This window comes from Hymenobacter sp., from assembly GCF_036388155.1.
Taxonomy (GTDB): Bacteria; Bacteroidota; Bacteroidia; order Cytophagales; family Hymenobacteraceae; genus Hymenobacter.
The window spans coordinates 1-56,393 of sequence record NZ_DASVSI010000137.1; the positions used below are offsets into that span (position 1 = coordinate 1).

The 56,393-nt window shown below is 63.9% G+C and carries 36 protein-coding genes and 1 tRNA gene; 19 read left to right on the forward strand and 18 right to left on the reverse strand.

Annotation, left to right across the window (positions count from 1 at the left end; all coding sequences use genetic code 11):
• Positions 1-248 precede the first annotated feature (248 nt).
• Positions 249-2,066, reverse strand: a complete 1,818-nt coding sequence (locus VF629_RS18875) for a cellulase family glycosylhydrolase (protein WP_331060058.1) — start codon at positions 2,064-2,066, stop codon at positions 249-251.
• Positions 2,067-2,346: 280 nt separating this feature from the next.
• On the opposite strand from VF629_RS18875, the gene VF629_RS18880 reads away from it, so the two are divergent.
• Positions 2,347-2,523, forward strand: a complete 177-nt coding sequence (locus VF629_RS18880) for a hypothetical protein (RefSeq protein WP_331060059.1) — start codon at positions 2,347-2,349, stop codon at positions 2,521-2,523.
• Positions 2,524-2,672: 149 nt separating this feature from the next.
• Here the strand turns inward: VF629_RS18880 and VF629_RS18885 are convergent, their stop codons facing one another.
• Positions 2,673-3,041 (reverse strand): hypothetical protein, encoded by a 369-nt coding sequence (locus VF629_RS18885; RefSeq protein ID WP_331060060.1) that lies wholly within the window; start codon positions 3,039-3,041, stop codon positions 2,673-2,675.
• A gap of 147 nt (positions 3,042-3,188) precedes the next feature.
• Here VF629_RS18885 and VF629_RS18890 point away from each other — a divergent pair, with 147 nt between their 5' ends.
• Complete coding sequence (locus tag VF629_RS18890; RefSeq protein ID WP_331060061.1) at positions 3,189-5,591, forward strand: B12-binding domain-containing radical SAM protein; 2,403 nt, start codon at positions 3,189-3,191, stop codon at positions 5,589-5,591.
• Positions 5,592-5,621: 30 nt separating this feature from the next.
• On the opposite strand, the gene VF629_RS18895 is transcribed toward VF629_RS18890, so the two are convergent.
• Genes VF629_RS18895 through VF629_RS18905 form a run of 3 tightly spaced genes read right to left on the reverse strand, consistent with a single transcriptional unit; the run spans position 5,622 to position 7,541 of the window.
• Positions 5,622-6,674, reverse strand: coding sequence for a hypothetical protein (locus VF629_RS18895; protein ID WP_331060062.1), 1,053 nt, complete (start codon positions 6,672-6,674; stop codon positions 5,622-5,624).
• Positions 6,675-6,696: 22 nt separating this feature from the next.
• Positions 6,697-7,242 carry a GNAT family N-acetyltransferase gene (locus VF629_RS18900; protein ID WP_331060063.1) on the reverse strand — a complete coding sequence of 182 codons (546 nt, stop codon included), beginning with the start codon at positions 7,240-7,242 and terminating at the stop codon, positions 6,697-6,699.
• 29 nt (positions 7,243-7,271) lie between these two features.
• Positions 7,272-7,541 (reverse strand): hypothetical protein, encoded by a 270-nt coding sequence (locus VF629_RS18905; RefSeq protein ID WP_331060064.1) that lies wholly within the window; start codon positions 7,539-7,541, stop codon positions 7,272-7,274.
• Between the two features lie 101 nt (positions 7,542-7,642).
• Between VF629_RS18905 and VF629_RS18910 the strand changes: the two genes are divergently transcribed.
• Positions 7,643-7,715, forward strand: a tRNA-Gly gene (locus tag VF629_RS18910).
• Positions 7,716-8,675: 960 nt separating this feature from the next.
• Here the strand turns inward: VF629_RS18910 and VF629_RS18915 are convergent.
• From VF629_RS18915 to VF629_RS18925, 3 genes are all read right to left on the reverse strand, one after another.
• On the reverse strand, positions 8,676-18,248 hold the full coding sequence (locus tag VF629_RS18915; protein ID WP_331060065.1) for a CARDB domain-containing protein: 9,573 nt from the start codon (positions 18,246-18,248) through the stop codon (positions 8,676-8,678).
• Between the two features lie 36 nt (positions 18,249-18,284).
• Entirely contained in the window at positions 18,285-19,322 is a 1,038-nt protein-coding gene (locus tag VF629_RS18920; RefSeq protein ID WP_331060066.1) for a hypothetical protein, read from the reverse strand.
• Positions 19,323-20,106: 784 nt separating this feature from the next.
• Positions 20,107-24,384 carry a two-component regulator propeller domain-containing protein gene (locus tag VF629_RS18925; RefSeq protein ID WP_331060067.1) on the reverse strand — a complete coding sequence of 1,426 codons (4,278 nt, stop codon included), beginning with the start codon at positions 24,382-24,384 and terminating at the stop codon, positions 20,107-20,109.
• A gap of 263 nt (positions 24,385-24,647) precedes the next feature.
• Here VF629_RS18925 and VF629_RS18930 point away from each other — a divergent pair, with 263 nt between their 5' ends.
• The 5 genes from VF629_RS18930 (at position 24,648) to VF629_RS18950 (ending at position 35,704) form a co-directional block, all read left to right on the forward strand.
• Positions 24,648-26,570 carry a glycoside hydrolase family 35 protein gene (locus VF629_RS18930; protein WP_331060068.1) on the forward strand — a complete coding sequence of 641 codons (1,923 nt, stop codon included), beginning with the start codon at positions 24,648-24,650 and terminating at the stop codon, positions 26,568-26,570.
• A 285-nt stretch (positions 26,571-26,855) separates the two neighbouring features.
• Positions 26,856-29,978 carry a TonB-dependent receptor gene (locus tag VF629_RS18935; protein ID WP_331060069.1) on the forward strand — a complete coding sequence of 1,041 codons (3,123 nt, stop codon included), beginning with the start codon at positions 26,856-26,858 and terminating at the stop codon, positions 29,976-29,978.
• A gap of 21 nt (positions 29,979-29,999) precedes the next feature.
• A complete protein-coding gene (locus VF629_RS18940) occupies positions 30,000-31,544 on the forward strand; it encodes a RagB/SusD family nutrient uptake outer membrane protein (RefSeq protein ID WP_331060070.1) in 1,545 nt (514 codons plus the stop codon).
• 150 nt (positions 31,545-31,694) lie between these two features.
• Entirely contained in the window at positions 31,695-33,263 is a 1,569-nt protein-coding gene (locus tag VF629_RS18945) for a glycoside hydrolase (protein WP_331060071.1), read from the forward strand.
• A gap of 29 nt (positions 33,264-33,292) precedes the next feature.
• The gene (locus VF629_RS18950) at positions 33,293-35,704 is read left to right on the forward strand and encodes a sugar-binding domain-containing protein (RefSeq protein ID WP_331060072.1); all 2,412 of its coding nucleotides are present in this window, start codon (positions 33,293-33,295) and stop codon (positions 35,702-35,704) included.
• Positions 35,705-36,032: 328 nt separating this feature from the next.
• On the opposite strand, the gene VF629_RS18955 is transcribed toward VF629_RS18950, so the two are convergent.
• Complete coding sequence (locus VF629_RS18955) at positions 36,033-37,025, reverse strand: PDDEXK nuclease domain-containing protein (RefSeq protein ID WP_331060093.1); 993 nt, start codon at positions 37,023-37,025, stop codon at positions 36,033-36,035.
• A 3-nt stretch (positions 37,026-37,028) separates the two neighbouring features.
• Complete coding sequence (locus VF629_RS18960) at positions 37,029-37,151, reverse strand: hypothetical protein (protein WP_331060073.1); 123 nt, start codon at positions 37,149-37,151, stop codon at positions 37,029-37,031.
• A gap of 119 nt (positions 37,152-37,270) precedes the next feature.
• Here VF629_RS18960 and VF629_RS18965 point away from each other — a divergent pair, with 119 nt between their 5' ends.
• Positions 37,271-37,777, forward strand: a complete 507-nt coding sequence (locus VF629_RS18965; RefSeq protein ID WP_331060074.1) for a hypothetical protein — start codon at positions 37,271-37,273, stop codon at positions 37,775-37,777.
• Between the two features lie 134 nt (positions 37,778-37,911).
• On the opposite strand, the gene VF629_RS18970 is transcribed toward VF629_RS18965, so the two are convergent.
• The gene (locus VF629_RS18970) at positions 37,912-38,550 is read right to left on the reverse strand and encodes a hypothetical protein (protein ID WP_331060075.1); all 639 of its coding nucleotides are present in this window, start codon (positions 38,548-38,550) and stop codon (positions 37,912-37,914) included.
• A 383-nt stretch (positions 38,551-38,933) separates the two neighbouring features.
• On the opposite strand from VF629_RS18970, the gene VF629_RS18975 reads away from it, so the two are divergent.
• Entirely contained in the window at positions 38,934-39,722 is a 789-nt protein-coding gene (locus tag VF629_RS18975; RefSeq protein WP_331060076.1) for a M48 family metalloprotease, read from the forward strand.
• A 530-nt stretch (positions 39,723-40,252) separates the two neighbouring features.
• A complete protein-coding gene (locus VF629_RS18980; RefSeq protein ID WP_331060077.1) occupies positions 40,253-40,726 on the forward strand; it encodes a hypothetical protein in 474 nt (157 codons plus the stop codon).
• A gap of 448 nt (positions 40,727-41,174) precedes the next feature.
• Here VF629_RS18980 and VF629_RS18985 read toward each other — a convergent pair whose 3' ends face one another.
• From VF629_RS18985 to VF629_RS18995, 3 genes are all read right to left on the reverse strand, one after another.
• Positions 41,175-42,155: a hypothetical protein gene (locus VF629_RS18985; RefSeq protein ID WP_331060078.1), complete on the reverse strand. Its 981-nt coding sequence runs from the start codon at positions 42,153-42,155 to the stop codon at positions 41,175-41,177.
• An 11-nt stretch (positions 42,156-42,166) separates the two neighbouring features.
• On the reverse strand, positions 42,167-42,991 hold the full coding sequence (locus VF629_RS18990) for a fatty acid desaturase family protein (RefSeq protein WP_331060079.1): 825 nt from the start codon (positions 42,989-42,991) through the stop codon (positions 42,167-42,169).
• 760 nt (positions 42,992-43,751) lie between these two features.
• Entirely contained in the window at positions 43,752-44,249 is a 498-nt protein-coding gene (locus VF629_RS18995; protein ID WP_331060080.1) for a hypothetical protein, read from the reverse strand.
• A gap of 499 nt (positions 44,250-44,748) precedes the next feature.
• Between VF629_RS18995 and VF629_RS19000 the strand changes: the two genes are divergently transcribed.
• From VF629_RS19000 to VF629_RS19035, 8 genes are all read left to right on the forward strand, one after another.
• Positions 44,749-45,417, forward strand: coding sequence for an ABC transporter ATP-binding protein (locus VF629_RS19000; protein WP_331060081.1), 669 nt, complete (start codon positions 44,749-44,751; stop codon positions 45,415-45,417).
• A 14-nt stretch (positions 45,418-45,431) separates the two neighbouring features.
• Positions 45,432-45,929 carry a hypothetical protein gene (locus VF629_RS19005; protein WP_331060082.1) on the forward strand — a complete coding sequence of 166 codons (498 nt, stop codon included), beginning with the start codon at positions 45,432-45,434 and terminating at the stop codon, positions 45,927-45,929.
• Between the two features lie 124 nt (positions 45,930-46,053).
• Positions 46,054-46,431: an ABC transporter permease gene (locus VF629_RS19010; protein WP_331060083.1), complete on the forward strand. Its 378-nt coding sequence runs from the start codon at positions 46,054-46,056 to the stop codon at positions 46,429-46,431.
• A complete protein-coding gene (locus VF629_RS19015) occupies positions 46,397-46,678 on the forward strand; it encodes an ABC transporter permease (protein ID WP_331060084.1) in 282 nt (93 codons plus the stop codon). The genes VF629_RS19010 and VF629_RS19015 overlap by 35 nt, the downstream gene beginning before the upstream one ends.
• Before the next feature lie 9 nt (positions 46,679-46,687).
• Positions 46,688-47,269: an ABC transporter permease gene (locus tag VF629_RS19020; protein WP_331060085.1), complete on the forward strand. Its 582-nt coding sequence runs from the start codon at positions 46,688-46,690 to the stop codon at positions 47,267-47,269.
• Positions 47,270-47,456: 187 nt separating this feature from the next.
• Positions 47,457-48,698 carry an ABC transporter permease gene (locus VF629_RS19025; RefSeq protein WP_331060086.1) on the forward strand — a complete coding sequence of 414 codons (1,242 nt, stop codon included), beginning with the start codon at positions 47,457-47,459 and terminating at the stop codon, positions 48,696-48,698.
• 185 nt (positions 48,699-48,883) lie between these two features.
• Positions 48,884-49,996: an efflux RND transporter periplasmic adaptor subunit gene (locus VF629_RS19030; RefSeq protein WP_331060087.1), complete on the forward strand. Its 1,113-nt coding sequence runs from the start codon at positions 48,884-48,886 to the stop codon at positions 49,994-49,996.
• A 310-nt stretch (positions 49,997-50,306) separates the two neighbouring features.
• Entirely contained in the window at positions 50,307-51,095 is a 789-nt protein-coding gene (locus VF629_RS19035; protein WP_331060088.1) for an MBL fold metallo-hydrolase, read from the forward strand.
• Between the two features lie 179 nt (positions 51,096-51,274).
• On the opposite strand, the gene VF629_RS19040 is transcribed toward VF629_RS19035, so the two are convergent.
• From VF629_RS19040 to VF629_RS19055, 4 genes are all read right to left on the reverse strand, one after another.
• A complete protein-coding gene (locus tag VF629_RS19040) occupies positions 51,275-52,021 on the reverse strand; it encodes a LytTR family DNA-binding domain-containing protein (protein ID WP_331060089.1) in 747 nt (248 codons plus the stop codon).
• On the reverse strand, positions 52,018-53,184 hold the full coding sequence (locus tag VF629_RS19045; RefSeq protein ID WP_331060090.1) for a sensor histidine kinase: 1,167 nt from the start codon (positions 53,182-53,184) through the stop codon (positions 52,018-52,020). Before VF629_RS19045 ends, VF629_RS19040 begins: the two co-directional genes overlap by 4 nt.
• Before the next feature lie 51 nt (positions 53,185-53,235).
• Positions 53,236-54,207, reverse strand: coding sequence for an alpha/beta hydrolase (locus VF629_RS19050; protein WP_331060091.1), 972 nt, complete (start codon positions 54,205-54,207; stop codon positions 53,236-53,238).
• 320 nt (positions 54,208-54,527) lie between these two features.
• A complete protein-coding gene (locus VF629_RS19055; protein ID WP_331060092.1) occupies positions 54,528-56,057 on the reverse strand; it encodes a rhamnogalacturonidase in 1,530 nt (509 codons plus the stop codon).
• Positions 56,058-56,393: the final 336 nt, after the last annotated feature.

The following is a 56,393-nucleotide window of genomic DNA, read 5'->3' on the forward strand; positions in this document are numbered from 1 at the left end:
CCCCCCCCCCCCCCCCCCCCCCCCCCCCCCCCCCCCCCCCCACACCGCTCTAGGCTTCAAGTACCCCTCTACTGGTTTCCCCAAAGCGAACGGTCATGCTTCGACTGCGCTCAGCATGACCGTTCGCTTTGGGGAAGTAAATTTTCCAAATAAGCTTTTGGGCGGCGCCGTAACACCGCCGCCGCAGCCACTATGCAAAAAGCCCTGGAGGAAGTCCAGGGCTTTCACCATTTACCCGAAAAGGCACGCTATTTCTTGGAAACCCGCATGGTTTTGACGCCGTTGGCGCCCTGCACGCGCAGCACGAACAAACCCGCCGCCAGCCGTTGGCCCACGGTGACCTCGTTGGTGCCCTGGCCCCGGTCCACCACGCGGCCCAGCCCGTCGATGATGCTGTACGTGAAGGCGCCCAACTCCCGCACCGTAAACGTGCTTTGGGAAGGGTTGGGGTACACCGACGTGTTGCTACCGGCGTCCACCTGGTCGGTATCGGCCGTGCGGGCCGCGCTCAGGGCCACAAACTGGAAGCTCTGGTTGCTGCCCGTGCCGCAAGTCCACTGGTTGATGGCCACTCCGTCGGTGGTAGACGCGCCCGGCACGTCCACGCACTTGTTGCTGGCCACCGACACGATGTGGTAGTAGCCGCTGCCCACGCTTTCGATGCGCCACCGCTGGTTGTTACCGCCCGAGTAAGTCCACTGGTTGATGTCGCCGCCGTCGGCGGTGGAAGAGCCCGACAAATCCATGGCCTTGCCGCTGTGCACGGCCCGGATGCTGTAGGCCCCGCTGCCCAACGACACCACGTTCCATTGCTGGTTGGTGGCGCCGGAGTTGGTGTATTGGGTGATGTCGGCGCCATCGACCGTCGAGCCGCCGGCCACGCCCAGCACTTTGCCGCTGTGCCGCGCCACAATGCGGTAGCGGCCGTTGGCTAGGGTGCCCGTGGCCGGTGGCGTAGTAGTGGTGCCAGGGTATTTGGCGCGCAGTTCCGAGCGCACGAACAGGCCCGACTGCTTGATTTGGCTCGTGGTCCAGCCCCCGTTCTCGCTTGCGCCCGACACCAGGGCAGCCGACGACTCCGGGATATCGGCCACCGACCAGTTGGCGTGGCTAATCTTGTTCTGGTCCATGAACGTGTACCAATTGCGGGTTTCGGCTTCGTTCACGGTGCCTTTGCCGCTGGCGTCGGTGGTGCCGTACTCGGTCACAAACAGCGCCGCGTTGTTGTCTAGGGCCCGTTGCGCCGCGGCGCGCAGGCCGCTGTTGTGCGTGTTGGCGTAAAAGTGCAGGGTGTAGGCCAGGTTCGAGCCGGCCACTTTGTTGGCGGCCGCTTCGTCCACGCGCTGCGAGTAGAAGCCGGTGCCCAGGATGATGATGTTGTCGGGGTCGTACTGGCGGATGGTGCTCACCAGGGTTTGGTGGTAGGGCTTGATGACGTTGGCCCACGACACGTCGAGCGGCTCGTTCCAGGTTTCGTACAGGATGTTGGGGCTGGCCCCGTACTTCTGGGCCACGGCCCGGAAGAAAGTTTGCGCCTGGGTGCGGTAAGCTGCGGCGTCGTGCACGTGGAAGTCCACAATCACGTAGATGCCTAGGCTAATGGCCGCGTCAATCACCGTGAACACCTTGGCCTGCTCGGCGGCGGGGTTGGTGGCGTAGCCGCCCACGTCCACGGCCATGGCGGCCCGCACCACGGTCACCCGCCAGTCGTCGCGCAGCCATTTCACGGTGTTGTAGTTGTAGTATTTGGGCACCCACTGGCTCCAGTAAAGCGACATGCCGCGCAGTTGGATGGCGGTACCGGTCTTGTCCACAATGCGGTTGCCGCTCACCCGCAGCTGCCCGTAGCGCTCCACAATGGTTTGCGCCTGACTTACACAAACGTTTGCGAAAAGCAGCAAAAAAGCAAGCGCCAGGCCGCGCCCGCACTTTGCCAGCAGGGAAAATGCCAGGCTAGAAGCGGCGGGGCTCTGCGCAGCGCCGGGAATGGACGACGAACGGCGCTGCGCGTTCGTCGGACCGGTTTGGGAAGGGGAGTGCCCTTGAAGCGGGAATAATTTCTGCATAGTAGAAGAAATGGTTGGTGAAAAAAAGGAAACAAGTGATGACGTTGGATAGTAAAACCGCACCCTCCGCGTTTTGGCCGCAAAGCAACGTCCGCCGCGCTGCTTGATTTGGATATCGCAATGACGGAAATCATGACATGAAAAATGGTACAGAATTCAGGCGTTTAGGAGGTGTCTGATTTTTTGCTGGTCGCATTGCGTTTGCGTTTGGCACCGGATGGTCGAAGCCTCCCTTCCGGGCCAACCGAACCCTCCTTTCCAGAGCCAAATCGCCGACCAAATGCGCTACAGTTCCGGCCAGCACCAATACAATCAGTTCCGCCAGATGACCGGCTGCTCCATGAGCAACTTCCGCCGCCTGATGCTGCCCGAACGGGTGTCGTCCGACTCCTTGGCGAAGGCGACTGCTCAAACGTGCTTGTCATTGCGAGCGCAGCGCAGCAATTCGTCCTGCTAAAGCGACCAACCTAATGATGTAGCAAGCCCCGGCACTGGGCAGTACTGGGGCTTGTTATGTATTTGAGCTTACACAAGCTAAAGGCTGGTCGAGGGAACAGAACGGATGGCCACGGCCTGCAGTCTAGCAATGGCAAATTCTTCGGTTTCTTACTGCTGGTTTTTAAGCACGGAAGCTATTACGAAGAAAAGACCCATGCTGCTCCCAACATATAGGATGACGACAAGCGCCGGGGGCACCCGCGGGGGCCTGCGCTGCTCCCGCAAGGTGTATTTTGCCATGATGATGGGGGGCCTTGCTTTAAAATAGAGCCGGACGAAAAAGACCGAGGCCAGCAGAAAAAGTGTCGATGCGTAGGCAGGACAGGGCAGCCCTATTTTTTTGAGCATCAAGGAAACGGTGAGCACATGGAACGAGAGCACCAGGCTAACCACGCAAATGATTCGGAAAACAAGAGGACTGTCGAAGCGTTTCGAGTGCGACGCCCGACAGCAGGCGTAATACAAGTAATCATACATGAGAATGGAGAGTAGCGCAGCGTGGGCAGTTGATTTCACGCACCAAGGTAATGCCCGGTACCTGGGCTCCGGAGGCGCGTGCTTGCGACTAATGCCCGACCTTTGCAGAAATGAACCCCGGCCCTGTGTACCGGGTTAGTTGCTGCCGTGTCTTCTGCTTCGCCCCGCATCCTGCTCCTTACCCCGCCGCTCACGCAGCTCAACACCCCGTACCCGGCCACGGCCTACATCAAGGGGTTTTTGGGCGGGCGCGGCTACGCCGTGACCCAAGCCGACATGGGCCTGCAGCTGGTGCTGCGCCTGTTTTCGGTGGCAGGCCTGAAGCAGGTTTTTGCCGAAATCGAAGCCGGCGACTTTGACCTTAGCGACAACGCCCGGCGCATGCTGCGCCTGCAGAACCGCTACCTGGCCACCATCGCGCCGGTTGTGCGGTTTTTGCAGAACAAGGACTTGACCCTGGCCCCGCGCATTTGCCACGGCCGTTTCCTGCCCGAGGCCAGCCGCTTCGACAACGTAGCCGACCTGGAAACCGCCTTTGGCACCATGGGCCTCACCGACCAGGCCCGGCACCTGGCCACGCTCTACCTCGAAGACCTCGCCGACCTCATCAAGGAAACCGTGGGCCCGCACTTCGGCTTCTCGCGCTATGCTGAGAAGCTGGCGCTGTCCGCCACCAGTTTCGAGCCGCTGCACGAGGCCCTGGAAGCAGCGCCTAACCTGCTCGACCGCCTGCTGCTCGATGAACTAGAGCAACTCCTGGCCCGCGTGCAGCCCGATGTGGTCGGCTTCACGGTGCCATTTCCAGGCAACCTGTACGGGGCGTTGCGGCTGGCCAAGCGCATTAAGGAAATCAGCCCGGCCACGGCGACCATCATGGGCGGCGGCTATCCTAATACCGAACTGCGAACCATTCAGGAACCGCTTTTTTTCGATTACGTCGACTACTTGACGTTGGATGATGGTGAGGGGCCGTGGCTGCGGCTGCTGGAGTACTTAGCTGCGCAAAAAGAACGTCAGGCGGCGTGGGCGTTAACCTCACCCCCTGACCCCCTCTCCCAAAAAGAGGGGGCACCGGACTTGCTCCCAGCGGAATCGCCCTCACGAGCCGGTGCCCCCTCTTTTTGGGAGAGGGGGTCAGGGGGTGAGGTTTTGGCGTCGGGCGGAGCCGAGGACGAAGTCCATTGCGCGCTGCAGTCGGTGCTGTACAGCCCGCCCAGCCGCGACCAGCTTCAGCGTACCTTTCTGCGCAACGAGCAGGGGCAAATTGAGTACATCAACCACCCGTACCCCGACGTGCCCCACCACGAAGTGGGCACGCCCGACTACTCCGACCTGCCCCTGACCGAGTACCTCTCGGTGCTGGAAGTGCTGAACCCCATGCACCGCCTGTGGAGCGATGGCCGCTGGAACAAGCTCACCGTGGCCCACGGCTGCTACTGGAAGCGCTGCTCGTTCTGCGACGTCACGCTGGACTACATCGCTCGCTACGAAACCGCGCCCAGCACCCTGCTGGTCGGCCGCATCGAGCAGATTATCCAGCAAACCGGCCAAACCGGTTTTCACTTCGTCGACGAAGCCGCGCCGCCCTTGGCCCTGCGCGACTTGGCCATCGAATTGCTCAAGCGCCGCGTGCCCATCACCTGGTGGGGCAACATCCGCTTCGAAAAAACCTTCTCGCCCGATTTGTGTCGCCTGCTGGCCGCTTCGGGCTGCATAGCCGTGAGCGGGGGCCTGGAAGTGGCTTCCGACCGCCTGCTGGCCCTCATGGAAAAGGGCGTGACCATTGCCCAGGTGGCCCGTGTGGCCGACGGCTTCACCCAAGCCGGCATCATGGTGCACGCCTACTTGATGTACGGTTTCCCCACCCAAACCGCCCAGGAAACCGTGGACAGCCTGGAAGTGGTGCGGCAGCTTTTCGCCGCCGGCGTGGTGCAAAGTGGCTACTGGCACCGCTTCTCTATGACCGCGCATTCGCCGGTGGGCAAGAACCCCGCGAAATACCAGGTGGCCGCCATCGGCCCCGAGCCCGCGGGTTTTGCCTGGAACGACCTCTGGCACGACGACCCGCTCGGCACCGACCACGAAGCCTTCGGGCCCGGCCTGGCCAAGTCGCTGTATAACTACCTGCACGGGGTGGCCCTGGATGAGCCGCTCAGCTTTTGGTTCGATTTTAAAACGCCCCGGCCCACCACGCCGCGCCACTTGGTGCAGCAGGCCCTACAAGCCCCCGACAAGCCCGACGTGGCCCGGCCAAACCAGCGCCTGTTCTGGCTGGGCAACGCGCCGGAACTTCGCATTGAGCCGGGCAAAAAAGGCTCCCGGGCTATTCTTACCTGCTACGAGCAGGCCGAAGACTTTGAAGTGAAAACCAGCGAAGCGGCGGGCCGGTGGCTGCATCAGCTGCTCACCCAGCTCAGCCAGGACTACGACACCAAAGTGCTGCTGAAAGAAGCTGCCGCCAGCTTCCCGGCCGCCGAGGGCTCTTTCGAGGCTTTCACCCAAGGCCCCGCGTGGCGCCTGTTGCGCGAGAAAGGCTTGTTGCTGCTGTAAGCAACGCCGCGGCTCACCGCAGGGGCCTGCTTAGCGCCCGCGCAGCCACTCCATCAGCTCCATGGGCAGCCCCGTGGCAAAGCGCGGGCTTAGCCCCTCGCCCACGAATAAGTCGGTGCCGGCGGCCCGATAGGTGCGAATGGTGATGCCGCGTCGCCCGCCAAACGCATTGCGCAGCGCGGTTGCGCGTTGGGTGGCGCTGGGCCCGCCGTAAAGCCCCAGAAGCGGCAGCTTGCGGTTTTTCAACTCTCTAAGGGCCGCCTGGCTCGCGGCATCAAGTTCCGGGTTTTGGGCAATGGCAAAGGCGACGCGGGGCGCGTTGGCGGCCGTGAGCACCTGGGGGAGCACGGCCGCGCGCGGGCCGGCGGCCCAGGCGCCCACGTCGGCCGTGTCGGCGCCGGCGGTGTTGCGCAGCAGGCGCACGGCCGCTTGCACGCGCGGCCCTTCGTCGGCCGCTGTGGCCGAGTCGGCCGCGGGCAGCACCAGCACAATGACGCCTTCCCGCGCGAGGGCATCGGCCCAGAGCGCGGCGGCGGGGGCCGTGGCCGCGTCCGGCAGCAAGGCCAGGGCCGTGCCCAGCGTGCCGGTGTCAGAAGGCGCAAAAAGCCAGGCCGTGCCGTTGGGCTGCGGTACTTCTTCCACGCGGTAGGTGCTGGGGGTGGGCATGCCGCGTTTGAGCAGAATGATGGTGGCCTTGGTCGAGTCCAGGGCGAGCGAGCCCCGCCAGAAATCCCCGTCCAGCGTCAGGGTCAGCGTTTGGTTGGGCCGGGCTGGCCGCGTGAGCCGAAGCTGGTTGTTGCTGAAGAGCATTGTGTCGGCCACGAAGCTGAGCGTGCTGGCGTTGGGCACGGTGAATTCGGCCTCGTAGTGCCCGGGGCTGGGGTGCCGGATGTCGAGGGCGGTGCGCAGCTCGGGCTGTCCCGTCACGCTGAGGCTGCCTTCGTAGTGGCCCACGGGCGGCGGGCTGGCTGTTGCTGCCGATTCGCGCTGCGGCTGGCAGGCCGCCAAAAGAGCCCACAGCAAGGCTCCGGCGTACGTTATTGAGTGGCCGCGGCCGGGGAGGAAGTGCGTCAATGCGGGCATAGGCATTGCCAAAAGTAACCAGTTAGCGTCCGGCCATGCCTTTGCGCAAAATCAAGTCTGTTTGCACGTCTTGGCCCAGTCGAAATTCGTGCTGGCCAATTAGGCGGAAGCCAAACCGCTGGTAGAAAGCCCGCGCCTTGTCGTTCTTCTCCCACACGCCCAGCACCACCGCCGAGCAGTGCAGTTGTTCGGCCAGCGCCAAAATGCTCCGCATCAGCGCCGCGCCCAGGCCGGTGCCTTGCCAGTCGTCGCGCACGTACAGCCGTTCAATTTCGAGGCGGCCGGCCGGGTCCTGGCCTTCTGACAAGCCGAGGGCCGAGTTGTCGCGCAGCTTGGCGTAGCCCACCAGCTCGGCTTGCATGTGGGCCAGCAGAAAGGTGTTTTCCCGGTCCTGCAGCTCGGCCAGTTGAATTTCGGGGCCGAAGTTCTCGGCCAGGTGGGCAGCCATGTCTGCGGCCGCGTTGGTGGCCGCGAAGGTGGCCTGAAACGTTTGGCGGCCCAGGTCGGCGAGTTGGGTGGCGGTGGGGAGGTTGGCCTTGGCCAGCGAGATGCGCAGGGGGGATGACATGGGGCAAAGGTCGAGGAAAGCCGGCCTATCTACAGCATGCCGTTCGGGTTGGGGTTGTGGCCCTGCTCGTCGCCGCGCCGCATGCGCAGGCCCATGCGCACCAGCAGCCCGCTCGCCAGCAGTCCCACCAAGTTGACGCTCAGCGTCACGGCCGACGGATTTTGGTAGCTGTCGGTGGTCCAGCTATACACGGCCACGTACACTTTCAGCAACAGCCCCACCGCCAGCATGCCGCCACTGACCATCAGCATCAAGCCAACCAAGCGGCGGGTAGGGGGAGGAAGGGGAGGAGTTGCCATCGTGCTCCTCTCATACGAAGCGGCCAAACCAGGGGTTGAGGACGTTTCCAACCAGATTGCGAATCCGTTTCTTTCGCGTAATTTTACCAAACCAATGCCCCGCGAGAGTAGCTCAGTTGGTAGAGCATCAGCTTCCCAAGCTGAGGGTCGCGAGTTCGAGCCTCGTTTCTCGCTCATTGATTAACAGCCATTTAGCATTGATGCTAGGTGGCTGTTTTGTTTTTGGTTTAAACAAAGCTCTGGTAGCCTACCAGCTAGCTTTACAAAGCCAATCGTCATATATGAACTCATTTTAGTCATGCGGTTGGAGCGTGCATGCTTTGGGAGTTGAACTAATTGGTCGTAATAGTAACTAAGTCCCTCATCATGCCTTCGATTCGCCGCTGCAAAGGCTCGCTGATTGCCGCATTAAACACGCGTGATGCTCCGCGCAAGTTGTGCATCAGGATTTGGGGCTTAGCGCATGGAGCTTTACGGCCCCACGCATCCGGGAGCAGGGGCGTAGCCTAGCAGTGCGAGCGTCGGCGGCTGGATTAAATTGAAAAAGCAAGGTTGGGCAGGGCCACCGGCGCCGCAAAGAGGTGTCAGAAAGGAAAAGAATGACGGCGCTTAAGTAGCCCAAATTCGTCTCTTCTTTCTGGTCGCGATGCCTGCGCGTAATAACGCTATACTCACCGGCATAGAGCTATTCTATAGCAATATCGCAGCCGAGAATAAAGCGGTGAAAAACTGTACTTCAATCGACGTTGTCTTTTTTATTTCACTAGCGCTATTTCGATAGAGTAAGATGACTCACTGGCAGCCTGATGACGCGTCTAAGGGGTTGGTAGCGTTGGGGTGTTGGATGGTGGCGGCGCGTTGGTCGAATTCGTTCATGGACGGGCGGAGTTTTACAAAGGGAAAAGTAGGGTACCCCACTTGCCTATTCAGCAAAACGGTCCGAAGAGAAAAACAAGCCTTCATGAAGGCAAGCGAATATTCGTCTTCCACAATTGGCCTTAATAAAGAAGGTCCCAAAACGCTAGCTTTGGGACCTTCTTTGCTCTCAACTTAATCAAATAAGCTCTTGCCTTCGCTCCCGATTAAGGCCCCTTCGTATTCGTATACGATTCCAAAGGGCAGTGGAGGGCATAACTATTCTATGATTAGACGGCAGCTTTGCTTGCCGGCCCGCACCAAGTAGAGGCCTTTGGTCAACGTGCCCGGCAGCTGCAGTTCTAAGTTTCCACTAACCGGCATTGTGGTGGAGAGCACGATGTGGCCCACCGCGTCGTACACCAAGACCGGCGTCCCAGCACTCGCGCCGGATACGGTGGCGCTCAAGTGGGCCGGGTTGGGCCACACGCTGAGCACGGCCTTGGCCAGGACGTCTGGCGGCACCGCCACCGAGCGCACCGGCGAGAAGGCTTCGGAACCGTCCGTGTCGACCTGCCGCAGGCGGTAATACACCAGCGTGACCCCGTAGCGGGCCAGTTCCGCGTCGTCGAGGCGGTAGGTCGTGGCGCGCCCAGTGGTGCCTTGCCCCGCCACCCAGCCGAGGCGCCGGAAGCTGAACCCGTCCAAGGACACTTCCACGGCAAAGCCCGCGCAGTTTTTCTCCGTCGCCGTGGCCCAATTCAGGTAGGCCGTCGTGCCCCGGCGCTCGGCCGTGAAATGGGTCAACTGCACCGGCAGCGGGTTGCCGCTGGCCGCAATCACGGCCTCGTGCCGCGTCTTTGGGGCCTCCTGATTGCCGACGTTGTCCGTGGCCAGCGAATAGAAATAGTAGGCCTGGCCCGCCTGGGCCGTGAACGCCACCGACGGTTCCGTCTGCCCGGTCAGGAAAGGCTCATAGTTCACGCCATCCTTGGACAAGTACAAGTCGTAGTGGCGCACGCCGCTGCCGCCCGCGTCGTCCTGCGTACCCACCCCAATCTGGTAGACCAAATTAGCGGAGGAAGAGATAGGGCTGGCAACAGCCGAACTCGGCGCCCCGGCGTCCACTAGGTTGAGCGTTCGGTTAGTGAGGATAACGTCGTTGAAGTCGAAGGCAATGGTGGCCTGGGCCCGGAGGGAGTCGCCGGTGGCCGCGTCACGACGTGGCCGCACCGTGTAAGTCACATAGCCTTCTCCTTCCCGCGTGGAGTCGTTGGGCGGCAGGAAACCCAACAGGGGGTTGGCTGGCGGCAGGCCCGTGGCGGGGTCGATGCTTTGGAACTCCCAGAACACCTCGCGGCGCACCACGTCGATGCCGGCAGTCATCTCCACATCCACGCCGATGGAGTCGGCCACGTGGAACACCGTGGAGTAGCTGGCCAGGCCCGCGGGGACAGCCAGCGTCATGTTATGGAAATTCACCTCCCCCAAGCGGACGCTCAGCGGGTTGAGATTGGCATCGAGGGGTACGCGGACGTTGACGCGCTGGGCGGGCGCCGAAGCCAACAGCTCGTCGTTTTCGAACATCACCTTGTAGGGCAAGGTCGCCGTGGCGGCCACGTAGAGAGGGGCGCCGTAGCCGTCCGGACCAATGATTTCGTTCGGGTCACAAGAGGCCACAATCGGCACGCACAGGAAGGCCTTGGCTCCACAACTGCCTGCCGACCAGGCCACGTCCCCAATGCTGGTGCCTTTGGCGCAGTCCAGCGCGTCGATCCAATCGTCCACGATGCTTTTGCCGTCGGGTAAGAACACTTCTTTAAAGAACACCTTGTTCACGCAGTTGCCCATGCGCAAGCCGTACTGCCCGGCGGAGATGAGCGCATCTTTAACCTTCAACACGTTATCCAGGACAGGAAATCCACTGGGCGATGCCGCCAGGATGCCTATTACATCTGCTGAAAACAACAAAGACGCCTCAATGCCGCAGTTATCGGGGTTTTTCCCAATAAACTTGCCGCCCCTCGTCAGCAACAATTCCGTTAACGCGGGTCCGACGTCGCCATCCGCAGCGGCTTGGGCAAGCTTCCGGCTGTCGTTGAAAAAATCCAGCGCATCCTCGCAGCTCTCTCCGCCTGGAGGTCCACCCCGCCCGCACAAGGGCGTGAGCAATCCTCCCCCGGAGGAACTTGGACTGGAACCGCCGGAGCCGCCCGGAAAGCCGCCGCCGCCCGCGCCCCCGCTGCCGCTGGGACCACCGGAACTGCTCCGTCCCCCGGCCCCGCCGTTGCCCCCAGGACCGGCCGGCATGCCCGCAGAGCCAGCCCCGCCGGCTCCACCGGCGCCGCCGTTGCCACCAGGCAAGGAAGGTCCGCCAGGCTGCGAGGGGAGGCCCGCTCCGCCGGTGCCACCCTCGCCGCCCGTGCCACCGCTCTGGTTCGGCCCGCCCGTCCCGCCCGCGCCACCGGCGCCACCGGAGCCGGCGGGTTGGGCGGGGGTACTGCCCGTGGCGGGAACGCTGTTCCCCCCCTGACCACCGGCGCCTCCGGGGCCAGCCTTGACCACTCCGTTGCCCGGTCCCCCGGGGCCCCCCGGGCTGCCCGCTTCGCCGGGGGCACCGGGCGCTCCCGGCACGCCGGGAGCGCCAACGCCGGGACGCGTGGCCGTGAACACCAGCAGGAGCGTATCACCGGCCTGTCGCACGCTGAAGCGCCCGCCGTACAAGTTGTTGTGGGCGGTGAACTGGTCGGTATTAATCGAAAACTTGTCCGCGGCAAAGCCCGTGATGCCGCCCGCGGCCACCACTATCGGCCACCTGCCGTCTACGGCCGGGTACCAGCCCGCCAACAGCCCTGCCTGCTTTTGATAGGTGGTGGAGCTGAGGTGAACCACGAATGGCTGTGCGGCAGTGGCCTGCACCGTAAGCCCGCCGCTGAGCCTGATTAAATCCCAACCCGGGCTGCTGCCGGCCGCGCCGCCGTACTTGTTGATGTTCCAGAGGTAGTCCTCGCCGGGTCCGAACACGGCCGCCGCAAGGCCGGCCGTCTCGGAACTCAGGGCCGTGCCGGGACTAAACGTGTAGCTTCGGGTCGGGGCCGTCAATGAATCGTCCTCAAACCCCAGGCACGAGTTACAGCCGAGGTCAAACCCCACCGTATCAGCCGGCTGCAACAGGCCTATCTCAAACAGGCGGGTGAGCATGGTATCGGTAAAAGCAACTCGGTTGGGCAGCAGTGCCAGCACGGCCGGCGAGTTACTCACGTTCATGAACACGGGGTCCGCCACCATGGCCCGGCGCGTGGTTTCAATATAAGCACCTAAGCGAGCGAGCAAATCATTCTTCTGATAGAGGTAAACCGTCGGATGGACCGAAAGCTGCCGCAAGCCGTAAGCGCGCAAGTCCGCCGTGAACTGCACGGTTACTTCCGCCCCGGGCCGTACGTCGCGGGCAATGAAGGGCACGTACACCAGCCCGTCTCCGGGGGTGTACCAGTCGAGCACGGGCACGCCGATGGTGCGCCCGGCGCTCCACGCGGACCCCAGCAGGGGGTTGCCATCGGTGCCCCGGACGTTAACGACTTTCACCGTCTGCATCATGCTGAACTGCCCGTGCATGACCGGAATGTCCACGTTTGAGGTGTTGCGAAACGTAAAGCTGAACAAGCCCGAGCGGCCGGCCGCCAGCACGCTCGGCACCGTCGGCAGGTAATCCACCGACAAGGGGGTGGCCGGTACCACGCGCAGCCCGCTGACGAGCTGAGCCACGGTATTATCGGGGTTCTGCGTTTCCACGGTGTAGGTGCCCACGGGCACGGCCGTTAAGTTCCAACGCAGGCGCAGCTCCATGGAACTCGTTTGACTCACAACCTGGGCCGTGGCCACGATGGCATTGGCAGCATTACGCAGCCGCACCAGGGTGGGCGTGCGGAACCCGGCCCCCCGCAGCGTGGTCGTCACCACGCCTTGTCCCACGATGGCCGGCGCAATGCTGCGAATGGCGTAGGGCAGCGACTCGGCCAGCAAGCTGGCGCCCTGTCCCTGCCCGCCGATGCCGGCGGTGAGCGTGTGCACGTAGATGAAGTAGCGCCCCGCCCGAGTGCCGGGAATGACGACTTCCTGGTTGGCCGACTGCGGGGCCTGGAAGCGGAAGTCAAAATCCGAGGAAGTCGGGATGCGCTCGTAGGCAACGTACACCTCGTTGGACGCCGCCGCCAGCGGGCTCGTCAGGGAGATGAGCACGTCCAAGTTGGCCCCCACGCTGAGTTGGTAATAAGTGTGGTCGTTGGTGGCCAACGCGAGGCCGGTGGCGGGCACGCCCAAGGCCAACGGGTTCACTTGCCAGAGCGTGGAGTCGAGGCTGAGGAGCCGGTTGTTGGCGTAGGAAGTTTCGGCCACGGTTTGCCGGGCATTGGCCTGCGCAATGCCGCGGTAATGCCCCGGCCGCAGGGTCCGCGGGGTGGCCGCCACCGAGCGGGTAAGCTGCTGGCCGGGGGCCAGCACGGTGCTCACGGCGTCGGCGCTGAAGAGCGTTTCCGTGGCCGGCAAGCGGCCGCGCTCCGGCGCCCAGTACAGGTTATTGGTCAGGCTGCCCAAGGTTGGCTTGGCCCCGATGTTCTGCACGGTGTAGGTGAGCGTGGCGGCGCTGCCCAGCGTGGCCGTGGCCGGCACGCTCAACGCCGTCATGACCAGGTCGGACTGCGGCGCGGCCTTCACGTAAACGAGCCGGCTGCGGGTGTTGTTGGCTTCGGCGTTGTGTTCGTACACCTCGTTGCCGTTGTCGGCTTTGACGATGAGGTAATAATTTCCCTGGTACGTGCGCGGCACGGTGACGAGGGCGCTGTCGCGCACGCTCGCGCCGGCGGCCAGCGGGGCGGTTCGCAGCTGGCTGCCCACTTGCACGCTGCCGCGGTTCAGCGCGGCGGTGGCGCTCAAATAAGCGCCCGTAAACCAGCGGGAAGCGGCCGGCAAGGCGGGGCCCGTGCCCTGATTGGTGAGCTCAAAAGGCAATTGCAGGACCTGGCCAGCAAAGAGCGTGTCGGCCACACTGAGACTGCTTACCACCAAGTCCGCCGGGGCGCTGAGCTGCACCGTCAACGGGTGCACCCACAGGTTGTTGGCGGAGCGGTCGTCGTCGAGGTCGGCCAGGTAGAGCAAGTAATAGCTGCCGCTCAGGCCGTTGGGAATGGTCGCGGCCAGCGTGGAGCTGAGCGAACTGCCCGACGCCAGCGGTCCGGCCTGGCTCAGGGCTGCCAGCGACACGTCGCCGCGGTCGAGCAGGGTGTCGGTCGAGAGCACCAGCGTGCTCAGCCAGCTCGTCCGAAGGCCAATGGCATCGGGTCCGGCGTTGCGTATGGTCGGCGCCACGGTGATGCGCGAGCCGGAGCCCGCGCTGGCGGGGGCCGAGAGGGCCGTCACCTGCAAGTCGAAAGCGCGCGGCCCGTCGTCGCGCACGAAGGTGCGCTGGAGCTTCAGGCGGTGGGTGCTGCCCAGGTTGTTGCTTTCGGCGCCGTACTCGTAGACGGCATCGGGCGCGTCGGTGCGGACAAAGAAGTGCACCAGTTGATTGCCGTAGCCCTGGCCGCTGAGCAGCGTGGCCGTGTACGTTTTGGTCAGCGACTGGCCCGGGGCCAGCAGCCCGCCCGGGCTGCTGACGTTGCCCACCAGCGTGCCGCTTAAGGCAAGGGTCGTATCGCGGGACAACCTAATCTCGTCGTTAAACGGCACAGTGACCGCCGCCAGGCCTAGATTTTTCACCGTCCACTGCACCGTGAAGGGCTTTCCGGTGCGGACCGTGTCCGGCGCCACGATGCTGGTAACCAGCAAGTCCGGGTATGTGGTGTAGCTGAGTGTGACCCGGCCTGGGCTGCGGGTGATGTTGTTGTTGTCGCCGGTGTACTCAAACACTTGCCGGCGGGCGTCAGTCCAGACGTACACGTAGAACGAGCCGCTCAGGCCGCGCGGCAGCACGAAGGAGGTCGTTTGCGAATACACCTTGCCCGGCACGAAAGCACTGCCGCCGTCGTGCACCTGGCTGCCCAGCAGCCGGGCCGAATCCAGTTGGAACACCGGCAGTCGGGAAAGGTAGACGTGGTCGTACCACGTCGTTTCGGTTGGGTGCGGGGCCTTGGCCCCCTGGTTCTCCACGTCCCAGCTCACGGCCAAGGGCTGGCCGACTCCCGCGGTGGCCGGCACCGCCACGCGGGTCACGAGCAGGTCGGGGGGCGGGGCCAGGTTCACCTGCAGCGCGGCGCTGGAGCGGACGTTGTTGTTTTTTGAGGGCCCTTCGTACACGTTGTTGCCGATGTCGGCCACCGCCAGCAGGTAGTAAGTGCCGCCCACTACGTTGTGCGGCAGGGTGAAAATGGCCCGCGCGAGCAGGGTGCTGTCGGGTTCCAGTTCGTCGGAATACGGGTTGGGCGGGGTCGTGAGCGGGTCACACCCGAGCCCAAACGCGCGACCTGCTTTGACCAGCTTGGGATAAAAAGGGTCGAAGCCAATCATCACGTCCGTCTGCGGGCTCAGCACCGAGTCCTGGGACAGGTAGAAGCCGTTGCGCCAGTAGTTGCCTTCGCAGAGGCTGCCGGGCGAAGACAAGGTGCCGCGCGCGGCCACCGGGCCCCGGTTCTTCAGGCGGTAAGTCACCGTCAGGTTGCTGCCGGCAAAGGCCACGGACGGCACGGCCACGGAGCTGACGGCCAGGTCCGGCACGGGCGGGTAGCGGAGGGTGATGAGCTGGTGGCGCCAGTTGTTTTGGTAAGTCGCCTCGCGCAGCAGACCTGGTTGGACGGTTCGTGCCGTGAGGCAGGAGTCCGTGCCGTTGAGGAAGCTGCCGCACGTCGCTGCCTTGGTGTTGGTCAACACGTACAGGTGAAACGCCCCGACGGCCGTCTTGGGCAAGGTCACCGTCTGGGTTTGCGTGTAGCGCTGCCCCGGCAGCAGGGCTTGCTGGTTGGGGTAGCTGCCCAGCACCACGTCCGCCCCTTCTCCCACGCTGTGGTCGAAACTGAGGTACACGTAGTCTTCCCACTGCCCGTTGCCAGTGGTGTTGGTGCCCGCGTTCTGGACGGTCCAGCTCACGCTCAAGGTCTGGTTCAGCAGGCCGTTGGCCGGAGCCGATATGCTGGTTACGCGCAAATCCGGCAGCTGCAAGGTGGTAAACGTGCGCACGACGCTGCTCTGGGCGGCGCAGCTGGTCCGGGCGACAACCTGCCACTGGTAGGCGGTCGCGTACGTCACCAGGGCGGGCGTCAAGGCCAGGTTGATGGCCGTCACGCCCGCAAAGGTGGGCGCAGCGGGTCGGGTGGCGACGGCACTCGGCCAGACGTACACGTCGTAAGCCGTAGCGTTGGCGGAGGGGTTCCAGGACAAAATGCCCCCGGCCGGGTCCACGCCGCCGGCATTGGCGGCCGGCAGCGAAAGCGAAAATGCCGCTGGTGGCGCCCCGGGCGAGGGGCTTATGACCTGGCGCAGACGATAGGTGCAGCCCGCCGCGTTGGTCACCTCCACGGTGTAAGCTGTGCGGGTGGCAGGGCTGGCTTGAATGCTGGCCGTGGTGGCTCCCGTGCTCCACAGGTAGCTGGCGCCGGGGCCAGCGTCGTCCGCAGCCAACAGCGCGGACGGGCTGTTGCAGAGCAGCGTGTCGCTCGCCGTGAGCACGGGCCGCGGCAGCACCGTGAGCGGCTGCGTGGCGGCTGTGCTCACGCCGTTCAACGAATAAGTGTAGGTGAGCGTGAAGGTGCCAACGCCGACCACTGCCGGGCTGAACTGCCCTCCGCTAACGCCGGGACCGGAGTAGCTGCCTCCCCCGGGGCTGCCGCCGGCCAGCGCCACGGGCGGGGCGTCGACGCAGGTTGGCGCGAAGGCCGCCAACGTGGTGGGCTCTACAACGAAGCTGCCCGCACTGCGGGCCGTCCCGCGGGGCGTGGTGGCTTCCACTGTCCCAGTGGAAGCCGTGGCCGGCACGACGGCCGTGAGCTGGGTGCTCGAAACGACGGTGAATCGCGTCGCTGCCACGCCGTTGAATGACAGAACGTTGGTAACCAGCAGGTTGGTGCCCGTAAGGGTCACGAGGGTGCCCGCGGGGCCGCTGGCGGGGTCGAGGCTCACCAGCGTTGGAGGTGTGTCCAGCACAAAGCTGCTGGCGGAGGTGGCCGTCCCGTCCGGGGTGGTCAGGCTCAAGGGCCCCGTGGTGGCCCCCGCCGGCACCACAGCGGTGACGCTGGTGCCGGTCACGGCGGAAAAGCTCGCCCCCGTGCCGTTGAACCGCACGCTGCTCGTGCCCGTCAGGTTGGTGCCGGTGATGGTGACCGTGGTGCCGCTCGCGCCGGTCGCGGGCGTGAAGCTGCTGATGGTTGGGGGCGCGGGCACCGTGAAGCTGCCCGGGCTCGTGGCCGTGCCGGCCGGGGTGGTTACGGTGATGGGGCCGGTGGTGGCCCCGGTGGGAACGGGCACCGTGATTTCCGTGCCGGCCCCGTTGATTACGAACCCCGGTGCCGTCGTGCCATTGAAGCGCACCAGCGTGGCCCCGCCGAAGTTGGTGCCCGTCAGGGTCACGGCCGTGCCGGCGGGTCCGGCCAGGGGCGTGAAGCTGCTGATGGCAGGCCCAGCGCAGTTGAAGTAATAGGCCCCGGCGTTGGAAAGCTGGATGCCCTGGGCCACCGCCGGCAGCAACAGGCGCAGGCGCAGGCCGCGCACGTTGTTTTGCGGGCTGGCCAAAGAACGAACGACCCGCACCGGAGCCGCTTGGCTGGCCGCCAGCGTAGCCGAGTACGAATCGACGACGTTCCACGTGCTCAAGTCAGCGGACGTTTCCACCTGCAAGGTGTAGTTCACGGCCGTGCTGTTCACGTTCTGCAAGCTGAGCTGTACCTCGGAGAAAGGCAACAAGGCCGCGCCCAGGTCCACCTGCGCGTAGTAGTTGTTGAAAAACGTGGACCCGCTGGTGAACGCAAAGGTTTCCGCGTTGAAAATGGCGGCGGCTGTTCCGGCGGACACGCCGCTGCTCGAGTAGCCAGTTGCCGGCTGCTGGGCCGCGTAGTTGGGCGAACTTGAGCAGCCGCTCTTGGCAAAGGGACGGTTCAGCACCATGCTCCACCGCCCGTTGGCGTCGCGTACCCGCAGAAACAAGCGGTGCGGGCCATCGGCCAGGCCACTCAAGTCGGCGAGCAGGCTAAGGTTGGCCAGGGTGCCGGCGGGCGCCGCAATGGGCACGTCGGTGCCGGCGCCGTAGCCCGGGTCCGCGTCCACGTAGTATTCGGCCTTGTTCAGGGTGGGCGCGCTGGTGATGGCCGGCTCGTCAACGTAAAAGACACGGCCCTGGGTCTGACTCCAATGGTTGGCCGCGTCGCGCACCCGGTAGTACAGGGTGTGGAAGCCCGCCGGCACGGCGCCCAAGCTCAGCGAGAAGGCCACGCCGGGGGCGTTGGGGCTACCGCCGGTGATGGCCGCGCTGCTGCCCTGGCCATAGCCGGGGTCGGTGTCCACGAAGTACTCCACGGCCGCTAGGTTGGCCGGCGGCGCGGCGGTGACGGCGGCCGGCTCCTTATAAAGAATCTGGCGGTAGGTCTGGCTCCAGTTGTTGGCGCCCGCCCGGGTGCGCACAAACAAGGTGTGGAAGCCGGCCGGGAGCGACGTCAAGTCGGCCGAGAAGGGCAGCGCGGACAGCGTGGTGCCGGGCGTGGCGGGCAGCGTCACGGGCGTGCCTTGACCAAAACCTGGGTCGGCGTCGAAAAAATACTCCACCCGGTCGAAGGAGGGGGCGGTTTGGGCACGCGCGGGCACCAGGGCTCCGGCGGCCGCCAGCAGCATTGCCAGGCCCAGCCCGCAACGCCGTGTTGAGTTCAGAAAGTCCATAAGCCGACGCAGAAAACGCCCGGAGGCGTCGCCGCTTTAGTTGTTGGACTTGGTACTGATGGTGGCGTTCAGGGTGTTGCCCGACACCGACTGATTGTACTGGTATATCGTGGGCACGTTGGGGATGCCGGCGAGCCGGTAAGGCGCCGGGCCGCCGAAGGCGCCGAGGTCCGCCCCGCTTTCGCCCGTGCCGATGGCCGGGCTGCCCGGGCGCAGCTGAAACGCGCCGTCCGGGGAGGCCGTGCCGCCCACGAAGAGCGTGGCCGGGGCCAGGTTCTGCCGGTTGCCGTTGGCCGTGCCAAATTGCGTTCCCGCGCTGATGTTGTAGCTGTAGGCGTTGTTGCGCGGCGTGAAGGTGCTGGTGGCGGTGGTCATGACGTTGTTCTTGATAACCGCGTTGTCCACCTCAATCTGAGCCTGGTTTCCCGACCCTGATACTCCGCCAATCACATTGTTGGAGATGAGGATGCTGCCGAGTCCGATATAGGCCCCCGTTGGAGTGGTGATGCCGCCCTCCAGGATGTTGTTGCTCACGTTGACGTTACTAACCGCGACCGCCGCCGAGCCTGGATAGAAGTAAAGCCTGAACAAAAAGTTTTGCCGAACGACGATGTTGCTCACCGTCACAGACCCCACCGAGGGATTGTAGCCGATGTACACGTCCGGGGAAGTCTTATTGCGCTCCACGGTCACGTTGCTGGCTCCGATGTTGAGCGTGCCGGTAACACAGCCCGTGATGCGCGAGCCGGCGCTGCCGTTGGCAAACGTGACAGTGCCGGTCTGCGACTCCCGGGTGTCCAGCTGCAGGCCGGGGTTCTGCCCCAGGAAGTAGCCGTTGCCGATGATGGTGAGCGGGCGCACGCAAATTAGGTTGCCGTAAGAAATCCCGGTCGGTTCGAGGTAGATGATGTCGCCGGCGCTGGCCGCGTCGTGGGCGGCCTGCAAGGTGGTGTAAATGTTCACGCCCGCCGTCGTCAGGCCGGAGTTGTTGCAGCGACGAACGGTCTGGGCCTGGGCCACGGGCAATGCGACAAAACTTAAAATCAGAAAAAAAGCAGTAAAAAGGTGTTTCATGGGAAACGAGCAATGAGGTGATAAGAGGGTATTTGTGATGGCTTAGAGTGATGAATTCATCCACCCCATCGGCATCGTAGCGTCGAAAGGCATGACTCCTGTACCCATTAAATTGAATAAAGAAGTTATACCTGACAAAATACCGTCCTAAAACATCTATTAAAAATACCCATATTTGGGTATTTTTTACGCGCATTGGTAAGTACAGCTCCTCTCTAGACCAGTCTAGCCTGATGAAAATGCCTTCAATCACGTAGCAACTGTTTATCGCATTGGTAGCCGGCTGCAGCGCCTCCTTCTTCCACGGGCTGCACACGGCTGGAACCAAGCGTGGCTAGTTCTCCCTCGCAGCCAAGTCCGATAAGTGCTCGAGCCGGGTGACCTTTTTTAGATTAGCGCAGGGCCTCCTCAGAGAACGTGTTGGCCGATGCTTGAAAATTCCAGCGTGGCGCGGGCTTTCCGACCGCCGCTGCCCAGTGAGCCCATAGAACATTACCAAAGAGGAAAAGGCTGAAGCAAAGGCGCCAGCAGCAATTGGTCGTGCCCAATGATACAGCTTGTTCAAGAGAAGGGTCCAAAAAGTAAATTGCACTGTCGGAATCATGTTCCTACCACCCTTAGTAACGATAAGGAGGAGTTATCGGACCTTAGTAGGGGTTTGGTTACTGGGACTGGTAAGTAAACACTATTATCTGCAAGACCGGCTTGTATTGCGGGCTACAGCAGCCATCTCTTGTAAATGATTACCCCTGTTTGAACTTAGGTAGGGTGACTTTGGGCCTGGTCAGGAATCTATTTCCAGCGCATCAGCATCGAGGAGCATGGTGGTGCCCTGGTCCGGGCGGTGCTGCCGGGCATACTCCGAAGGGGCCATGCCATAGATTTTTTGAAAGGTTTTGCGGAAATACTTCACGTTTTCCACCCCCACCTGAAAGGCCACCTCCGAAATGCGCAATTGCCCGCGGGTGAGCAGCTGCGCTGCCCGCTTCATGCGCACGTCGCGGATGAATTCGACGGTGGTTTGCCCGGTGATGTGCTTGATGCGCCGATAGAGCGTCGAATCACTCAAGCACAAGTCGCTGGCCAGTACCTGCACGCCAAACGCGGGGTCTTCCAGGTGTTGCTCCACGGCGCGCATGGCCTGCTCCAAGAAGGTACGGTCCGCATCGGCGATGACCACCTCCGTCGGTTCGAGCAGTATCTGGCGCTGGTAGTACTCGCGCAGCTTGACGCGGTTGCGCAGCAGCGCCGCCACTTTGGCTTGCAGCACCAGTGGGTTGAAGGGCTTGCTGACGTAGTCGTCGGCCCCAAGGTCGAAGCCCTCGACCTCGTGCAGGGCCGCGGTGCGGGCCGTGAGCAGCAACAACGGGATGTGGGCCGTTTTGGGGTGCTGCTTGAGCTTGCGGCACAGCTCCAGCCCGTCGCTGCGCGGCATCATCACGTCCGAAATCACGAGGTCGGGCAGGTGGACGAGGGCTTTTTCCCAGCCTTCGAGGCCGTCGGCGGCGGCCGTCACCTCGAAGTCGGGGGCGAAGAGCTGCTGCAGGTACTGGCTTACCTCGTTGTTGTCTTCCACCACCAGCAGGCGCGGCAGGGTCGCCAGGGTCAGTGGCTCGTTGGTGAGGCCCAGCGCGGCGGGGGCAAGCTCGTAAGCGGCTTCGGCAACATCCTGTGGCTCGGCTTCGGGCAGTAGGTCGCCGGGCAGCAGGTGGGCCTGGCCGAAAGGCAGCCGCAACCGAAACGTGGTGCCCGCACCTACCTCGCTTTCTACCTCAACATTGCCCCGGTGGCGCTCGGCAAACTGCCGCACCAGCGAGAGGCCGATGCCCGTGCCCGTCATGCGCAGGGTGTCGGTGTGGGAGGCTTGGTAGTAGGGGTCGAAAATGTGCGCCAGCTCCGCGGCCTGAATTCCCACGCCCGTATCCACCACGGTTATGTCCAGAAAATTGCCCGTCAGCTGGCCATTTTGGAACACGGCCTCGCCGCCGGGGCTGCCCACCACCGTGGCCGCAAGGGTGAGCTGGCCGCCCTCGGGCGTGTACTTCAGGGCATTGGCCAGCAGGTTGGTGAGGATGATTTCCAGCTTGCTGCGGTCGAAGTACAGCAGCACCGGCTCGGCGGGCACATCGAGCGTGTAGATGAGGCGGCGCTCCTCGGCCTTTTGCTGGAACACCTGGAAGATGTCGGCCATGAACTGCACCGCGTTGCCGGAGCTGGCGCGCAGCGGCACGTTGCCCGTTTCCACCTTGCGGAAGTCGAGCAGTTGGTTCACAAGGTCGAGCAGCTTGCGCGTTTGCTTGTGCATGAGCAACACCTTGTCGCGCAGCCCGCTCACGGGTCCGTGCGCCCCAATAATTTCCTCCATCGGCCCGAGTATCAGCGTGAGTGGGGTGCGCAGCTCGTGGCTCACGTTGGTGAAAAAGCTCAGCTTGAGGTGGGTCAATTCCTTCTCCTTTTCGGTCTGAAACTGCTCCAGCTTAAGCCTGTTGCGCAGCGCCTGCTGGGCCATTTCGAAGTGCCGGTACAGGGCCACCGCGCCCAGTAGGGCAGCGGCGTAAAGCAGGTAGGCCCACCACGTTTTGTACCACGGCGCCAGCACCTCAAACGCCATGGTGGCCGGGGTTTTCGCCCACACGCCCTCGCCGTTGTCGGCTTTTACTTGCAGAGTGTAGCGGCCGGGCGGCAGGTTGGTGAAGCTAGCCGTGCGCTGGCCGGGACCGGGGTATACCCATTCCTCGTTGTAGCCCAGCAGGCGGTAGGCGTAACGGTCCTTCTCCGGGTTCGTGTAGTTGAGGGCCACAAAATCCACCGAAAAATCGTTTTCGGCCGGCTTAATCGTGACCGTCTGGGGTTCCGACAACGGACCCGCCAGCACCCGCCGGCCGTTGAAGGGCTGGCCCACGGCCACGGGCTGGTTGGCAATGCGCAGCTCGGTCAGCTGCACCACCGGCGGAAACGGATTGGCCTGAATGGCGGCGGGTTGAAAATACGTAATGCCGTTGATGCCCCCAAAATACAGCGTGCCGTCGGCCGCGCGGGCCGCCGCGCCAATCTTGAACGAGTTGCTTTGCAGGCCGTCGGCCACGTCGTAGCGCAGGTAGCGGCGGGTAGCCGGCGTGAAGCGGTAGAGGCCCGTGCCGCCCACCCACAGGTTGCCCGCGTCGTCGGGCAGCAGGCTTTCCACGTCGGTTTCGGGCAGGTACTGGCTGAAGGACTGCACCGCGTCGCGGCCCCGGGCATCGGTGGTGAGCTGGAGCAGCCCGCCCCCAAGCGTGCCAATCCAGAGCGCGCCCTGCTCGCCCAGCAGCAGCGGCCACACGTAGTTGACGGGCAAGCTGTTGGGCCGGCCAGGCGCGTAGCTGAACTGTTGCAGCAGCTGCACCGAGTCGGCGGTGGGCCGCAGCTTCAGCAGGCCGGCGTCGCGGGTGCTGGCCCAGAGTACGTTGCGCGGGGCATCGTAGAGCAGGTACGTGAAATGGTCGGTGGGCAGGTGCGTCCTGGCTTTGGTGTAGCGGCCCAGCAGCTTGCCGTCGGGGCCTAGGCGCAGCAGGCCCTTTGAAAACGTGGCCACCCAAAGCGTGCCTTGCCCGTCCTGGGCCAGGTGCTCCAGGCTGGTGCTGGTCAGGTCGAAGCCGTCCGAGAGCCGGCGGTAGGTCGTGAACTGCTCGCGGCCGCCGGGCCGGCGCAGGGCCAGCAGGCCGTGGTCGCGGGTGCCAATCCAGAGGGTGCCATCGGCGGCTCGAAAGAGGGTGGCCGCATCCACGCCCCGCACCGTGTCGGCGGGCTGGCTGAAGTAGGTGCGGTAGGCTTGGCTGCTCAAGTCATAGGCCGTCAGGCCGTTGCGCGAGCCAAACCACAGCGTATTGGCCGCTTCTTCCTTGTAAATGGCGTTCACGTAGTTGTTCGCATTGTTCAGCGCCGACTGCCCCGTGAGCTGGTGGCGGAGGCGCCCAAAGGCCCGCTGCCGCAGGTCCACCTTGTTGAGGCCGCCGGCCGATGCGCAGAGCCACATCACCTGGTGGCTGTCTTCGAGCAGCTGGTGCACCCGCTCCGAATTGATGCTGTGGGGCTGCCCGTCGCGGGGCAAAAAGCGGGTGGGCGTGGCCTGCAGCGGCGGCGTGCTGGCGGTTCCGGTCCGGGCCTCCCACACGTACAGGCCCTGGAGCGTACCGGCCCACAGCCGGCCATACGAGTCGAGGTGCAGCGCCTGGATGCGGGAGTAGCGGTGCGGCAGCGCGTGCGGCACCAGCGCCTGGCGGGTGCGCCGGCTGGCGGCCGATACCCAGAACATGGCGTGCTCGGCGCCCACCCACAAATCGCCCCGTCGGTCGAGGTGCAGCGCGCTCACGTGGCTGCCCGCCAGCGGGGTAGGCAACACGGGCCAGCCCGGCACAGTGGCACGCACCAGCACCAGGCCCGCTTCTAACGAGCCCACCCACAGGTTGCCCTCCGCGTCGTGGGCCAGGCCCGAAATGCGGGCCAACGAAGGCCGCCCCGGCGCGGCAGCTGGCAGCTGGCGCAATGCCAACAACTCCCCCTGCGGGCCAAAGCTCAGCACGAAAAGGCCATCCTGGGCGGTGCCCACCCACAGGCGACGCTGGGCATCGGCCACCAGGGCCGTCACGTCGCTTGCCGCCAGTTGCCGGGCGGCCGATTGGGCAGCAGCGGGTAGCGCTTGGCCGTCGAGACGGGTGAAGGCATCGCGGGAAGCATCGTAGAAGCTCAGCCCCGAGCGCTCGGCGCCCGCCCACAGGCGCTGGTCGGGGGCCACCAGCAGGGCCGTGATGCGGTTGCTCGATAGGCCGTTGCGCGGGTTGACGGGCAGCATGTACTGCTTCAGGTCGTAGCCATCGTAGCGGTTCAGGCCCCGGTTGGTGCCTATCCAGATGAAGCCGGCGCGGTCCTGCGCCACGGCCATGGCGTCGCTGTGCGAAAGGCCTTCGTCGACGGAAATGTGCTCAAACCGAAACTCGCTGGGCGCGGCATTCTGCGCCCCGGCGGCCGGCGCCAGCAGCAACGAGGCCCAAGCCCATAGCCCCCCAAAGCGTGATAGTAGCGACACGTGAGTAAGCACTAAGAGCCACCTGAAGCAGCGGCTTCCAATTACTAATCTAAGGTAGAATTAATCGAGAGAGTGGCCCATTGCCAGTTGCATGAAGGAGGCTTTATTCGATTTTGAGGTGCTTTTTGACGGAAAATGAGCCCTTGGGCTGCGCCGGGAGGCGCCTACTTTTGCTTCGTAACACAAGTTCTCGTCTGCACGCGGCATTTATTGGACGTGCCGGGCAGTCTCTACCATGCAGCCTTACCCTTCTCTTCTTGCTCATGCAAAATAAACAGTCCTTCCACCGGTTGCTCCGCCTGCTCGCGGCAGCCGGGTTTGCTGGCAGCCTGGTCGGCTTTGCCGCCCCGGCGCCCGTCGCTAAGCCGAAGCCCACCCCCGGCCGCCCCACCAGCACCAAGCCGGCTCCTGCGCCGCTCCACACCTTTGCCTTGGGTCCCGAGCAGTTTCTGCTCGACGGCAAACCCTTTCAGATGATATCGGGCGAGCTGCACTACCCGCGCATCCCGCGCGAGGCCTGGCGCGCGCGCCTCAAGATGGCCAAGGCCATGGGCCTGAACACCGTGGGCACCTACGTGTTCTGGAACGCGCACGAGCCCCAGCCGGGCCAATACGATTTCAGCGGCAACCACGACGTGGCCGCCTTCGTGAAGATGGCGCAGGAAGAAGGCCTGTGGGTGGTGCTGCGGCCCAGCCCCTACGTGTGCGCCGAGTGGGAATTCGGCGGCTACCCCTACTGGCTGCAGAACGTGCCCGGCCTGAAGGTGCGCAGCCAGGAGCCGCAGTACGTGGCCGCCTACGGCCGCTACCTGCAGGCGGTGGGTAAGCAGCTGGCGCCGTTGCAAGTCAACCACGGCGGGCCGGTGCTTATGGTACAAGTGGAAAACGAGTACGGTTCCTACGGCAGCGACAAAGACTACCTGGCCCTCAACAAAAAGCTATTCGAACAGGCGGGCTTCGACGGGCTGCTCTACACCTGCGACCCCGTGAACGACGTGGCCCGCGGCCACCTGCCCGGCCTGCTGCCCGCCGTGAACGGCACCGACAAGCCCAGCCAAATCCGGCAGCTGGTGCGCGCCAACCATGGCGGCAAAGGCCCGTACTTCGTGGCCGAGTGGTACCCGGCCTGGTTTGACTGGTGGGGCGAGCCGCACCACACCGTGCCCGCCAGCAAGTACACGCCCGGCCTGGATTCGGTGCTCAACGCCGGCATGTCCATCAACATGTACATGTTCCACGGGGGCAGCACCCGGGGCTTCATGAACGGCGCCAACTACAAAGGCGGCACCACCAATTACGAGCCCCAAATCAGCAGCTACGACTACGACGCGCCCCTCGACGAAGCCGGCAACGCCACGCCCAAGTTTCTGGCTTTCCGCCAGGTAATTGCCAAATACCGCCCGGCCAACCAGCCGCTGCCCGCCGTGCCCGCCGCCAAGCCCAGCGCGGCCCTGCCCGCGGTGCAGCTCACCCGCGCCACCCGCCTGGTCGACCAGCTGCCCAAGCCCGTGGCCAGCGCGAAGCCGCTCACCTTCGAGGCGCTGAAACAGGCGTACGGCTTTGTGCTGTACCGCACCACCGTGCCGGGCGGCGGCACCAAGACGCTCAAGGTTCAGGACGTGCGCGACTACGCCGTGGTGCTGGTGAACGGCCAGCGGGTGGGCACCCTCGACCGGCGCCTGAAGCAGGACAGCCTGCGCCTGACCTTGCCGGCCGGGCAAGTGCAGCTCGACATTCTGGTGGAGAACATGGGCCGCATCAACTACGGGGAATACTTGCACCAAAACACCAAAGGCATCACCAAAAGCGTGGCCCTCGACGGGCGTGAACTGAGCAACTGGCGCATGTACGGCTTGCCTTTCGACCAAGCTCCGGCCGCGGCCAAAGCCGCCGCGCCGGGGGCTGGCGGGCCCGTGCTGCGCTCGGCCACCTTCACGGTGAGCACGCCCACCGATACTTACCTCGACCTGCGCGCCTGGGGCAAAGGCAGCGTGTGGGTGAACGGGCACAACCTGGGCCGCTACTGGGGCATCGGCCCGCAGCAAACGCTGTACGTGCCAGCCGAGTGGCTGAAAAAAGGCGCCAACGACATCACGGTGCTCGAACTGCTCAAGCCCCAGCAAACGGCCCTCACTTTCCTCGACCATCCCATCCTGAACGAGTTGCGCGACCCTGCTTCGCTGTAGGCCCCCAGCGAAGGGGGAATAATTGAGCAGGGCGCTGCTTACTAAATCGTTTGCGGGAATACTGGTTGAGTTCGCCTAGCTAAAGTAAGAGCAGAAAAGACAGGTTTCTGTCCCTTTTTTGCCTGAAAAAGTACCCGTGCCGGCTGCTTGCAGCCAGTACTTTTATCTCCTGCCAAGCTGTGCATTCGACGGCCACTTTTGCTGGCCCGTGGTGCCGGGCTCCTCGTCCTGATTTTTCTATTTCCCACCCAGGCAGGCTTCGGCTTGCTGCATACTCCTTTGCTGATGCAAGCAAAATCTATTCTCCTCTGCGGGGCCCTACTGCCGCTGGCGGTGGCTGCTCCGGCCGCAGCCGGCACGGGACCGGCGGCCCGGTCCACGTTCGTGCGGCACGCCGTGGCCGACCGGCCCATCACAGGCACGGTGCTCGATGAAAAAGGCGTCGGAATGCCCGGCGTGACCATCGTGCTGAAAGGCACGACCGTGGGCACGACGACCGACGAACGAGGCGGTTTCTCGCTGGTTGTTCCCGACGGAAGCGCGGGGGCCACGCTGGTAATTTCCTCGGTGGGCTACACCAGCCAGGAAATCGCCGTGGGCGAGCAAACGTCCTTCAGCGTGAAGCTGGCCGTGAGCACCCAGGAGCTGAGCGAGGCCGTGGTCATCGGCTACGGCTCGCAGGAAAAGCGCACCGTGACCAACGCCGTGACCACCGTGCAGGGCGCGGAGCTGGCCAAGCTGACGGTGAGCGACGTGGGCTCGGCCCTGCAAGGCAAAGCGGCGGGCGTGACGGTGGTCGGGGCCGGCTCGGAGCCGGGTTCCACGCCCCAGATTCTCATTCGCGGCATCTCGACCATCAACGGCAACAGCCCGCTTTATGTGGTAGACGGCCTGCCCGTGAATGACATCAACTACCTCAACCCGAAGGACATCGCCACCCTAACGGTGCTCAAGGACGCGGCGTCGGCCGCCATCTACGGCTCGCGGGCCGCCAACGGCGTGGTGCTCATCACCACCAAGGAAGGCTCCCGGAGCGTGCCGGTGATAACCGCGGACGCCACCACGGGCGTGTCGACCCCCACGCGGCTGCCCAACATGGCGTCGGCCAGCGAGTACGCCCGCATCATGAACCTAGCGGCCACTAACTCGGGCCGGCCCGCCGTGTACCCCGACCCCAGCTCGTTTACCCAAACCACCGACTGGTGGAAGGAAATTGCCCAGCGTGGCATCACCCAAAACTACTCGCTGGGCCTATCGGGCGGCTCCGACAAGGTGGTGTATTCGACCGGCGTGAGCTACTTCAAGGAGCGGGGGCTGGTGCGCGGCACCGACTTCGACCGCCTCTCGCTGCGCCTCAAAACGCAGTACCAAGCCGCCAAGCACCTCAAAGTGGGGCAGGACCTGAACCTGTCGATGACCAACCAGAACTACCTCAACAACGGGGCCCTGTTTCGGGATGCGTTCAACAACGACCCCATCACCGTGCCCCGCGCGCCGGGAACTTCGGGCAACCCGTACGACTATTACGGCGCCTCGCCCACGGACATTGGCAACCCGCTGGCCGTGGTGGAGCGCAACGACGACCGTCGCAACCAGTACTTCCTGGTGGGCACCGTGTACGCCAACTACGAGTTCATTCCCGGCCTGATTGCGGAAACGCGCTTCGGCACCAACACCAATTTCTACGAGCGCGACGCGTTTTCGCCTTTCTACACCATTGACGCCAACGAGCGCAGCCAGGTGAACACCGTGACCCGGCAGCACGACCTGAACATCTACTGGAACAACACCAACACGCTGACTTACAGCAAGACGCTGGGCGAGCACAACTTCACGGCCCTGGCCGCCGTGACGCTGGAGAAATTCAACCGGCGCACCCAAAACGCCTCGGGCCAAAACATCCCGAGCAACGACCCCAGCCTGCGCTACCTCGACGCGGCCACGGCCAACTACAACGCCACCGGCAACAACTTTTCCAACACCATTGCCTCGCTCATCGGGCGCGTGACCTACGATTTCAAGGGCCGCTACTTGCTCTCGGCCAGCGTGCGCCGCGACGGCGCCTCGGTGTTTCCGAGCAGCAACCGCTGGGGCACGTTCCCGTCGCTGTCGGCCGGCTGGCTGATTTCGGACGAGGAATTCCTGAAGTCGTTCGAGCCCATGAACTTCCTGAAGCTGCGCGCCAGCTGGGGCCGCGTGGGCAACCAGAACATCAGCAGCCTGACCAACGCCGCCTACACTGGCACCTTTGCCAAAACCTACTACGTGACCGGCGACGACCGCACGGCGCAGGTGGCCGTCATCCAGAGCAACGTGCCCAACCCCGACGTGAAATGGGAAACGGTGGAAGACTACGACCTCGGGGTTGATTTCGGCTTTTTCCAGAACAAGCTGACTGCCACGGTCGACGTGTTCCGCCGCAACACCACCGACATGCTCATGTTCCAGGCCATTCCGGGCCACGCCGGCTACGGCTACACCAGCCCGGTGACCAACATCGGGAGCATGAAAACCAACGGTTTGGACTTCACGGTGGGCTACAACGAGAAAGCCGGCGACTTCACCTACGGCCTGAGCGTGAACGCCACCCGCGCCATCAGCAAGGTAGATAAACTGGCCAACGGCCAGGCCCTGTTCTCGGGCAACACCCCGATTTTCGGCCGGCCCTCCCGGACCGAGGAGGACGGCTTCGTGGGCGCCTTCTACGGCTACCAGACCGAAGGCCTCTTCCAGAGCGCCGACGAGGTGGCCGGCTACCGCAGCGCCGACGGCAAAGTCATTCAACCCAACGCGGTGGCCGGCGACTTCAAGTTCTCGGACCTGAACGGCGACGGCGTGATTGACGCCAAAGACCAGAAGTTCATCGGCAACCCCACCCCGGACCTGACCTTCGGCGTGAACCTGACCACCGGCTACAAGGGCTTCGACCTGCAGGCCTCGCTGGTGGGCAGCCTGGGCAACGACCTGGTGAACGCCAGCAAGGGCTGGTGGTACTCGGGCAGCTACAACTACAACAAAATCGCGGGCCTCGAAAACCTGGCCTGGCGCGGCGCCGGCACGTCGAACGAAGTGCCCCGCATCACGGCCAACGACAACAACCAGAACCTGACGCGCTTTTCCAACTTCTACGTGGAAGACGGCTCCTACGCCCGCCTGCGCAACCTGCAGCTCGGCTACACCTTCGGCAAAAACGTGGCCAGCGCCCTGCGCATGAGCAGCCTGCGCCTCTACGTGAGCGGCCAGAACCTGTTCACCTTCACCGACTACAGCGGCCTCGACCCCGAAATCGGCTACGGCCGCGCCTACACGCCCACAACGGACGGGCCGTCGGCCCTGAACCGGGGCGTGGACCTAGGCAACTACCCCACCACCCGCACCTACCTGGTGGGCGCCAACATCTCCTTCTAATTCATCCCACCCGCCGCAGTCATGAAAAAGTCACACCTGATTTTCACCCTGGCGCTGGGCCTGAGCCTGGGCCTGCAGTCGTGCAAGGATTTCCTCGACGAGCCGCCCCAAGGGCAGCAAACCACCGACAACTACTACACCAACGCCGACGAGTGCAAGGCGGCCGTGATGGGCTGCTACGCCCTGGCCGACCAGTCCGATTGGTGGCAGATTGACCGCACCCGCATGTTCGGCGACGCCGGTTCGGACGATGCCTGGAAGGGCAACGCCATTGCCGGCGACCAGCGCGAGTTCGGCGACTTCGCCCGCTTCTTCTGGCTGCCGAACAACGAGTGGTTCGACAACCGCTACACCCACATCTACCAGTCCATCGGCAACTGCAACGCCGCGCTGGTCGGCATCGAGAAGGCGCCCATCGACGCTGCCCTCAAGCAGCAGCTCCTCGGCGAAACCAAGTTCATTCGGGCCTACAACTACTTCGAGCTGGTGAAGGGCTACGGCGGCGTGCCGCTGGTGCTCAAGCCGGTGTCGCCCAGCGAGTCGGTAGCCATCCCGCGCGCCTCGGCCGCGGAGTGCTACGCCCAGATTATTCAGGACCTGAAGGACGCCGCCGCCGCGCTGCCCGAGAAAAACGCCCGCATTCCGGGTGACAAGGGCCGCGCCACCAAAGGGGCCGCCAACGCCTACCTGGCCAAGGCCTACCTCTACACCGAGCAGTGGGCCCCGGCCCAGCAGGCCGCCGAGCTGGTCATCGGCTCGAACCAGTACAACCTGAGCGGGGAGTTCAGCAACATCTGGAACGTGAACAACCCCAACGGCCCGGAGTCCATCTTCGAGCTGAACTACAACGCCGACCAAACCTTCAACCTGGGCACCTACCTGACGGTGGTGATGCGCAGCCGCTCCGACGGCGGCTGGGGCTTCAACACGCCCACCAGCAACCTGGAGCAAGCCTTTGTGCGCGAAAACGACCCGCGGCTGAAGTGGACCATCATCAAGCAGGGCGACAACGTGGGGCCCAAAACGGCCAGCTTCGACTACTCGAGCTACGACACCAAGCTCTCGGAGAACGAGTCGGGCCGCATCAGCCGCAAGATGTTCCTGCCCCTGGCCGACCGCCCCGCCAACGAGGGCAACCACTCGCCCCTCAACCGCATCGAGCTGCGCTACGCCGACCTGCTGCTCATCCACGCCGAAGCCTCGTCCAAGCTCGGCCAGGATGCGAAAGCACTTGCTTCGCTCAACCTGGTGCGGGCCCGCGCCAACCGCCTGCAGCCCGGCACAGTACCGCCGCGCGCTTCCAGCGGCGCGCAGCTGCTCAGCGACATCTGGCTGGAGCGCCGCCTGGAGTTGGCCATGGAAGGCCACCGCTACTACGACCTCGTGCGCCAAAAGCGCCTGGTGGCCGTGATGCAGGCCTTCAACGCCTCCCAGCTCACCAGCACCGACCCCTATGACAAGGGCAAGGTGAAGGACCAGATTTCGGACAAGAACAACCTGTTCCCGATTCCGACCAACCAGATTCAGCTTTCGGGCGGCACGGTGACGCAAAACCCGGGGTATTAGTTGGAAAGGAGTTAAAAGAGAAGAGTTAAAACGCCATGCAATTCAGGAGCTACATGGCGTTTTAACTCTTCTCTTTTAACTCCTTTCCACGCCCCGCCAATTGCCTTGCCAGGTGGTTTGGCGGGGCGTTTTTCATTGACGCATTTACTCATGATATTCACAAAACGTATTGCCCTACAACTAGCCGCGTGCTGGGTTTTGGCCGCCACGCTGCTGGCCGCCGGTGGCGCCCGCGGCCAGGCGGCCCCCGCGCCCGTCACGGTGCGCATCGACGCCGCCAAAACTCACCAGACCATTGCCAACTTCGCCGCCTCCGACGCCTGGGCCTGCCAGTTTGTGGGCAACTGGCCCGCCGCCAAGAAGGAAGCCATTGCCGACCTGCTGTTCAGCACCGAGGCCGGCCCCGGCGGGCAGCCCAAGGGCATTGGCCTGTCGATGTGGCGCTTCAACGTGGGGGCGGGCAGCGCCGAGCAGGGCGACGCCAGCGGCATCAAAGACGAGTGGCGGCGCGCCGAGTCGTTCCTGACCCCGGCCGGCACCTACGACTGGACCCGGCAGGCCGGGCAGCGCTGGTTTCTGGAAGCGGCCCGGAAGCGGGGCGTGCCGCAATTCCTCGCCTTTCTGAACAGCCCGCCCGTGTCGCTCACCCGCAACGGCAAGGCCTTCGCCAGCGCCAAGCAGCCCAACCTGGCGCCCGAGCGCTACGCTGCTCTGGCCGACTACTGCGCCCGCGTGGTGGAAGGCGTGCGCAAGAGCACGGGCGTCGCCTTCGACTACTTCAGCCCCGTCAACGAGCCGCAGTGGGACTGGAGCGACGGCGGCCAGGAAGGCTCGCCTTTCCTGAACGACGAAATTGCGGGCATCACCAAAGCCCTGAGCACAAGCCTGGTGGCCAGCAAGCTGCCCACTCAGATTGTGGTGGCCGAAGCCGGCAAGCTCGACTACCTCTTCACCACCGCCGACAAGCCCGGCCGGGGCGACCAGATTAGCGCCTTCTTCGCCGATGCCGCCGCACCAACTTACCTGGGCAGCACTCCCCGGGTGGCCCGCGTCATCGCGGGGCACAGCTACTTCACCACCTCGCCACAAGCCCAGGCCGTGGCCACCCGCCAGCAGCTAGCGGCCCGCGTGGCCGCCGTGCCCAAGCTGAGCTACTGGCAGTCAGAGTACTGCATACTGGGGGATAACGGGGGCGAAATAAACGGGGGGCGGCGCGACCTCGGCATGGCCCCGGCCTTGTACGTGGCCCGCGCCATCCACAACGACCTGGCGGTGGCCAACGCCACGGCCTGGCAGTGGTGGCTGGCCGTGTCGGCCTACAACTACAAGGACGGCCTGGTGTATGTCGACAAAAACAAGACCGACGGCAACTTCTACGCCAGCAAAATGCTGTGGGCGCTGGGCAACTACAGCCGCTTCGTGCGCCCCGGCGCCGTGCGCGTCGCCGCCGAGTTTGCCGCCGCCCCGGCCGGCGCCACTCCGCTGCTGGTGTCGGCCTACCGCAGCGCCAACGGCAAGCAGCTGGTGACGGTCATCATCAATGAAGCCGCTGCTCCTGCGGACCTGCGCCTGGAGCTGGCCGGCCGCCGTCTAGGCGCCACGCAGTCCTTTACCACGTCGGATACCGGCGACTTGAAGCCCGCGGCAGCCGTGGCGGCGGGCCAGGTGCTGCAAGTTGCGCCGCGCTCCGTGACCACGCTGGTGAGCGAGCTGCGCTAAACTTCCCACGAATGCCTTAATCCCACCCTATGAAAATAAACGTTCGCCTTCTCATTCTTTTAACGGGCTGCTTGTTGCTTGGCAACCGCCTGGCCCACGCGCAGCGCCAGCAAATGCTCTTCAACAGCGACTGGAAATTTCACCTCGGCGACGTGCCCGGCAGCGAGCAGCCCGGCGCCGCCGACAAAGACTGGCGCACCCTCGACCTGCCGCACGACTGGAGCATCGAAGGGCCTTACAGCGAGCAGCTGGCCAGCGCCACGGCCTTTCTGCCGGGCGGCTTGGGCTGGTACCGCAAGACGTTTACCACGCCCGCCGGCTTTCGCAACAAGAAGGTGTTCGTGTACTTTGATGGCGTGTATAAGAACAGCGAAGTGTGGCTGAATGGGCATTCGCTGGGCAAGCGCCCCAGCGGCTTTGCCTCCTTCCAGTACGAGCTGACGCCCCACCTGAACGCCACCGGGCCCAACGTGCTGGCCGTGAAAGTCGACCATCCCCAATCGGCCGACTCGCGCTGGTACACGGGCTCGGGCATCTACCGCAACGTGTATTTGCTGGCCACCGCGCCGGTGCACATCCGGCCGTGGGGCGTGGCCTTCACCACGCCCACGGTGAGCGCCAGCGCCGCCACGGGCCGGGTGGCGGTTAGCTTCACCAATGCCTCGGCCAGCGCTGCGTCCGTCACCGTGACCAGCACCTTGCTCAATGCCAAAGGCCAAACCGTGGCCACGGCCAAGCAAACCGTGCCCGCCAAGCCCGGCACCGATGCCACCGCCAACCTGACCCTGCCTATCAAGCAGCCCGCGCTGTGGTCTGCCGACCACCCGAACCTGTACCGGCTGCGCACCACCCTGGCCGTAGCGGGCCAGCCCGTTGATGAAGTGAGCGAGGAAGTGGGCGTGCGCAGCATCCGCTTCGATGCCAACAAGGGCTTTTTCCTGAACGGCGAAAACATGAAGCTCAAGGGCCTGTGCATCCACGACGATGCGGGCGCCCTGGGCGTGGCCGTGCCGCCCGAAGTGTGGGAGCGCCGCCTGAAAAAGCTCAAAGAAGTGGGCTGCAACTCGCTGCGCATGAGCCACAACCCCCACGCCGACTACCTCTACCAACTCTGCGACCGCCTGGGCTTTATGGTGATGGACGAGGCTTTCGACGAATGGGAGCACGGCAAAAACAAGTGGGTGGCCGGCTGGAACGTGGGCACGCCCGCGCAGTTTGGCCCGCACGAGTACTTTAAGGAGTGGGGCGAGCGCGACCTGCGCGACATGGTGCTGCGCAACCGCAACCGCCCCAGCATCATCCTGTGGAGCATTGGCAACGAAATCGACTACCCCAACGACCCCTATTCCCACGAGGTGCTGAACACCGGCCGCAACCCCCAGATTTACGGCAAGGGCTACCTGCCCGACCACCCGCCCGCCAGTGAAATGGGCCCCATCGCCAAGCGCCTGGTGGCCGTGGCCAAGCAGGCCGACCGCTCGCGGCCCATCACGGCGGCGCTGGCCGGCGTGGTGATGTCCAACTTCACCGACTACCCTGCCGCGCTCGACGTGGTGGGCTACAACTACCTGGAGTTTCGCTACCCCGAAGACCACCAGAAGTACCCCAACCGCGTTATCTACGGCAGCGAAAACGGCATGGCCCGCGACGCCTGGGCGGCCGTCGATACCAACGCCTACGTCTCGGCCCAGTACTTGTGGACGGGCATCGACTACCTTGGGGAAGCCCGCCGCTGGCCGCAGCGCGCCAACGGCGCGGGCCTGCTCGACATGGCCGGTTTCCCCAAGGCCGAGTTCTACCTCCGCAAAAGCCTCTGGACCAGCGCCCCCATGCTCTACCTGGCGGCCGCCGAAGTGCCCGCCGCCGGCGCCACGCCCGACCGGCGCCAGCGCGGCACCGCCTCCTGGAACTGGCCCGCCGCCAGCCAGGTCCGCGTCACCGCCTACACCACCAACGAAGCCACCGAGCTCTTCCTCAACGGGCAGTCGCTGGGCCGGAAAACCGGCCGCCAGCCCAGCTGGGACGTGGCTTACGCCGCCGGCGAGCTGTCGGCCAAGGGCTACCGCAAGGACAAGGTGGTGAACGAGACGAAGCTGCAAACGGCCGGCGCGCCCGCCGCCATTCAGCTGACACCCGACCGCCGCACCCTGCCCGCCAACACCCGCGGCCTCGCCCAGCTGGCCGTCGCCGTCGTGGACGCCGCCGGCTGCCCCGTGCCCACTGCCACCGACGAAATCACGGTGGCCCTCACCGGCCCGGCCCGCCTGCTGGGCATCGAAAACGGCGACCTGGCCAACCACGATAACCCCACCACGCCCCGGCACCGCGCCCACCAGGGCCGGCTGCTGGTGTACGTGCAGCCCACCGGCGCCGGCCCCATCGGTGTCACGCTCACGGCCCCGGGGCTGCGCGCCGCCAGCGCCCAGCTGCAGGCCCAATAGGGCTGGTAGGATGCGGATGGGTATGAATTAGCCTTCCTTCTAGGTACAAACAAGTGCAGATGAAAAGAATAAGTCACACCAAAGCGCCGAGGAGAATCACTTCAGCAGAACTTTCGGAGAATGACAAAGCCGGCGGTGGTGGAGGAAAAACTGCTGTTGCACTGTGGTCTCAAGCCCACCAGGCACGCACTCCCACCGCTCCTCCTTCGGCAGCAACGCCTTAGTGAGTAACACCCTTTGGTTAACGCAAAGGGCCGAAAAGCAAAAGCAAGAGAAGTAATAGATTGAAAGTATCCTGCCACAGGGCTGGACCCCCGAACGGCTAATTCTAGTTGGTGCGGAGGCGTTCTTGCTCCTCCCGCACCAACTGCCGCAGCTCCTCTTCCGACGGCAGGTTCACCTGGTATTTGCTCACGAACACTTGCTCGGCCATGCCGGTGGTGGCATAGCGCACGAGCGTGCCGTTCTTCTGCGCGCACAGAATGAGCCCCACCGGCGGGTTGTCGCCTGCGGTCATCTCCTGCTCCCGGTAGTAGTTCAAGTACACGTTCATCTGCCCCGCGTCGGCGTGGCTGAACGCTCCAATCTTGAGGTCCACCAGCACGTGGCACTTCAAGATGCGGTGGTAAAACACCAAGTCGATGAAGTAGTGTTCGTTGTCGAAGGTGATGCGTTTTTGCCGAGTCTCGAAGCAGAACCCCCGCCCCAGCTCCACCAGAAACGTCTGCAAGTGGGCAATGATGGCCGTCTTCAAGTCGCTCTCGCTGTAGCGGGCCCGTTCCTCCAGCCCGAGAAACTCCAACACGTAGGGTTTTTCACCACGTCGGCCGCCGCCAGCGGCTGGGCACCGGCGTGGCCGGCCAATACCGCCGCCTTGTCGGCGGAGAGCCCCGTGCGCTCGTATAGCGCCCGCCGACTCAATGGCCCGCTTCAACTCCCGCACCGACCAGCTGTTTTTCACCGCGTGCACTTCGTAAAACGCCCGCTGCAACGGCTGGTCCAGCGCCAGCAACTCCAAAAAATGCGAGAAGCTCAGCCGGTTCAGCAGCAACTCCGGGGCCAGGCCCGGCAGGGCGTGTGGGTCGCTCCCCGGCCCGGGCGCGGCCGTTGGGAAAGGCGTCGACGCGCCCAATAAACCGGTTCGTTGCAATTCCGCAGACACGGTCTGCAAAATCAAGGGATAGGCCCGGTAAAACTCGCGGCACTGGTACAGCCGCCGTTCCGCGAGCCCTTTGACGCCGTTAAGTTGCCGCGCCAGCTCGGGCAGCAGTCGCTCGCCGTACTCGGCCCGGTCGCTGCCGCCCTGCTCGTACTCAGCAATATGCTAGCCGATGAGCCAGTTGCGCACCGTCAGCCAATGGTTTACCTGTTGGGCCGCCGCCCGCTGCGTGTGGGCGTGCAGCTGCCCAATCTGTTCAGCCAGCCGCGAAAGCGTAGTTTCTTTCATCGGGGCCAAGTTACGCTGGTCCAGTGAGTGTGCCGCGTGCGCGGCTACTCCTTTTCGTGGCTGCGGCCGCTCACCTACCGGGCGCTTCTACCTTTGCGGTCCGCCTTGCCTTCCCGCTCATGCTGCCGCGCACCGTTTTTTACTGGCTCACCAGTTTTGGCTGCGCCGCGGCCGGCTACGGCTTGCTGTGGGTGCTGCTGCCGGGACACCACGTATTTGGGGCGCCGTACCGGATGTTTCGGTACCACGACGCGCACCCGCTGGCCTACGTGGCGTTGTGTTGCGGGTGCTTCGGCCCGCTGGCGGCGGTTGCCACCGACGCTTTTCGCCGGCGCGGCCGGTGGGGACGGCTGGGCGTGGTGGGGGCGGTAGCCCTGGCCACCGTGGGGCTGAGTTCGCCGCTGGGAGGCATGTTGTGGCATTGGCACGACATGCAGGCCGGCTATTTCCCGGCCGACTGGCAACGGCAACTCTTGGCCGGTGCCTGGGAGGGCCTGACCACGGGCTGGCTCATCGTGCTGCTGTCCGTGCCCTACAACGTGCTGGGCGTGCTCGTGTGCTATGGGCTACTGGCGTTGGGAAACGAGCGGTTTCCGGCCATTAACCGCGAGGGCAGCCCGCGTTGAGGCCTCAAAGCGGAAAGGCACCGCTTCTTCTCAATACGCCAAGTGGAGCGTGGGCTGAGTACTAGGATACTTCGCACACCCCGGTTGCGCGTGGACTTAATGAAACAACCAATCCACCGCCGGTTAGCCACGGCCTAACGGCTGCTCAGCACCGCCTGAAATTCATCCTTTATGCGGTTTTGCTCCTGCCGCAGGAATGGGGTGGCCGGGGTGCCGGCGGGCGGTTGGGGCAGCCGGTGAACCAGCCGGCCTTGGGCGAAGTAGCTGCGCTGCTCGTCCACTTCCGAGGAGTCGAAAGCAAAGGCCTCCGTGTCGTGGGCCGCTTGCATAGCGGCCGAGTCGTAGTACATGGGCCGGTTGTAGCGGTACGATTTTTCCAGCACAAACGAAGGCTGGCCGCTCAGCAAATAGTACTGCACCCGCCGCTGGCCCATTTCGCCGTAATGTCGGGCCTCTATTTTTTCCAGCCGTCCATTGGCGTAATAAAAGGTGGCTTCGCCGCCCTCGCCCGGCTCGTCGAGGCTGCGGTTGACCGTCGACGACCATTGCCGGATGGCGTTGATGCGCCGGAAGTTGGCCCGTATCGGCCCCAGCGGGTCCGTCAGTCCGCGGTCACCGGCCGCGGGAACGGCGACCGGCGGCAACGGCTTCGGTTTTTGGGCGCGAGCTGGGGCGGGGCGTCCACTGGCCAGTGGACGAGAACGGTCAGCGTCGCAGCTCCCGAGGGCAGCGAGTAGCGCCAGTACCACGAAGAGGTTTATGTTGAGTGACATCGAGCAAACGGATTGTACTGTGTAGACTACGGCGGCGGCCAAGCAAACTAACGGCTGAACAACACAGCAGTTAACCAAGCGATGCGGCGCTTGTCTTTCGCCAAAAGCCAGCCTTTTCGACGGGTTGCGTTGCGCCAGCCGCTGGTACGGTGCGCCCCCTCTTCACCGGTGGGCTCTAGGTCGGCGACGGCGGGCTGCCAACACAGGCGCGGGCCTGCCACGATGCTGGGCCAGCCCCTCATTTTGGGGTTTATATTTGATGCATTGTTTATATCCAAATACTTAGTCATTCAAACACGGCAGATATTCTAACCAATGCTGCCTCCAAGCGTAAGCAGGTCGGTAGTTCTCTTCTTTCGCTTTTTACCCTTCCGGCTGTTTTTATGAAAAAACAACTTCTTACGCTGGCCCTGCTAGCAGGCGCTTATTCGACCGCTCAGGCCCAAATTAAACTCAACCCCGGCAGCCTCGGCGCGGGGCTGAAAGCGGCCAAAGCCGCCACCCTCAGCGACCAGCAGGTGGTGGACTACACCAAGGAATACGTGGCCTGGAGCGACGCCAACAACCCCGTGGCCCCCGCCGCCCACCCGCTGGCGCAGCGCCTGCAGAAGCTGGTGGCCGGCCTGGGCACCTACGACGGCATGACCATGAACTACAAGGTGTACCTGGTGAAGGACGTGAACGCCTTTGCCTGCGCCGACGGCAGCGTGCGCGTGTTCGCCGGCCTGCTGGAGCTGATGAACGACCAGGAGGTGCTCGGCGTCATCGGCCACGAAATTGGCCACGTCAAGCACAAAGACTCGCGCGATGCCATGCGCACGGCCCTGCTCACCTCGGCCCTGAAGGAAGGGGCGGCGTCGCAGGGCGGCGCGGCCGCCACGCTCAGCAACTCGCAGCTGGGCGACGTGGGGCAGGCACTGGCCAACGCCTCGTTTTCGCGGGCGCAGGAAAGCAGCGCCGACGGCTACGGCTACGAGCTGCTCAAGGCCCAAAAGGTAAACCCTTGGTACATGGCGTCGGCCTTCGGCAAGCTCCAAGCGCTGTCCGACGGGGCGAAAGCCTCGAAGAGCGCCCAGCTGTTTTCCTCCCACCCCGACGCGGAAAAGCGCATGGCCGTGGTGAGCGAGCGGGCTCAGAAAGACGGTTTTGCCAAGCCCGCAGCGGATAAATAACGCGTCCGCGGACGCGGGCTGCGATGGTCAAAGAACGCCGGCAACCCAGGTTGTCAGCGGGTTGCGGTATTTGCTGGATACGGCAAATACCGCAACCCGACCACGTGTTCAGCCGCTTACTTTCCCTCGGCCGACATTGAGTTGTGCAACAAAAGCATCGGCGACTGGGGCTTCACCGAGAGCCCCGGGTTGCTGTGCTTTGGCAGCCAGTGCAGCCCTACCCCGGCATTGAAATAATTGGTGTGGTTTTCAGCTAAAATGCGGCTTTTCTCGCTCCTCAAAAACGGGCGCGGGTGAAGTCAGCGTCCTCACCACTTGAAAGACTCGTTCTACGACAATGAATAAGCACTAGGCAAGGTGCTATTGAAGCTGTCAGGAAGTCTTCTCCGCCCGGTCCGACGCCGTGGGCGCCCGCCCTGTTGCCGCGAGAACGGGTACACAAACGACCAGCGCCCGAGAACCGGTCCGACGCCGTAGGCATCGGACCGGCAAACACCACACTCCCGAAATAGCTTCATGAACCAACCTACATGTCGGCTAATTATCTGCTTGTAACGCTCAATTTGGTCTGCGGAATACTAGCCGCTCGGCCGGCCGGGGGGCAGGCTGCGCCGGCCTTTGCAAAGTATCCGGCAGGAGCCCGGTACGCGGGGCCGGGTGCAGCGCCTCGGTTGCGACCGGGCACGGCGGCCTGGTATTTTCGTACGCGCATCCGGGAAGCGGCCGTACAGCCGCCCAATTTTGCGGGGCACTACGTGCTGGCCACGTGGGGCTGCGGCACAGAGTGCGTCAGCTACGTCATCATCAACGCCAAAACCGGCGCCGTTTATTTTGATAATCGGACGGTTTGCTGCTGGGGCACGGCCGTGCCCGATGATTTTGAGCCGGTTCGCGGGCAGCTCGACAGCCGCTTGCTTGTCTGCACGGGCCAGCTTAACGAGGAAGGACCTAACAAAGCCCATCGTTACCTCTTCACCCAAGGGAAGCTGGTGGCCCTGCCGTAGCCAGCCCGTTCTGTTTTCCATCTGCGGGCGCGAAAATATTCTCTGCCGGCGCCCTTACCGCGCGTGGCGGCTGAAAAGCTGCGGGCACTAGAGCGGCACTCTGGCGAAGTCCACCTTCGCCCTGGGCGGGACTTTCTACCTCGTCATCGAAGCCAGCAACTGCCGAGTTCACCCCGAAGCTGTTTACGAAGTTATTTAGCTGCTGTAGAAACGCATAGTTGCGTCTCGTAGTTAGCGCCATTTGGGTATGGTTCGTTCAACGATGAGACGCAACTATGCGTCTCTACGCTGTTCGGCCGGTCCTCAAAACAGCTTTACCAACTACTACCAGCCCGGCAAATGGCTTACCTGTTGAATGACCCTGGCGGGTGCGATTGACTTAGTGCGGTGCTAGGGCAGGCTGCTAGGCCGGAGCAGCGTTTGGAAGAAGGTTGCGTCCGCTTTCGGCTCACCCGGCGAAATTGCCGGCGTGCTTCAGCGGGAAGCTCAGCCACAGCCCGGCCACAAACAAGCCCAGCCCCGCAAAGGCGGGGGCCAGGTGGCCAACATCTGTGTAGCCGATGAGCGGGTGCACGCCAATGGCCGTGGCAAAGCCCACGCCGCCTGCCAACGCCAGCACCTGCCACAGGCCGCGGCTGGGGGCCCCGCACCACACGCAACCAACCAGCGCCAACCCGCAGCTGGCCAGCGCCCCACCAAAGCCGGCCCGGTCGTGCGCAATGAGTGGCACCAAGCGCGGGCTGAGGGTCATGAGTTGTTTAACCGTCAGGTTCATGTACTGCAAATCCTGCGGCACAAACACCCGCGTCGCGCCCACCACGACGTTGACAAAGCCGGCCAGCAACATGCCGAACCCGGCAACGAGCAGACAAGCCCGACCAATGCCGGCCCGCGAACCCCAGGCCTCCGCCACGGAAGGGCGCAGCACGCTGCGCAGGTGCCGCGAGCCGCGCAGGTGCGGAAACGACCGCGCCAGCTCCAGCCCGAACACGGGCAGCAGCAGGGCCGTGGCCGTGCCGTGCCACACGTCGAAATAGCCGAAGCCCAAGTACGCCAAGAAGCTGCTGAAGCCCAACACGCCGCTGCCCACCAGCACCCACCACGCCCAGGCCTGGCCCTGCCGCAGGGGAAATTCGGCCAGCCACATGTAGAGCAGGCCAGTGGCGATGACGGCCCCGCCGAAAGCGGCCCGGTCGTGAAACATGAAGTGCAGAATGCGGCCGTCGTTGGCCCCGCAGATTTGGCTGGCCACCGCGCCCAGATACGCCACGTCGTGCGGCAGCAATTGGCGCATCGCGGCCAGAAACAGGGCAAACCCACCGCTTAGCGTCAGGCTCATCCCCACCAGCGTGAGTAGGCGCCGGCCATTGCCCGCCAGCGCGGCGACCAGGCTTTGCGGTTCGGCGGTGGGCGGTTCGGGTAGGGGCATGAACGAGAAGGCTAAAATCCTAGCTTGGTCGGTTCCACGCCTTGCTGCGCAAAATAGGGGTCGAGGCGCTTGGCGAGCTCGGGCCAGCGGTGGTGCGGAATGGCCGGGTACAGGTGGTGTTCGAGGTGGTAGAGGTGCTCGGCGGCAATCAACGAAGCCATCCGCCCCCAGAACAAGCGCGTCTGCAACAGCACGTTCTGCTCGCGCGGCCGGTGGGGCAGGTACGAAGTCATAAGCGGCAGCACCCAGCTACCCAGCGTCATCAGCCCCGCGTAGATGAGCAGCACCGGGTGGCCGGCCAGCGCCAGCCCAACGGCCAAAACGATTATGAACAAACAGGCCAAGCCCTCCACGCGCACCCAACGCTTGTCGCCCCGCTCCTGCCGCAGGGCCCAGAAATACAGCTTAAAATTGTAGGTAATGCCCTCGCGCAACGCCCCCAGCAGCGACATGCCGGCCGCTGCTCCTTCGATGTCGTCAGGGGCGGGGTAGCGGGCGTGGTGGTGCAGGTGTGCCAGCCGGTAGGCGTGGCCGCTGCGCAAGGCCAGCAGCTCAATCACGCTCAAAAAGAAGTCGTTGACGGGCTTGCGCAAGCCCAGGTTGGCGTGCACCAGGTCGTGCGACGTCGAGCCGTAGGTGAGAAAGCTCAGGGCCATGAGCAACAGCACGGCCGGTACCCACCAGCCCAGCGCGGCGAACCCGAAATAGCCGGCCGCGCAGCCGAAAGGCAACGCCAGGGTCAGGGCCCGCTGCCCGTTCGTAATCGGCACCAGGTCGGCGAAATGCCGCGCGGGCGGCAGGCCGGCACTACTGGCAGTAGCATGATGGTGAGGCATAGCGGTTGTAGGTTTCGGGCTGGGGCGGAGGCGGTAAGTTACAGCCCGCTGCTCATTGTTGATAAAGCCACCAGGCCTCATCATTTAACAGGAGATTAGCACGAGCCAACGCGTGCTTAGAGGATGTTTGCGAATTTAATTCGTCAGCCCCGCGCGCCCCGCCGACGAGGAGTGGTCAACGGAGCTGGCGCGCCCGGCCCAGCTGACAGCAGGAGCTCGTGGTGCCCTCCAAGAAGTTGACCACGGACCCAGGGGACACGATGAGCTAAAAGGATGGCCTCAAGAAGTGGTGGTACAGTAAACACTGGCCTCCTAGCACACAACTCACGAACTACTTACTAGGCGCCGGGTTTGCGCCAGGAGGGGGCATGAGGGCACTGCCCACGACAGTGGAGTGAGCAGGCACTTGGGCACCGATTGGCTGGGCCGCGCCGCCCGGCAGGACGACTTCCGGGCCAACCCCGACCTGCCGGCGGCTTGGCATAAATCCGGGGCGAGCCCACACAGTGGCCAACAACTCGGCCACGTGCCTGATGAGCAACATGATGCCCCCGGCCCCGCGCAACAACCGGAAGACGTGAGCCAACCCGGAAAACTACTGCCGCAAGCTGGTCGGCCAAGGCAAAAAATGTGCGTCGTGTGCCGGCCCCTACGGCCGCACCGCAAGGGTGCGACCGACCGGCTACCACGAAAAGGAGCGCCTTGTTTGTGCCGCCCAGCGGCTAAGCAAAAGCCCCGCCGGGTGGGGCGGGGCGTTGGGCTATTTCTTGTCTTGCTTGAGGTAGGCCGTGAGCAAGTACTCTGGCTTGGTGTCGTTCGCTATTCCTCTGTCAAAGGCCAGCCGGTACGATTGCTGCCGGCCCGTGGCCCCGTTTTCGCGCAGGTTCAAGGTCAGATAGTTGTCCTCCGTCGTGGCCAGGTTCCAGCTACCGCCGTTGACCGTGATTTCGTAGTTGTTTTTCACGGCCGTGCTCTGGCCCGAGGCAATGTTGGTCACGTTGGCTTTGAAAATGCGCCGGTTCCAGGGGTGGTCCAGGCCGACGATTTCGATGAGCGCCTGCTTGTTCTCGCGCTTGCCGACCCGCACGATGGTGACGAGCAGGTTCTTGTCGCCGGAGTAGGCCTCGGCTTGCTCGCCGACTTCCGGCCGGGCCGGCGCCGCCGCGGTGGCTTTCTGGGCATGCGTGGTCGTGGCCGAAGCCAAGGAAAGGAGGGCGGCGAACCCAATGCCGGCGCAGGCCTTGAAGGTCTTGTTCATGTGCTAGTTGAAGGGGTGAAAGAGTGAAAAGCTCAGCAGTATTTTCCATACGGGCGGCGCAAAAACTTGGTTAACTGCTTTTCGCTATTTTCTCGTCTCCACAGGCATCCCCACAGGCCCGGCGCCCGGAAAACCCCGCCAGGCGGGGCGAGGCGCCTCACCGCCGGTGCTTTTTTGTTGCGCGTGGCGGGCGGGGTGGCGTAGCGGCGGCATCGAACCCTTTGTTTCTGAAGGATGACCAAGGCACGCGGTGGTTCGGCAGCAGCTGGCTAACCGGGGCCTGGAAGAAGAAGTAGGCTCCCTCAAGCAGCAAGCCGGCAGCTCCCAAGACTGCTAACCGGCAAGACCGTTGCATTTCAATGATTTTGCTGCCGGCAAGGGCACGCAGGCAACCCAGCCGGCCGAAGTTGCATCTAGTCGTTTATGCCTCTTCCGCCGCGCCTTTACCGGATACGATACCTGCATATTTGCGCGTTTCTTATTTCCATAGCCGGTCATCATGATTGAATTGCGCAACATCCGCAAGAGCTACGAGGTGGGCACCAACCGGCTGGAAGTGCTCAAGGGCATCGATTTGCACATTCGGGCCGGCGAGCTGGTGAGCATTATGGGGTCGTCGGGTTCGGGCAAAAGCACGCTGCTCAACATCCTGGGCATCCTCGACGACTTCGACCAGGGCGACTACACGCTGGCCGGCACCCGCATCGACCGCAACCTTTCCCAAACCCGGGCGGCGCACTACCGCAACCAGTTCCTGGGCCTCGTCTTCCAGTCCTTCAACCTGCTCAGCTTCAAAAGCGCGCTCGAAAACGTGGCCCTGCCGCTGTATTACCAGAAAGTGGGCCGCCGCGAACGCAACCGCCTGGCCCTTGACTACCTCGACCGCGTGGGCCTGGCCGACCGCGCCGACCACCTGCCCAGCGAGCTTTCGGGCGGCCAGAAGCAGCGCGTGGCCATTGCCCGCGCCCTCATCAGCCAGCCCAAGCTCATCCTGGCCGACGAGCCCACCGGCGCCCTCGACACCCAAACCACTCAGGAGGTGATGGATATCTTCAAGCAGGTGCACGGCGCCGGCATGACGGTCATCATCGTGACCCACGAAAACGACATCGCCGCCCAAACCCAACGCATGATTCGCGTGCGCGACGGGCTCATTGTAAACGAATAACCCCCTGCTCTAACATGAAAACCTCTTTTCTGCTTCTCCTCGCCACTTTCGCCTGCAGTTTCCAGGGCCAGGCCCAGTCCTCGCCCACGGAAACGCAGGCAGTAGTCCGCCAGCTCAACCAGCTGATGCGCGACCCCAAAAAGCCCAAACAGGACGTGACGTTGACCATCAAGGGTTGTCACGCCGAACAGCTCATCCGCGACCGCGACGCCGACGTGAACACCTCCTCGCCCTTGGCCATGAGCTTCAACAACGGCGACTCGGGCTGGGCCGTGAAGATGGACAACGGCGTGTTTGAGATGAAAATGAGCTTCGACTGGGCCGACGTCACCGCCCTGACTTATGAGCCCGAGACCGACAAAGACGGGACGAAGCACTACCAGATAAAGATTAAGAAGAGCAAAAAAGGCAGCAACATCAGCTTCGATTTGCCGCTGTACACCACCGACCTGGCCGTGGTGAAGGACATAACCGCGCGCCTCGACAAAGTGCGCCGGGGCTGCAAAGGGTAAATCATTCAACAATTATCAATCAACATTTAGCAGTCGTTTCAACTGCGCATTGTGGCCTCATAGAACGGCGCCTAAATGGTAATGGATAATTGTTGAATGTTAACTGTTAAATGTCAAACGACCCATGTTCGACCTCGACAAGTGGCAGGAAATCTTGGGCATAATGCGGCGCAACAAGCTGCGCACGTTCCTGACCGCCTTTGGCGTGTTTTGGGGCCTCTTCATGCTCGTGCTGCTGCTGGGCGCGGGCAAGGGATTGGAAAACGGAATATGGAAGGAGTTTGGGGCGGGCGCCAAAAACAGCCTGTTTGTGAGCGCCGGCAAGACCTCGCTGCCCTGGCAAGGCCTGCAGCCGGGCCGCCAGCTCAAGTTCACCAACACGTGGACGGCGTGGAGCTGCTGGCTTCGCGCAACCGCCTGTTTGGCGAGTACACCATCATCAACGGCACCAAAACGGCTCTTACCAGGTGTTTGGGGCCAACGCCGAATTCTTCCAAATTAGCGGCGAGCAGTTGGCCAGCGGCCGGCTTCTGAACCCGCTCGACGGCCTGGAGCAGCGTAAGGTGATGCTGCTGGGCGAGAAGGTGCGCAAGGTGCTTATCGGCGACAGCGCCGCCCTGGGCCGGTACGTGCAGGTGAAGGGCGTGTTTTTCCGGGTGGTGGGCACGTTCACGAACACCGGCAACAACGGCCGCAACGAGGAGCGGGCCTTCGTGCCGTTCACCACCCTCCAAACTACCTTCAACTAGTACAACCAGGTGCAGCGCATCGGTATCAGCAGCCGCCAGGGCACGCCGGTGAAGGTGCTCGAAGAGCAGGTGCGGCAGCTGCTGGCCCAGCGCCACAAGTTCGACCCCGCCGACAAGCAGGCCCTTGACCTCGACAACAACGAGGAAGAAGTGGCCCGGTTTGAAGGTCTATTTCGCGGCATCAAGCTCTTCGTGAGCGTGATTGGGGTGCTCACGCTGGTGGCCGGCGTGGTGGGCGTGAGCAACATCATGCTCATCATTGTGCAGGAGCGTACCCGCGAAATCGGGGTGCGCAAGGCGCTGGGCGCTACGCCCTGGAGCATCATCAGCATGATAGTGCAGGAATCGGTGGTGATTACCAGCGTGTCGGGCTACCTGGGGCTGCTGGCCGGGGTGGCTCTGCTCGACGCCGTGCGCTACGCCCTGGAGCAAGCCGGCGGCACCACGTCCTACTTCGACCACCCGCAGGTGGACGTGGGCGTGGCCCTGAGCGCCACGGCCTTGCTGGTAATATCAGGTGCCGTGGCGGGGCTGGTGCCGGCCACCAAAGCCGCCAACGTCAAACCCATTGAAGCGCTCAGGGCTGATTGAACAGTTGGTCTAACTTCTGTACGCTCAAACACAAAAAGACGTCATGCTGAGCGGAGTCGAAGCATCTCTACCGCAACACTAATTATTTACTTACGCCGTAGAGATGCTTCGGCAAGCTCAGCATGACAGGCTGGAGTCCTTTTACAATAGAATGACTGCCCCAATTCCTTTTTCCCATAAGCAATTCATGTTTGACCTCGACAAATGGCAGGAGATTCTCGGCACCGTGCGGCGGCACAAGCTGCGCACGGGCCTCACCGCGTTTGGCGTGTACTGGGGCATTTTCATGCTGGCCGTGCTGCTCGGCGCGGGCAAGGGCTTCCGCAATGGCGTGGAGCAGGAGTTCGACGTGGCCAAAAACGCGGTGTTCATTTGGTCGCAGCGCACCAGCGAGCCCTACGCCGGGCTGAAAGTGGGTCGCTTCATCCGCTTCACCAACGACGACGTGACGGCACTGACCCGCGAGGTGCCCGAGGCCGCCGTCATTCTGCCCCGCAGCTCGCTCGATGGCACGTTCACGGTGCAGTACGGCACCAAAAGCTCGTCCTTCTCCGTGAACGGCGAGTACCCCGGCTTCCCGGCCATCAAGGCCCTAAACCTAACTGGCGGCCGCTTTATCAACGCCCCCGACATTCGGGAGCGGCGCAAGGTGGCCGTGATTGGCGACCGCGTGGCCGAGGTGCTGTTTGGCAGCCAGGAGCCGCTGGGCCAGCAGATTCGCATCAAAGGCATCTACTTTCTGGTGGTGGGCCGCTTCAAGGCCGAGGGCAAGCCCGAAAACGCCCAGGAGGAAGCCCAAACCATCATCATCCCGCTCACCTCGCTGCAAAATACCTTCAACCAGGCCAACCGGGTGGGCTACTTCGCCTTCATTCCCAAGCCCGGCATTCCGGCCGCGGTGGTCGAAACCAAGGCCAAGCAGGTGCTGGCCCGGCAGCACAAGGTGGCGCCTACCGACGAGCGGGCCTTCGGCTCGGCCAACGTGGAGGAGGAGTACGCGCGGGTGCAGGGCCTGTTTACCGGCATTTCGGGCTTTAGCTGGCTGGTGAGCGTCGGCACCATTCTGGCCGGCATCATCGGGGTGAGCAACATCATGCTCATTGTGGTGAAGGAGCGCACCAAGGAAATTGGCATCCGCAAGGCGCTGGGCGCCACGCCCTGGAGCATCGTGAGCTTGATTGTGCAGGAAAGCATCGTCATCACGGCGGTGGCCGGAATGTTGGGCCTGCTAATGGGCACGGCGCTTATGGCCGGCATCAACTCTATGATTGCGGGCCAGAACGTGGGCTTCTTTGCCAACCCGCAAGTCGACGTGGGCGTGGCGGTGGCCGCGGTCTCGCTGCTGGTGGTATCCGGCGCGCTGGCCGGGCTGGTGCCGGCGCTGAAAGCCGCGCAAGTGCAGCCAGTAGTGGCCCTCAAAGACGAATAGAGTGAAATTTTACCTGAAAAAAAACAGCTCATTTGGCCGTCATGCAGAGCGCAGCGAAGCATCTCGCGTGCTACCAGTAATTCTTTTCAACGATTGGATTACTACCCCACGCGAGATGCTTCGCTGCGCTCTGCATGACCTTTTGCGCTCTGCATGAACTTCTTTAAATTTTCTTACCAATTGCCATGAAACGTGTTTTCCTCTCCCTGTTGCTGCTGCTGGTGCTGGCCGGGTTTGGCTGGCTGGGCTACTACTTCTGGAAGCAGGCCCACACCGACCCCATTACCTACCAGACCGAGACGCCCTTTGTGGCCGACATTGTGAAGAAAACCGTGGCCACGGGCAGCATCGTGCCCCGCCGTGAGGTGCTCATCAAGCCCCAGGTGTCGGGTATTGTGGAGGAGCTGTACGTGGAGGCCGGCCAGCCCGTGAAAGAGGGCCACCTGCTGGCCCGCATCCGCACGGTGGCCAATGCAGCCAGCGTGAACAGCGCCCAAACGGGCATTCAGGCGGCGCGCATTGCCGTGGAAACCAGCAAAACCGCCCTGGACCGCCAGAAAGCGTTGTACGACCAGAAGGTAATTGCCGAGCAGGAATACCTCAACTTCCTGGCCGACTACCGCGCCAAAAAGCAGGCCCTGGACGCGGCCGAAGGCAACCTGCAGATTGCCCAGCGCGGCGCCTCGCGCAACACCGGCGGCTCGCTGAACTTGGTGCGGTCCACCATCACGGGCATGCTGCTGGACGTGCCCATCAAGGAAGGTTCGTCGGTGGTGGAGCGCAACAACTTCAACGAAGGCACCACCATCGCCTCCATCGCCGACATGCAAAGCCTGGTGTTCGAGGACAAAATCGACGAGAGCGAAGTGGGCAAAGTCCGCGAAGGCATGGACTTGAACCTGACCATTGGCGCCCTCGAAAACCAGAGTTTCCCCGCCACGCTGGAGTACATCGCCCCCAAGGGCTTGGCCGAGGAAGGCGCCATCAAGTTCCAGGTTCGGGCCAAGCTCAAGCTCAAGCCCGGCCAGTTCCTGCGGGCCAACTACTCGGCCAACGGCGACATCGTGCTGGGCCGCCGCCAGCAGGTGCTGGCCATCCGCGAAAGCCTGCTGCAATTCGGCAAGGTGAACAAGGACAGCGTGTACGTGGAGGTGGAAACCGGCCCCCAGCAGTTCCAGAAGCGCCTGGTGAAAACCGGTCTTTCCGACGGCATCAACGTGGAAATCACCTCGGGCCTGGCCAAGGCCGACAAAGTGAAAGTACTGGGGCCACCGGCCAATGGCGAAAAGAAGAGCTAACTCCAGCGGCGCTACCCGGAGTCAGGCAGCATGTTAGTGCACTTGCCGGTGCGGAAGGGGCACTGTATAGAGGCCAGGTGGGAATTTGCGCCGAAGCAACGCAACTGGCCGCCCGAGTAGGTCTGGCTACATTGGAGCGCCGGGGCAACGCGCGTGGCGCTGCTGCGTTGTAGTGGCCGAGCTGCCCGCTGGCCTGAACTTGTGCAGGGTGACCAGGTTATAGGTCCCGGTTTTCGGTAGCGGCTACTCCAACGGGGCCAGACCACTGGAAGCAGCGGATAATGCCTTCTTAATTAACAGTCAAAAACCAATGAAATTCACCCTTGTTCTCGCCGCCGCGCTGGCTGCTTTTTCGGTTCAGGCGCAGGCCCAAACCGCCCCCACGGCCGCCGCGCCGCGCACGGCCGCCGACCAGATTGCCACCAAGCAAGGTCCGCTCACGGTGCAGCCCATTACGCACGGCAGCGTGGTGCTCACCTGGAACGGCAAGACCATTTACGTGGACCCCTACGGCGGGGCGGCGGCCTACGCCGGCTTGGCTGCGCCGGACGTCATCCTCATCACCGACATTCACGGCGACCACATGGACCCGAAAACGCTGGCCGGCCTCTCCGTGGGCAAGGCCTTGATGGTGGTGCCCAAAGCCGTTGCGGACAAGCTGCCTGCTGAGTACAAAGCGCAGGTGCGCATTCTCAGCAACGGCCAGAAACTTGACACGCTGGGCATGACAGTGTCGGCCATTCCGATGTACAACCTGCCCGAAGCGGCCGACGCGCCCCACACCAAAGGCCGCGGCAACGGCTACGTACTGGGCGTGGGCGGCAAAAACGTCTACCTCTCCGGCGACACCGAAGACATCCCCGAAATGCGCGCCCTCAAGGGCATCGACGTGGCGTTTGTGTGCATGAACCTGCCCTACACCATGGACGTGAACCAGGCCGCGCAGGGCGTGCTAGCCTTCAAACCGGCCATCGTGTACCCCTACCACTACCGCGGCCAAAACGGCCTGAGCGACGTGGCCGCCTTCCAAAAAACCGTGACCGCGGCCAACAAGAAAATCGACGTGCGGCTGCGCAACTGGTACCCGGCGGCCCAATAAACGAGCGGAGCAGCCAGGAACACCGGCCATTGCTGAGCGTCATTGCGGCGTATGCACTTCCTTCCCCGCGAAGGCAGCAACTGTCACCTCCGGGCGGCCAACGGCCCACGGCGCGCACATCTTAGGCAGTACCTGCTGGAGATGTGCGCGCCGCGGGCCGTTGGCTTTTTTGGGGGCCGTTACAAGCTCAAGAGCTCGCGGAAGCGCACCGACTGCTGGCGCGATACTTCCACCACCTCGGCGCCGCCGCGCAGCGTGAGGCGCAGGCTGTGGCTGAACCACGGCTCGACGCCCGCCACGAAGTTGAGGTTGATGATTTGCTGGCGGTTGGCCCGGAAAAACACCTTGGGGTCTAGGCGGGCTTCGAGCTGGGCCAGCGTGCGCGGAATCAGCGGGCGGTGCTGGTCGAAATAGATTTGGGTGTAGCTGCCGTTGATTTCGAAAAGCCGCACCTCGGCCAGCCGCACAAACCAGCACCGCTCGCCGTCTTTCACAAACACTTGGTCCTGCCCGGTCAGTAAGGTTGGGGCGGGCACGGCGGGCGCGGGCAGGGACGTAACTCTTGGGCTTTCGGGTAGCAGCTGGGCCCGCACCTTGTTGAGGGCGGCGGCGAGGCGCGCTTCCTGCACGGGTTTTAGCAGGTAGTCGAGGGCATTGACGTCGAAGGCCCGCAGGGCGTGGGCGTCGTAGGCCGTGGTGAACACCACCGGCGGGGCCGCTTCCAGCGAAGCCAGCAGCTCGAACCCGGTTTCGCCGGGCATGTGGATGTCGAGCAGCAGCAAGTCGGGCCGCTGGGCGGCCAACTGGGCGCGGGCCTCGTCCGCGTTGCGGGCTTCGCCGGCCACCACCACGTCGGGAAACGCTTCCAGCAGGCGGCGCAGCTCGGCCCGGGCCAGGCGCGAATCATCAACCAGCAACACGTTCATCGATGGGTGAATGAGTGAATGGGCGAATGGGTGAATGTTGGGGTAGCAGCGTCAAGCACTTCGGCGGTTGAGGCCGGGCTGGGGGCGGGCAGGCGCAAGGTGGCCAGCACGGTATCGGCCGCGGCGGGGTCGTTGGCCAGCGCAAACGTTGCGGCCGGCCCAAACGCCTGCGTCAGCCGCTCGCGCAGGCCCCGCAAGCCCAAGCCGCTGCTCGCCTCCGCCGCGGCGGGGGCGTACCGCCCGGGGCTGCGCACGGCCAGGCAGAGCCACCCGGCGGCGTCGAGCTGCGCTGTAAGGGCCACGCTGCCGCCGGCCGGGCGCGGAGCCACGCCGTGCTTAATGGCGTTTTCGACCAGCAGCTGCACCGTGAGCGGCGGCAGAGGGACGGCCCGGGCGGCGGGGTCCACGTCGAGGGCGTACTGCAGCCGGTCTTCCAGCTGCAAGCCTTCCAGGGCCAGGTAGTCGGCCACGATTTCCAGCTCCTGGCCCAGCGGCACGAGCGGCGTGGCGGCGTGCTGCATCACGTAGCGCAGCAGCTCGGCCAGGTGCGCCAGGGCTTGCCGGGCGCGCTCGGGGTCTTCGCCCACCAGCCCCCGGATGTTGTTGAGGCCGTTGAAGAGAAAGTGCGGGTTGAGCTGGGCCCGCAGCGTGTTGAGCTCGGCCTCGCGCACGGCCGCCGTCAGCCGCCACTTCTCAATTTCGGCCCGGCGCGAGCGCTGCAGGTAGTGCCAGCCCACGTAGGCCGCCGCCCACAGCGAGAGCAGAATGGCTAGGTTGAGGGAGTAGCCCAGCTGCGCGGCCCAGCCTTGCGGCCCCCGGTTGGCGTTTTGAAACGGCAGCCCCAGCGCCGATGTCAGCCCAATCACGACCACGCAGCCCACGGCCAGTAGTGCGTTGGCCAGCAGCAGCCGGCCGAGCAACGCCAGCGGCGGCTTGGCCAGCCACTGCCCCCGCCATATCAGCTGGCGCAGCAGGTGCGAGGCGCCCATCGTGGTGGCGGCAATGATGAAGCCCATCACGTCAAACACCCACGTGGGCGTGCCAGTAGATTTCGGCACAAATGCCCGAAACAGAACGATGTTGAAGACGCCGTACAGCGTCCAGGCCACGACCTGCATGCCCCAGTAAGAACGGCTGGGCTTGGGAACAGAAAGCGGGGACATGGCAGCTAGGAGTAATGAAGGAGAGCCCGCCGGGCCGACGCCCGGGCTACGCTATTTCTTCCGCGCGTAAGTTGCTTTGTCGGCGTAGTGCGTCTGCAAAAATGCGTCGGTCTGCTGAAAAAACCAGGCCGTGTCGTCGTACATCAGGAAGTGCTTGCCGGCCTGCGACATTTCGATGCGGTGCTGCGGCAGCTTCGCGTACTGGGCCGCAAAGATGGCGCGCGTCGAAGCCAGGGTGGCGCCAAACGGCTGGTAAGCGGCCCAGCTGCCGAGTACCAATGCAGGCTGCCGCACGGCGCCGAGGTCGGCGCGCAGGTCGGTGGTGTACATCTCGTACATGGCCTGTGCCACGCGGGCGGGGGTAGAGGCTTGGCCCCAGCGCGCCACCAGGCGTTGGCGGGCGGTGTCCGTCACCATGCTGGCCACCATTTGGCGCTGCTGGGCCAGCGGCATGTTGCCGGCGCTCACTTGCTGGCGCATGCCCTCGGCCATGGGGCGGGCGGTTTCCACGGTCGTGGCGGGGTTTTGAATGGCGGCCAGGAAGGGCAACGAATCGAGAATGACGAGCGGGCCAACCGCCCCGGGCTGCGTGGTGCTCAGCCACAGGCCCATGAAACCGCCCAGGCTGTGCCCAATGACGGCGGGTCGGTCCAGCTTTTGGGCGTTGATGTAGGCCAGTAGCTCGTCGCGCACGGCCGGCAGGAAGGGGGCCGTGGGGCTGCCGCCCGCCGCCGGGGCCAGGCCGCCAAACCCGGTCAGGCTGAGCACGTGGCACTGGTAGCGGCTTTGGTAGCGGGCCACGGTTTCGTCCCACACGGCCCCGGGGCAGGTCAGGCCCGGAATCAGGAGTACCGGCCGGCCCTTGCCCACCACCCGCACCGCAAAGCTGGGGTGGGCGGCCGGGTTGTCGGCCACCACGGCGGTGGGCAGCGCTGCGGGCGGGGTTGTCGCAGCAGCTGGCTGGGCATGGGCGGCGCCCATCAGCAGGGCAGCAACAGAACGGCGGAGAGCGGCATAGTTCATGGCGAGGGGTGTGTTTACGGGGTGAATGATGGCTCAAACCTACCCCTGCCCTTTCCGGCCCCAAAGGCAATTTCCGCCAACGGGCATTTTGCCCCGTAAACGGGCGCAAACCCGGCTGAACCAACCTCGCTGCCAACCGGTGGGCCCTGGGAGAAGTGCTTAAAAGCTATTCGAGTTAGGCTGAACGGGCCTTGATGCGGGTGCGCAAGTACCCCGAAATTTCATTTCGGCCCGGCAGAACAACTGGTGCAGGCTTCGGCAGACCGTGCGACCGGGCCGAAATGGAATTTCGGGGTACTCGTTCCGGCTCAAACCGCTGCTTAGCGCGGCGGCTTGGTGGCGTTGATGCCCGGCGCGTTCTGCACGCGGCGCGCTTTCACGTTGATGAACCGGGCCGTTTCGACGCCCTTGGCTACCGGGGCCTGGAAATCATCGAGGGTGAGTTGCTGCACGTCGTCGGCAAACAAAGCCGGGCGCTGGTCCGGGCCGTTTAGCTCGAAGCGGATGTTGCTCAGCGTCAGGTCGCGCACGTGCCGGGCAAACAGGCCGTAGGCGGGCGTGGGGCCCAGCAGGAAGGGTTCGGGGTATTGGGTTTCCAGGGTGGCCAGCTCGGGGAGGGCGCGCTGGCTTTGGGCGGTGGTGCCGCCGCCGTGGTAGCGCACGTAAATGTTGCTGAGCCGGATGCCTTCCAGCGGGTGCCCCGGCACGCCGGTAATCTGAATGCCGCTGAGCGAGTCCCGGGTGGTGACCACCACGTTGCCAATGGAGATGTTGCGCACCACGCCCGTTTTCGTGGTTTCGGCCGGGCCGCGGTTGCGGCTGCCCAGGGCAATGTAGAGGGGGTAGTGCGAGACGTTGCGCATCGTCAGGTTGGAAATGCTGATGTTCTCCATGATGCCGCCGTCCACGAGCTCCAGGGCCAGGCCGTTGCAGCTGTCGAACACGCAGTTGGACACCACGCAGTTGCGGAAGCCGCCGTTGGACTCGGTGCCGAACTTGATGCGCCCGCTCGACCAGCCCACTTTGGCCGGGATGCGGCGCCCGTTCAGCAAGGTGCCTTCCTCGAATCCCGACACGGCGCAGTTGGTAATCAGCAGGTTTTCCGTGGGCCAGGGCCGGCCCAGGGCGTAGGAGCTTTTGGGGCAAATGGCGTCGTCGTGGGGCGAGTTGACGCGGCAGTTCGAAACCAGGGTGTTGGTGCAGCAGTCGATGTCGATGCCGTCGCGGTTGGTGTCGATGGTCAGGTTGTCGAGGGTGGTCAGGTCACAGCCCGTGAGCAGGATGGCAAAGTGCCCGCCGCGCACCATGGTCACGTCCCGGATGAGCACGTTGCGGCAGCGCTTCAGGGCGATGGCTTTGTCGCCCAGGCCGATGGAGCCCCCGGTGGGGTTGCCCAGGTGTTCTTTGTCTTTGAGCGTGAGCCCGCCGCCGTCAATCAGCCCGCGCCCCGTGATGGACACGTTGGCGAGGTCTTCTCCCCACACCAGGCTGTTGTGAAAGTAGGTGTGGCCGCCGTCCTGGTAGGCTTTTCCGGCAAAGGGTTCGGCCGGGTCGTAGGCGTTCATGGCCTGCGGGGCGCCCAGCAGGACGGCGCCGGCGCGCAGGTTGAGCTCAATGTTGCTCTTCAGGTGAATGCTGCCGCTCAGGTAGGTGCCCGCCGGCAGGTACACGGTGCCGCCCCCGGCCTGCGCCGCCGCCGCAATGGCTTTGTTGATGGCGGGGCTGTCGAGGGTTTTGCCGTTGCCGGTCGCGCCGTAGGCGCGCACGTTGTACTCGCCGGAAGCGGGTTGGGCCGCCACGCGCAGCGTAAGCAACAGCCAAAGAAAAAGCAGCCGGTATAGCAACGACATAGCGCACGGGACAAAAGGACGGGGGCAAAAAGGTGTCCGCGGCACCGCCAGGCTCGGCGCCAGGCACCGCTGCCGGACAGCAACCGACCACCCCGCCACCCAGCCATACCGCTGAACCGTGGTAAAACTAGTTGGTCTCGGGTGCACCGTAGCGGCACCCGGGCTCCCATTGGCAAAGAAAGGCGTTGGGCAAGGTCACTCATTCACCGCAGGTCTCTTCTCTCGCATGGTATACCCAATCAGGCGGCCATGCCGAACGGAGCCACCCTTCGGTTTGCTCCGCTCGGCATGGCCGCCTGGTTAGATAGGCTCTTACAGCGGTTTCGGAGCCGGTGT

Excerpts from the sequence above, each read along its gene's own strand:
- VF629_RS18875 (WP_331060058.1), bottom strand. The coding sequence starts at position 2,066 with ATGCAGAAATTATTCCCGCTTCAAGGGCACTCCCCTTCCCAAACCGGT.
- VF629_RS18880 (WP_331060059.1), top strand. The coding sequence starts at position 2,347 with ATGCGCTACAGTTCCGGCCAGCACCAATACAATCAGTTCCGCCAGATG.
- VF629_RS18885 (WP_331060060.1), bottom strand. The coding sequence starts at position 3,041 with ATGTATGATTACTTGTATTACGCCTGCTGTCGGGCGTCGCACTCGAAA.
- VF629_RS18895 (WP_331060062.1), bottom strand. The coding sequence starts at position 6,674 with ATGCCCGCATTGACGCACTTCCTCCCCGGCCGCGGCCACTCAATAACG.
- VF629_RS18900 (WP_331060063.1), bottom strand. The coding sequence starts at position 7,242 with ATGTCATCCCCCCTGCGCATCTCGCTGGCCAAGGCCAACCTCCCCACC.
- VF629_RS18905 (WP_331060064.1), bottom strand. The coding sequence starts at position 7,541 with ATGGCAACTCCTCCCCTTCCTCCCCCTACCCGCCGCTTGGTTGGCTTG.
- VF629_RS18915 (WP_331060065.1), bottom strand. The coding sequence starts at position 18,248 with ATGGACTTTCTGAACTCAACACGGCGTTGCGGGCTGGGCCTGGCAATG.
- VF629_RS18920 (WP_331060066.1), bottom strand. The coding sequence starts at position 19,322 with ATGAAACACCTTTTTACTGCTTTTTTTCTGATTTTAAGTTTTGTCGCA.
- VF629_RS18930 (WP_331060068.1), top strand. The coding sequence starts at position 24,648 with ATGCAAAATAAACAGTCCTTCCACCGGTTGCTCCGCCTGCTCGCGGCA.
- VF629_RS18935 (WP_331060069.1), top strand. The coding sequence starts at position 26,856 with ATGCAAGCAAAATCTATTCTCCTCTGCGGGGCCCTACTGCCGCTGGCG.
- VF629_RS18940 (WP_331060070.1), top strand. The coding sequence starts at position 30,000 with ATGAAAAAGTCACACCTGATTTTCACCCTGGCGCTGGGCCTGAGCCTG.
- VF629_RS18945 (WP_331060071.1), top strand. The coding sequence starts at position 31,695 with ATGATATTCACAAAACGTATTGCCCTACAACTAGCCGCGTGCTGGGTT.
- VF629_RS18950 (WP_331060072.1), top strand. The coding sequence starts at position 33,293 with ATGAAAATAAACGTTCGCCTTCTCATTCTTTTAACGGGCTGCTTGTTG.
- VF629_RS18960 (WP_331060073.1), bottom strand. The coding sequence starts at position 37,151 with ATGAAAGAAACTACGCTTTCGCGGCTGGCTGAACAGATTGGGCAGCTG.
- VF629_RS18965 (WP_331060074.1), top strand. The coding sequence starts at position 37,271 with ATGCTGCCGCGCACCGTTTTTTACTGGCTCACCAGTTTTGGCTGCGCC.
- VF629_RS18970 (WP_331060075.1), bottom strand. The coding sequence starts at position 38,550 with ATGTCACTCAACATAAACCTCTTCGTGGTACTGGCGCTACTCGCTGCC.
- VF629_RS18975 (WP_331060076.1), top strand. The coding sequence starts at position 38,934 with ATGAAAAAACAACTTCTTACGCTGGCCCTGCTAGCAGGCGCTTATTCG.
- VF629_RS18980 (WP_331060077.1), top strand. The coding sequence starts at position 40,253 with ATGTCGGCTAATTATCTGCTTGTAACGCTCAATTTGGTCTGCGGAATA.
- VF629_RS18985 (WP_331060078.1), bottom strand. The coding sequence starts at position 42,155 with ATGCCCCTACCCGAACCGCCCACCGCCGAACCGCAAAGCCTGGTCGCC.
- VF629_RS18990 (WP_331060079.1), bottom strand. The coding sequence starts at position 42,991 with ATGCCTCACCATCATGCTACTGCCAGTAGTGCCGGCCTGCCGCCCGCG.
- VF629_RS18995 (WP_331060080.1), bottom strand. The coding sequence starts at position 44,249 with ATGAACAAGACCTTCAAGGCCTGCGCCGGCATTGGGTTCGCCGCCCTC.
- VF629_RS19000 (WP_331060081.1), top strand. The coding sequence starts at position 44,749 with ATGATTGAATTGCGCAACATCCGCAAGAGCTACGAGGTGGGCACCAAC.
- VF629_RS19005 (WP_331060082.1), top strand. The coding sequence starts at position 45,432 with ATGAAAACCTCTTTTCTGCTTCTCCTCGCCACTTTCGCCTGCAGTTTC.
- VF629_RS19010 (WP_331060083.1), top strand. The coding sequence starts at position 46,054 with ATGTTCGACCTCGACAAGTGGCAGGAAATCTTGGGCATAATGCGGCGC.
- VF629_RS19025 (WP_331060086.1), top strand. The coding sequence starts at position 47,457 with ATGTTTGACCTCGACAAATGGCAGGAGATTCTCGGCACCGTGCGGCGG.
- VF629_RS19030 (WP_331060087.1), top strand. The coding sequence starts at position 48,884 with ATGAAACGTGTTTTCCTCTCCCTGTTGCTGCTGCTGGTGCTGGCCGGG.
- VF629_RS19035 (WP_331060088.1), top strand. The coding sequence starts at position 50,307 with ATGAAATTCACCCTTGTTCTCGCCGCCGCGCTGGCTGCTTTTTCGGTT.
- VF629_RS19040 (WP_331060089.1), bottom strand. The coding sequence starts at position 52,021 with ATGAACGTGTTGCTGGTTGATGATTCGCGCCTGGCCCGGGCCGAGCTG.
- VF629_RS19045 (WP_331060090.1), bottom strand. The coding sequence starts at position 53,184 with ATGTCCCCGCTTTCTGTTCCCAAGCCCAGCCGTTCTTACTGGGGCATG.
- VF629_RS19050 (WP_331060091.1), bottom strand. The coding sequence starts at position 54,207 with ATGAACTATGCCGCTCTCCGCCGTTCTGTTGCTGCCCTGCTGATGGGC.
- VF629_RS19055 (WP_331060092.1), bottom strand. The coding sequence starts at position 56,057 with ATGTCGTTGCTATACCGGCTGCTTTTTCTTTGGCTGTTGCTTACGCTG.